The following is a 55,023-nucleotide window of genomic DNA, read 5'->3' as shown; positions in this document are numbered from 1 at the left end:
CGTGAATGTGAATTGGAAACAGAAAAAGTAAGAAAGCTAGTTGAAAGACAATATACTTTGCGTGACGGGTTTACTCGCGAGTTGAAGCAAGCGCAGGAACTGGCTGAAAAGAGAAAATACCAAGCGGAAGTAGCACAAAATGCAGGTGAAACAGAGCTTTACACATTCGCTAGTGCGGAGCAACTTCAATACGAAGAGAGAGCAGCACGATTAAGTGAATCCCTTCGTTACACGGAAAATCAGTTGCAAGAGTTAGAGCAAAAATACGAGGAAATGAAACACAAGCTAAAAGATATGCATATACGCCGCATGGAATTAATGGGGAGAGAAAATCTTTCTCGTGCGCATTATCAAATGAATAAAGTGCTAGATAATGATAATTTCTCTAACCCATCCGTTGCGCGTTTCCAAGAAATTGAGTCGTACCTTGACCGTATCGAGGAAAAAGTAAACACTTCATACTACAGAAATACCATCGATGCCCGCATCGCCAAACTAGAAAAAGAAGTGAAAAAAGAAGAAGCTACTACTTTATAAGAAAAACTGATATTCTAGAAGATGGAAAACTAAGGAGGCGCAACACCAGCGCCTTCTTTAAGTCTAGAGAACAGGAGAGGAGGAATCAACATGGTAGGAAAAAAGAAGAGTGATCTTCTCAGCTGGGCAGTGATGTTTGGAATTGTATTGTTATTACTTGAAGTCACTTTCTTTAATCGTGGACTGATCTTCTCCCTCCTTGTTGCATCAGGAATGATCTATATCGGGATGAAGCGCCAGCCCAAAACATCAGGAAAATTCTTATTTTGGGCAGGAACAATCTTCTTTATTTTAAGTGTATTTAATATGATGACTATTAAAGTCTTTTTGTTTGGGATATTGGGCTATTTAATTTTTCAATTTGCCAAGTCCAAGCGTTCCCCAGAAAAAATACAGCCTGAGGTAGTCGAAGCACAATCGAGTCCTCCACAAACAGAAACGATCGTAAAGAAAACGCCCTTATTTGATAATACTTTTTTCGGTGAACAAAGAACGAAAGACCATGTATATGAGTGGAATGATATAAATATCCAAACGGGAATCGGTGACACGATCATCGACCTAAGCTATACCGTTTTACCAAAAGGTGAGACGATTATATTTGTACGAGGATTAGTCGGGAATATCCAGATTCAAGTTCCTTACGATGTTGAGGTTTGTGTGAATCACAGTGTTCTTGCTGGCTCTAGTAATATATTGAATGTTACAGGAGATAAGCTGTTTAATCAGCGACTACATGTTCAAACGAGCGAGTATGAGAAAGCGGATCAGAAGGTGAAGGTATTCACTTCGATGCTGGTGGGTGACCTCGAGGTGAAGCGAGTATGAGTATCGTACAACGCCAAATTGTGTGGGGAATTAGTCTATCTCTATTCGTTTTCATCTTTTTATCTGTCTCGTTTTTCATGGCTTTTCCAGTCTACAATTGGTCAGAGCTATGGGAACGTAATTTAATGGATATCCCATTTATCTTCTTTCTTCCAAGCGTAAGTATTGCGATTGGAATTTTGTTTGGTTTGGGGTCTGGGTTTTTCTGGCGGAAACAAATGCAAACGATTGACGATCTTCTTCACGAAGTAGAGGAAGGACGCGAAAGTCAGATGGAGAATGGGATTTCGTATGAACCGATTGTTCAAAGAGTTCGTAAAATCCAAAAGCAAATTTCTGACCAGGCAAAAGCCTCTCAGAAGCTTGCGAATGAAAAGGCAGAGGATCAAGAAAATCGTATTCAAGAAATTATTTCTCAAGAACGCAATCGATTAGCTAGAGAGCTTCATGATTCGGTGAGCCAACAGCTCTTTGCGGCATCAATGATGATGTCTGCTATCAATGAAACCAAGCAGGTGGAAAGTGAAGATCGAGAAGCAAAGCAAATGAAGATGGTTGAAGAAATGATTCATCAGTCTCAATTGGAAATGAGAGCGCTTCTTCTCCATTTACGTCCAGTGCCGTTAAAAGGAAAAACACTTCAAGAAGGAATCGAAGAGCTATTAGTCGAACTATCACAAAAAGTAACAATGGAAATAGGATGGAAGGTAGAGGAGTTTCCTCTGGATAAAGGAGTGGAGGATCACCTCTTTCGAATCCTTCAGGAATCTGTTTCGAACATTCTTCGTCATTCAAAGGCGAAGGAGCTAGAGGTTTTACTCATCCAACGAGACAATTTTATCATTATGAGGGTAGTGGATGATGGAGTTGGCTTTGATGTGGAAGAATCAAAAGCTGGTTCGTATGGACTTCAAAATATTCATGAACGTGCCGTTGAGATTGGTGGAACGTGCAAAATTATTAGTGTGAAAAATAAAGGTACCCGTCTAGAAGTGAAGGTCCCGTTGATGAGGAAGGGTGAGAGCAGTGATTAGAGTCGTGTTTGTTGATGACCATGAGATGGTGAGAATTGGAGTTTCTTCGTATTTATCTGCACAGCCAGATATTGAGGTTGTAGGTGAAGCGGATAATGGAAAAGCAGCGATTCCAATGGTCCTAGAGTTAAGGCCAGATATTGTTTTAATGGATTTAGTTATGAAGGAAATGGATGGCATTGAAGCAACACGTCAAATCATTGCAGAATGGCCCGAGGCAAAAATCATCATTGTGACGAGCTTTTTAGACGATGAAAAAGTATACCCAGCACTTGAAGCGGGGGCAACAAGCTATATGTTGAAAACCTCAAAGGCTAGTGAAATAGCGAATGCCGTACGTGCCACCTATCATGGCCAGTCCGTTCTTGAACCTGAGGTAACAGGCAAAATGATGATGAAAATGCGCCAAAAAAATGATGTAGTACCACATGAGGAGCTTACCTCAAGAGAAATGGAAATCCTTCTGTTGATGGCTGAGGGGAAAAGCAATCAAGAAATTGCGGATGATTTGTTTATTGCTCTAAAGACGGTAAAAACGCATGTGAGTAATGTGTTAAGCAAGCTTCAAGTACAAGATCGAACGCAAGCCGTTATTTACGCATTCAAACATGAGCTAGTAAAGTAAAATTTTACATAAATTTCTTGCTTTTCAGCTCCGAAATGAATATGATGAAGGTAATTGAACTAAAAACGGAGGTGGAAAGAGATGAAAAATGCTGTTTTGATGCGCGGATTCTGGATGGGCTATACGTATATCGTCCGTGCAATTTTTGCTGGTTTTGCGAACAACGGGAGAAGTCTGCCCTTTTTAAGCAATTCCATAGCAAACTAAACAGTGAAACATCTCTTATCCACAAATAATGAATGGATGAAAGAGGGCTTTCCGCTCTCTTTTTTTCGTACACATTTTTCGTGCCATGGGATTTTTCCCATGGTTTTTTTTGTATATAAAAAACTCCGGAGGTTCGTTAAATAATGATTACTTTAAGCGTAAATTCCATTAGCAAAATGTTTGGTGGGAACACCATTTTTGAAAACTTATCACTAGAAATTCATGAAGGAGATCGTGTTGGACTCGTTGGTCGTAATGGGAGTGGAAAAACGACTCTTTTTAAGCTATTAGCTGGGGAAGACATACCAGATAGTGGTCAAATACATTGGAGAAAAGGGACAACAATTGGCTATTTGGAGCAAATTCCTGTTTTCCAAAGCGAGATAACGGCTTTAGATGTATTGAAGACTGCATTTGTCTCATTGGTAGAGATGGAGACGCAAATGAAAGAGCTTGAGGTGATGATGGCGAGTCCAAATCTTTCGGCAGTGGAGCTTGAAAGATGCATAGAAAAATACGGACAAATTCAAGATCAATATACACTGCTAGGCGGATACGAAATGGATGCCAATATTGATCGTATCTCGAATGGCCTTTTTATTCGACCACTCTTAGATCAATCGTTTCAGTCTCTAAGTGGAGGGGAGAAAACGAAGATAGGCTTAGCACAACTTCTGTTAAAGCAACCGGATCTATTATTACTCGATGAACCAACGAATCATTTAGATTTGATGTCAGTCGAGTGGCTTGGACAGTTTTTAAAAGAGTATAAAGGTACGGTGGTTATTGTGTCACATGACCGATATTTTCTCGATGATGTGGTGACCAAAATGCTTGATTTAGAGGATTGCGAGATAACTTCATATATAGGGAATTACTCTGTCTTTGTAAAGGAAAAGGAGGAGCGTCTCTTAAAGGAATTTCAGGCATACGAAGAACAGCAAAAAAAAATTAAAAAAATGAAAGAAGCCATTAAAAGACTACGTGAGTGGGCCAATCGTGCCAATCCGCCGAATGAAGGGCTTCATAAGCGTGCACGTAATATGGAAAGAGCGCTTGAGAGAATGGAAAAGCTGGATCGACCGATACTGAATCGTAAAAAGATGAATCTGGAGATGGAGGTAGCTGACCGAAGTGGCAAGGATGTGGTGGTTATGAAGGTGGTAAATAAATCCTTTGGAGAGCAGGTGCTTTTTCAGGATGCTAATCTCCACATTCAGTTTCGCGAAAGGGTAGCCATGATTGGTGAAAATGGGACGGGAAAATCCACGCTTATTAAAATGCTCCTCGGCCAAGAACAGGTTGATAGTGGAGAATTAAAGCTTGGAAGTAATGTGAAGGTCGGGTATCTTTCACAGCATATTTTTCCTGATAAAAAAGACGAAGCGGTCATTGAGTTATTCCGAGATGAAATAAAGGTCACAGAAGGAGAAGCCAGACATATTCTTGCACGCTTCCTGTTCTATGGGCACAGCGTGTTTCGTAAGGTATCTCAGCTAAGCGGTGGGGAAAAAATGCGACTTCGTCTGGCACAGATGATGTATCAGGATTTGAATTTTCTTATTCTTGATGAGCCTACCAATCACTTAGATATTGAATCCCGTGAAGTTCTGGAGGAAGCACTAGAAGAATTTAATGGAACGATCCTGGCTGTATCGCATGATCGCTACTTTTTAGATAAGCTTTTTGATCGCATTTATTGGATTAAAGACAAAAGACTGCATCAGTTCGCAGGTGGGTACCAATGGGCGAGAGGGAAACTGTTAGAAATGCAGCCTCCAAAATTGGAAACACCACCAGTCTGCGAAAAAAAGTCGAGGGTGACTGACACCGTTAAAAAGGCCAGTACGGTAACGATTGAAGAAATTGAGAGCAGGATAGAAAAAATCGAAGCCCATTTAAAAGAATTAAACGAAAAGCTTCAGTTGGAAGAGGAGCTCTCTGTAATTCAAGAGCTTTACGGTGAAAAGGAAACTCTTGAGAGCCATGTGGAAGAACTTTATTCGCAGCTTGAGGAGTTAGCATAGGAAGGCATTGCGAATTCGAGTGAATAAGTATAAATTGACATATAAAATAGCGTGAGTATTCACGCTATTTTTCTTTTAAACAAAGGATTTCTAGTTTGGTTTGTATTCGATAGGACTAACTATCAATTAGACTGTCATATTATCTGCAATTTATACACTTGTAAGCATTTAACCATCGGATTCATACTACCAAAGATGATTTCTTTCTATCCTGTCCGAATAACACCGGGATTCGGACACCCATGTGCAAATATCACCAAGTCTGGTCCGAATCACGCCAGCATTCGGACTCCCAAGCGCAAATACCACCAAGCCTGGTCCGAATACCCCTAGCATTCGGACACCCAAGTGCAAATATCATCAAGTCTGGTCCGAATCACGCCAGCATTCGGACACCCAAGCGCAAATTTCACCAAGTCTGGTCCGAATACCCCCAGCATTCGGACACCCAAGTGCAAATATCACCAAGTCTGGTCCGAATAACACTAGCATTCGGACACCCAAGTGCAAATACCACCAAGTCTGGTCCGAAAAACGCCAGGATTCGGACACCCAAGTGCAAATATCACCAAGTCTGGTCCGAATAACACCAGCATTCGGACACCCAAGTGCAAATACCACCAAGTCTGGTCCGAAAAACGCCAGGATTCGGACACCCAAGTGCAAATATCACCAAGTCTGGTCCGAAAAACGCCAGGATTCGGACACCCAAGTGCAAATACCACCAAGTCTGGTCCGAAAAACGCCAGCATTCGGACTCCCAAATCCAAACTCTCTCAACCCCTGTCCAAACCCCTGTCCAAACCCCTGTCCAAACCCCTTTCATCCAAACAATGCCTGCTTTTTTCGACCCAAAATCCCGACCGCCAAAGTAATTAATGAAAATATTCTCAGAACTTGTCTCATATAGTGTATGGTGAACGCTATTAAATGTAAGGAGAGACAGCATGAGTGCATTTATGAAAGGAACATTATTGTTGGTTGTCGCCACCTTTATGGGTGAGTGTGTAGAGTTTATTGCGAATATGGTACTAGCTAAGGAGTTAGGGGAGCATGGACTTGGTCTGTATATGCAAATTTTGCCAACCATTTTCCTGATTATTATGCTTGCAAGCTTTGAGATGCCCGTCTCGATTTCTAAGTTTATTGCTGAAAAGGATGCCCGCTATCACCAAAGCATGCTTCAGCATGTGATTAAGCTAACAATTATTTTTACTTCCGTATTACTTGCTGCTGTCACAATCATTCTCCCGTATATATCGACATTTGACACGTATCATCCGCTCTTACGTTGGCTTGTCATCTTACTGATCCCGATGATTTCCTTTTCATCCATTGCTCGTGGGTATTTTATGGGGAAACAGCAAATGAGCAAGATTGCATCTACACAACTGGTACGAAAGCTTGTGCAGCTTGGTTTGCTCGTCTTGCTCTTTCAATTGTTCGAATTCCAGACAGATACGGCCATTCTTATTGCCTTTTGTACGTTTGTAGGGAGCGAGTTTGTTATCGTCCTCTATTTAATCCATACGTTTTTTATTCAGTATCATGAGCTAAAAAGAAGGCCAAGAGAGGCCCTTCCTAATCAAGAAGTAAGAAAGAGCTTGATGGCCGTATCTATTCCAACAACGGGACTTCGGATTTTCCATTCGCTCACTCATGCGGTTCAACCTTTTATTATAAAAATTGCTCTTGTACACGCAGGGGTGAGCGAGCAGGCGGCAACGGAACAATTTGGAATGCTCACCGGGGTAGCGATGACGATTGGATTTTTCCCAGCTTTTATTGGCCATTCTTTATTGATCATGCTGATTCCAACTGTTTCAAAAGCGTATGCAAGCGGAGACTTTAACCGGCTTCAACGTTTGTTGCAACAGGTACTAAAAGGGACGGCGTTATACGGAATACCAGCAATGCTCGTCTGTTATTTTTTCGCTGAACCACTTACCAGTATGTTTTTTGAATCATCGGTCGCTTCTGGATATTTGCAGATTCTTTGGCCGTATTTTTTGCTTCATTTCTTTGTCATACCGATGCAGGCTTACTTGATTGGGCTCGGTCTGATGAAGGATGCGTTTTACCATACCGTATGGTCATCAATTATTCAGTTTACCATTATGTACGTGCTTGGCTCACTCCGCGAATTTCAAATGGAGGGAGTTCTGATTGGTCTGAACGCAGGAGCCTTGTTAATCACACTTATGCACTATCTAACCATTTGTAAAAAAATCGGTATCTCTCATTTCTCCCTTAAAAAGCTGGCGGAAGAAAACCGTTAAAGGATTTTGCTATTCTTGCTAGAATATTTGAGTGAGAGGAGGAAGGAAAAATGGAAGACGAAAAGGTGTTAAGAGGGCATCATCTCCTCTGTGTTCATGGTTTCAGAGGAATGGGATATAGCCCAGCCTTTGTTGAAAAGATGACGGAAATTGTAGCAAAAGTTAGAAATGATCATGATGACTTTATGATAAAAACGGTAGCTGCCTTTGATGACGCATGTATGGCCTGCCCTCATCGTGGAAACATAAAATGTGAGGCTAGCGCGGGATCAAATGAACATGTTTTGTCTATGGATGAAAAAGTACTCTCTCATTTAGGACTAGAAAAAGAGAAGTCTTACCTAAAGTCGCATTTAATCGCCTTAACAGCTTCCAAAGTCAATCCCGACGATTTGGATCATCTATGTAGGGGATGCTCTTGGCTACCATACGGAGTTTGCAAAGAAGGGATAGAAGAGCTCCGAAAAAAATTTCATCATCTCTATTAAAGTTATAGTAGAAAAAAGTAGAGCTTTGCTTCAATTTGTTTAATCCTGTCAAAAGGACTCGAAAAATAAACGTTGAATGCGTTTGCTAAAACTAGTTATTGATGGTAAGATGTAAGAGAATTATTTTTGTTCGGTATGTAAGAAATCACTTCTTTATATCAATGAGAGCAAGGATAGTATTATAGGTGTCAAGGCACTAGGAGGTAACTCACAATGGAAAAAGGTAAAGTAAAATGGTTTAACGCAGAAAAAGGTTTTGGATTCATCGAGCGCGAAGGTGGAGACGATGTATTCGTTCACTTCTCAGCTATCCAAGGCGAAGGCTTCAAGACTTTAGAAGAAGGTCAAGAAGTTACTTTTGACGTAGAACAAGGACAACGTGGAGCACAAGCTGCTAACGTAAACAAAGCTTAATTTAAGCTTGAAAAAAAGACTCTTTACGAGTCTTTTTTTGTTTCTATTTTTTGGCCAACTCTTTTAAGTTTTCAACAATGCCAACTTGATAGGGTGTTTTTGGAAGTGGGCCAATGAGTGTTTCATACTTGGTGGAGTCAAGGATGACGGGTGTTTCATTTAAATACATCATCTCTGTCACTTCTCTCATGGAAGGATTTAATAGACCGAGAGCCGCAATCATCCGTCGGCCAATCATTTTTACCTTCAGAGGTTTATCAAGATAATGAGAGGCAATCTTTGCAATTTCTTCTCCAGATATCGTGCCCGCACCAGAAATATTCCAATCTTGATTGTAACAGTCCTCTCTCAGGGCAAGTTCGACAAGTGCTTTTGCACCGTCCTTCGTATAAATAAATTCACGTTGAAGGGTCGTGTCTCCAACAAAACCAGCCGAGTGTTTTTTCAGCATTTGCTTAAAGGTGTATTGAAGGATCGTACTCTCTGCTTTAGGTCCATAGAAATCTGGGAAGTAGGCAATCATGTAGGGAACTTTTGATGTTTGAATTAGATTTTGCAGCTGTAAGCGAATGTTTCCTTTTTTCGTATGTGGATGTCTAGAGGTATGTTCAGAAACCGGTGATGATTGTCTGCCGTAAGAATAAATATTATCAACGTAAATAAGTGGTTTCTTGTGTTTGGCACATTGAGTAAGAACAGCTTCAAGAATCTGAAATAAGCCAGGATTCCATTTTTCATAAGGAATATTGATAGTGTGAAAAACGAGATCGACCTGTTTCACTGCCTCGCCTAGGTGCTGTTCATTCAACACGTCACCAACCATGGTCTTTGCAAGCGGACCCCAATCCTGTTTGTAATGAGCTAGTTTTTCAGAAGAACGTGCAAAGGCAATCGTTTCGATCCCTCTATTAACAAGTTCTTCTACTAAAGCAAATCCCATGCCACCAGTTGCACCTAATACCAATGCTTTTTTCATATGAAACTCTCCTTTTATTCATTATTGACCACTGTTCAATAAAGTGTAAAAATAAAAGGCTTGTGTCGCCCTTCATTTATTTCAAAGCTTTTAATAGAAACTCCACATGCGATTGAGCTAGTAGTTTCACGTCCTCAAAGGTGGTTTCGGTTCGGCAATAATGGGTGACAAACCCATGAATCCCAATAAACAAAGACCATATCTCCTTTGGTGAAAGTGGCTTGGATGCTAGGCTAGCAACCGCATTGGCAAAATGTAAATAGCTGTTATTTGGAGCCTCGAGTAAATATCCTTTAATCTCTTCATCCTTGATCAGAAACATGACTTCATATTGAGGCTGGTGGGTTAGGCCGAAACGGATGTACTCAAAAAGAATCAAGTACAGTTTCTCATCATTCGAGTTGGTTGGAGTGGAAAGCACCTTTTCAAGTACTTGATCCAGAGTAAGGAAATCTTGAGTGACAATTCCATAAAAAAGCTCGGCTTTATTTTTAAAATGGTAGTAAATTGCCCCATGGCTACACCCAAGCTCTTTTGCCAGCTTCCTCATGGAAAAAGAAGAATAGCCACTAGTTACAAATAATTCACGAGCAACATGGATAATAGCTTCTTTGGTTAGTTCGTCTTGTGCAGATTTTCTAGGAGACAAAGATTTCACCTCATTAATTGAACACTGGTCAATTAAATGATACCTTTATTTCCTAATGTTGGCAAGAGGATTTTGATGAAGGTTGAAAAAATCGTAAGAAGGGAAGATAATGGTAGCATACTAACGGCAAAGGAGAAACATAATGATACGCTTTGGTGTAATAGGAACCAACTGGATTACAGAATCATTTTTACAGGCGGCAAATGAACTGCCAAACTTTCAATTAACGTCCGTCTATTCTCGGTCAGAAGAGAAGGCGAAGGGATTTGGGGAGAAATACCAGGCTACGCATTTATTTACAAGTCTAGAGGAAATGGCAAAAAGTGAACATCTGGATGCGGTGTATATTGCAAGCCCGAACTCTTTTCACGCAGAACAAGCGATTTTATTATTAAAGCATGGAAAGCATGTTCTTTGTGAGAAAGCGATTGCCTCGAATAAAGCTGAATTAGAGAAAATGATCCAAACAGCGAAGGAAAACAATGTTCTTTTAATGGAAGCATTAAAATCCACCTTTGTTCCAAACTTTGCTGTGATTCAGGAGAATTTGGAGAAAATCGGTCAGGTACGCCGCGTATTTGCAAGCTATTGCCAGTATTCCTCTCGCTATGATGCGTATCGAAGTGGAACGATTTTGAATGCATTTGACCCTACTTTTTCCAATGGGGCATTGATGGATATTGGAGTGTATTGTATTTATCCAGTCGTGGCGCTATTCGGGAAGCCTTTATCCGTTAAAGCGTCTGGTGTCTTGCTGGAATCCGGCGTGGATGGAGAAGGAAGTATTCTTTTAACTTATAAAAATATGGATGCCGTGTTGATGTACTCAAAAATTACGAACTCTAGCATTCCTTCTGAAATTCAAGGGGAAGACGGTAATCTAGTAATCGATAAAGTGAACACGCCAGAAAAGGTCGTACTTGAATACCGAAATGGAGAAAAAGTAGACCTCTCCGTTCCACAAAAAGTAAATTCTATGTATTATGAAGCAAAGGAATTCATTGAACTGATTGAAAAAGGCGAGACGGAGTCAAACATTAATACATATGAAAACTCCTTGGTAACGATGGAAATTATGGATGAAGTCCGCAAGCAAATTGGTGTAAAATTCCCAGCGGATAATAAAGGGTTATAATTCAATAACCAAAAAAAACGGGCCACTTCACGTTCATGAGCTGGTCCGTTTTTCGTTGTTATTCTTCGCTTTTATGGTGATCGTGTGGTCCGCGATTGGCCCCACCGTGTGGCCCTTTAAAAATAAAGCCATTCTCTTCAAGCATTTTGTAATGCTCTTCGAAACGCTGAATCATTTTGTCGGCTTTTTCCTTCGGGATCACGCCAAATTCTACGTATTTTTGAATCAGTTGTTTTTTCTGCTCCAAAATACCTTTATGTAGTTTAGCGAGTTCTGCCTTTTGAGCGTCGGTTAACTTCACCTCTTGGGTGTTATTAGCATCTTCCGGTTTTTCCACTTCTGCAAAAGAAGACGTGGCACCAAAGATGGACATCGAAAGCAAGCATGCAGCGATGATTCCAACAAATTTCTTCATTCATTTCCCTCCTTATCTTTACTCGAAGGTTAATTTTTCCTAATGGTGCATTAAATATGCACCATTCGCTAAAAACAAGTGGAATAAAAAACCGTTGACACTTTTACAGAAATTCACTATAGTAACGATGACATATTCATATTCCCGTGTGTCGGGAGAGGTTCATAGCGAACAAAACCCTCTATAAAAAACTATGGCTTTGATGATTACTATCAACCATATCCAATGAGGATATGGTTTTATTTTTTCAGTCAAGGTTATGTTTTCTATGCCTCTTTACGTTTTGAACACGGTTCATATTAAAAGGAGGTTCTTTTCATGAGTGGAAGAAAAGATGAAGAATTAGAAGGTGTAACTTTATTAGGAAATCAAGGGACGAAGTACTTGTTTGAGTATTCACCTAGCATTCTAGAGGCGTTTGATAATAAGCACCCGAATCGCGATTATTTTGTAAAATTTAACTGTCCGGAGTTCACTAGCCTTTGTCCAAAAACAGGTCAGCCGGACTTCGCTACCATTTATATTAGCTATATTCCTGATCAGAAAATGGTAGAAAGTAAGTCATTAAAGCTATACCTGTTTAGCTTTAGAAACCACGGTGACTTCCATGAAGATTGCATGAACATTATCATGAACGATTTAATTGAATTAATGGATCCACGCTATATTGAAGTATGGGGGAAATTTACTCCAAGAGGCGGAATCTCGATTGATCCGTACACAAACTATGGCAAGCCTGGTACGAAATACGAAGAAATGGCCCATTATCGCTTAATGAACCATGACTTGAATCCAGAGACAATTGATAATCGCTAAAAACCATGAGTGCAGAGATTGAATTCTCTGCACTCATGGTTTTTCTTATAGAACAGAACTAAATTTCCTATATTTTATTTTTTTCTAAAAATTCGACAAAATCCTTCAAATTTCTTCAACCTGTGACGATATAAAGGAAAAACATCATTGGAGTGAGGATATGTTCAAGAAAATACAAACCAAGATTATGCTAACAGTCAGTATCCTTATAGCTGTTACGTTACTAGTTGTTTCAACTGTGACGTTTTTTAAAACAAAGGATGAAATCTTGACTAGCGTGAGTTCGAGTTCGAGTGCTCAAGTAGATAGCTTAAAGAGCAATATTGACTTATACTTACATTTTTATGGAAGTTCGGTGGACCGCTATAGTAAAGATAGCCGTATTATCGATTACTTAAAGCAAGTGAAAGCGAACGAGCAGAATGGCTTAAGCACGTATTGGCCTATCGTTGACAAAGACTTTCAAGAGTTTATGAACCTTAATAAAAATGCTGCAACCATTTATGTTGGAGCAGAAACGAAGCAGTTTACGACTACCCCTGTGATTGAGCTGCCACCAGATTATGATCCTACGGGAAGACCTTGGTACACAGCAGCCGTTCAATCATCAGGTGAAACGATCTGGACAGATCCATATGAGGATGCGAGCTCAGGAGAATATGTTGTAACAGTAGCGCAGGCAGTTATTGACCCAGAAACGAAGGACACTCTTGGGGTTATTGGGATGGACATTAGCCTTGCAGGGCTTTCTGGAATCATCAAAGAAACAAAAGTCGGTTATAGTGGGTATTCTTTATTATTAGATAAAAATGGAATGGCTTTAGTTCATCCTAAGGAACAAGGAAAAGATGTTAGTAAAAAAGCCTATTTTTCAACTGTGAATAGTGGAGAAAAAGGGGCAACTTCGTATACAGAGGGTGGGACGGATTTCGAACTCTACTTCCAAACACTCGATCAAACCGGTTGGAAGGTCGGAATGGTATATGAGACGAAAAACGTACTAGAAAGTGCCAAAAGCCTTCAAGATACGATCCTCATCATTGCAGCGATCGCTATTATGATTGGTCTTGTGATTACCTATTTCCTGTCAAAAAGTATTGCAAAACCAATCTCTCTATTAAACAGGCAAGTTCAAGAGGTAGCAGCAGGTGATTTGACGATTCATGTGGAGAGCAAATCAAAGGATGAAACCGGTCAATTGACCGATCATTTTAACATCATGGTTGAAAACATGCGTGAGCTTATAGCCTCTGTAGAAAAATCTGTAGACAGTGTAAACGACTCAGCTTCTAACTTAACAGCCGTATCAGAGGAAACCATTGCGGCAAGTGAAGAGGTGGCTAGAGCAACAGGAGAGATTGCCACAGGTGCGTATCAGCAAGCACAGGATGCGGAGGGAGCAAACCAAAAGGCAGTCGGATTATCGACACAAATCGAAAAAGTAAAAGATAATGTGGATGAAATGACTGGTTTGTCCAAGCAAGCCGAAGTGACGAATGTAAAAGGCTTGGAGCAAATGAACTTTTTAAGACAACGAGCCGTAGAAAGCGATGAGGTCATTAAGAGTGTTGGGACAGTTATTCATAACCTAGACTCAAAGGTGAAGGAAATTGAAAAGGTCATTCATTCGATTACAGAGATTTCCGATCAAACGAATCTTCTAGCCTTGAATGCGAGTATAGAAGCAGCTCGAGCGGGTGAAAGTGGAAAAGGGTTTGCTGTTGTTGCTGATGAGGTAAGAAAGCTGGCTGAACAATCAGCGAAAGCAGCACACCAAGTCAAACAAACGATCTCAAGTATCGAAAAAGAAACACAGCATGTTGTGAAGGAAATGGAGCAAACAGTAGCCATTTCAGAACTACAAAGCAAGGCTGTTGGTCAAACCGAGGTAGCGTTTAATGATATTTCACAAACGATTCATGCGATTGTCTCTTCCATTGGATCGATCAGAGGTGATATCGACCATATCAATGATTTAAAGGATGATGTAGTCGCTTCGATTCAAAGCATCGCTTCCGTTGCTGAGCACTCAGCAGTAGCTTCAGACAAGGTAAGCGAATCGACAGAAGAGCAAGTCCGTGCGCTCGATTCGGTTACACAATCAGCTATTGAGTTGAATGAAGCAAGTTCACAGCTTGCTGAAATGATTAAGAAATTTAAAATATAGCAATAGACCGGTGGGGTAAGTCCTGCCGGTTTTTTTTCGATGTAGTGGATAGTATTGGTTTTCTTTTATCTGCCCATTATGATAAAAGAAAAGAGGGATTTCATGAAGGAACATATAATAGAGGTTCTTCAGCAAATTGAGCGAGAATATGATGTTAAAGTATTGTTCGCATGCGAGTCGGGAAGTCGGGCTTGGGGATTTCCTTCCATGGATAGTGATTATGATGTGAGATTTTTATATGTACATACAAAGGAATGGTATTTGTCCATTGACCAGGGAAGAGACGTAATTGAAGTGCCATCAAAAGACTCTCTTTCCAACCCGGTTCATCCACTTTTAGACATGAGTGGGTGGGAGTTGACGAAAGCATTAAGATTGTACCGAAAGTCTAACCCGCCATTTTTCGAGTGGCTTCATTCTGACATTGTTTATTATGAACAATATTCAACTCTAGAAAAATTGTTAGCCGTCGAACAGAAGGTGTTTTCGCCTGTAACCTGTCTCTACCATTATGTTCGTATGGCGAAAAGAAACTTCCGTTCGTACCTTTTAGAAGAAGAAGTACATTATAAAAAGTACTTTACGATTCTGCGTCCTCTTTTGGCAGGGAAGTGGATTATTTTGAATCATACCTTTCCACCGATTAAGTTTGAAAACCTTGTACAGAAACTGGTTCCCATGGGTCAGGTAAGGCAATCGATTGAAGAACTCGTCTCCCATAAAAAAGAGAGAAAAGAGCACTCATTCCAGTTAGAACCTCCAATTAAAGTTCTTAATGACTACCTACAACAAGAGATTGAGTACATGGAACGTATGACGAAAAACATGAAGGTAAGTGAAAAAGACACATCCACACCTTTACTCAATGAGATTTTTAGAGAGTTATTAGAGCAAGCTTGGAAGTAATTTAGTCCACTCTAAATTGGAAAACTCAGCATATCATCCTCCAATAAGTTAAAACTAGTTTATAATATAAGATAGAATAGCAATGGAGTGATCAGAATTGGCGAGAGTAAAAGCAAAGAGCAAGAGTGGAGTAGGCAAAGGTACAGGAAAAAAAGGCTGGACGCGTTGGCAGGCTGGAGCAAAAAAAGCGAAGAATGCAAAGCCATATAAAAGTAAAGGTGTGAAGCATGGTTCAGGTATGGAGAAAGGAACTTCGGACCAAGCAGATCAATAAATAGGTGATGGGGAGAGGTTGTAGATGGATGAGAGATACCCGATTGGGACGTTTCAGGTTGAGGGAGAGATCAATAGAACGTTAACTCACCACTGGATAGAGGAAATCGCAAGCTTGCCTAAAAAGCTAAGAGGAGCTGTTTCAGGCTTAAGCGAAGAACAGCTTGATACACCATACCGTGACGGTGGTTGGACGATTCGGCAGGTGGTGCACCATATTGCCGATAGCCATATGAACGCCTATATTCGTTTTAAGCTGGCCTTAACTGAAGACAGCCCTGTTATTAAGCCATACGAGGAAGCGAGATGGGCGGAGTTAGAAGACTCGAAGCTACCGGTGGAGGTGTCTTTAACACTTATTGAGTCTGTTCACACAAGATTAGTAGCACTTCTAAAAAGCGTGAGTGAAGAAGAAATGAAACGAACCTTCGTACACCCAGATGCAGGGATCGTGACAGTAGAGAAAAATATCGGATTGTACGCCTGGCATGGAAATCATCATCTAGCCCATATTACTAATGCAAAGCTGTAACCCTTTAGGGTAAAGGGGTCTGTTTCGGTACTTTCTTGTTAAAATACACAAGAATTGACGTATGAATTGCATACGTCTTTTCTTTATGTCATTTACAGTACCGTTTTGAGTACCTGCTTCTAGGTTCAAGAGGGTCTGCACTTATCTATCGGTTGAGCTGATAGACGGAGAGATTCCGCTTAATTATTAATTATTATTAAAAAAGAGCTTAAATAAACGGAGAAATTCCGCCTATTGGCTCGAAAAAGTCAAAAAGGAGCGATTTTTCTTTGCATAATCGGAAAAACTCCCCTTATTTACCCCGAAATGAGGCTCCATTCTGCATCTAACCGGAAACTCTCCGCTTATTCTACTTTTGCTAGTTACTCAATTAAGGACAAAACATTTTATTTATAAAGAGTTTTTGTATATTTTTAGTTTGTTATATAAACTCAGTGAAATCTACTATTGTCATAAAATTTTCACAACTTAAGAAACCCATTTGTACCAAGTAAAAGAGAGGTATTAATTTGGGTAAAATTTCAATTTTTCATGAAAAACATTCTCAATAAGGTTGACACTAATTATGTATAAATATATGATAGAACTTATGATAATGATTCTCATTATTAGATATTTGATAAAGAGGAGAGCCGATGAAGAAAAGATACTTACTACTTGCGTTACTTATTCTTTCAGTTCTATCTCTTTTTGTAGGGGTAAGCAGCATTTCTCCAAAGATGTTACTTGACTTTCAATCAGAAGAAACTGAGATCTTTTTAATTAGTCGCGTTCCAAGGTTAATTGCTATATTGCTAGCTGGAGCTGGGATGAGTATTGCTGGTTTGATCATGCAGCAATTAAGTAGAAACAAATTTGTTTCACCGACAACCGCTGGGACATTAGATGCGACAAGGCTAGGAATTCTTGTATCGATGCTATTTTTTGCGAATGCAACGATGCTTCAAAAGATGGGAATCGCCTTTGCCTTTGCTTTAGCAGGGACATTTCTTTTTATGCAAATCCTGGACAGAATTAAGTTCAAGGATGCTATATTTATCCCATTGGTCGGACTCATGTTCGGAAATATTTTATCATCGGTTGCTACGTTCTTTGCGTATCGGGCAGATGTGATTCAGAATATGTCCGCTTGGCTACAGGGAGATTTTTCAATGATTATGAAAGGCCGCTACGAACTGTTGTACATAAGTATACCGGTGTTATTAGTAGCTTACTTATATGCTAATCGCTTCACAGTTGCTGGTATGGGTGAGGATTTTTCCAAAAACCTCGGTCTTGCCTATAAGCGAGTCGTGAATATAGGTTTGGTATTAGTGGCTCTTATTACGGTGACTGTGGTTCTTACAGTCGGAGTTATTCCTTTTTTAGGCTTAATTATTCCGAATATTATTTCTATTTTAAAAGGAGACCATTTGCAAAAGACCTTGCCTCATACGGCCTTATTAGGAGCAATCTTCCTTCTAATAACTGATATTCTTGGCCGAGTCATTATTTACCCATATGAGATATCTATCTCTTTAATGGTCGGTGTGATCGGCAGTGGAATCTTCCTATTCTTGTTGTTCCGGAGGAAGGCGTATGCGTAACTCAACCAAGAATATATTACTGACTGTGGCTGCAATAGCCGTTTGTGCTCTTTATTTATTTCATGATTTGAATGGAAGTTATGATTATGCTCTTCCAAGAAGAGGATTCAAGGTCATTGCGATGATTTTAACAGGGGTGGCTATCGCTTATTCCACTGTTGTATTTCAAACGATTACCCACAACCGAATCCTCACTCCGAGTATTATGGGGCTAGACTCCCTTTACATGCTTATCCAAACCGTGATTATTTTCTTCTTGGGTTCAACCCATTTTACGGTTACGAACAAGCAAGTGAATTTCGGAATTTCAGTGGTAGCGATGATTGTTTTCGCACTATTACTCTATCGATTTCTTTTTAAGAAAGGAAATCAACCAATCTACTTTTTGTTGTTGATTGGAATTATCGTAGGGACATTTTTCTCGAGCATCTCGACATTCTTACAGGTATTGATTGATCCGAATGAATTCCAAATTGTACAAGATCGAATGTTTGCAAGCTTTAATAATGTCAATACCGATATTTTATGGATTGCCATAGGGATTATAGGATTATTAATTCTTTATGCTTGGCGATATACTACTTATTTAGATGTGCTGTCTCTAGGTAGGGATAATGCTGTTAATTTAGGTGTCAATTATGATTCATTAGTAAAGAAAATGCTCATACTTGTTGCTGTGTTTATTTCCGTCTCAACCGCACTTGTCGGTCCGATTACGTTTTTTGGATTGATTGTAGCTAACCTGTCTTATCAATTGTTTGGTACCTATAAACATAAGATTCTGATCAGCGGAGCTGGTTTGATTAGTGTCATTGCCCTTGTTGGTGGTCAATGGGTGGTAGAAAGAGTCTTTACTTTTTCAACGACACTTAGCGTTATTATCAACTTCATTGGTGGAGTGTACTTCATTTATTTACTGCTAAAGGAGAGTCGATCATCTTGATCCAAGTTCAAGCCCTTTCGAAGTTTTATGGAAAAAAGAAAGTCGTAGAAGATGTAACTGTCTCGATTCAAAGAGGAAAGATTACTTCTTTTATCGGCCCGAACGGAGCAGGAAAGTCCACTCTGTTATCGATGGTCAGTCGTCTTTTAGATGCAGATACAGGTGAAGTGCTCATTGATCAATCGAATATTAAAAAGATGAAGTCGAATGATTTTTCAAAAATTGTATCGATCTTAAAGCAATCGAACTATATGAATGTACGTTTAACCATTCGTGAGTTGGTTTCATTCGGTCGCTTCCCATATTCAAAAGGTCGCTTAACGGCTGAGGATGAGAAAATGGTTGATCAAGCAATCGAATATATGGCGTTAAAGGACATGGAAGACAGATACTTAGATGAGTTGTCAGGGGGACAAAAGCAGCGAGCATTTATCGCGATGGTTATTGCCCAAGACACCGAGTATATCTTGTTGGATGAGCCACTAAATAATCTGGATATGAAGCATTCTGTACAGATTATGAAAATTTTACGCCGTCTGGTGGATGAACTTGGAAAAACGGTCGTGATCGTACTTCATGATATTAATTTTGCTTCTGTCTACTCGGATCGTATCGTTGCTCTAAAGGATGGTAAGGTCGTAAAAGATGGACCAACGAATGAAATCATCCAATCAAAAGCTTTGAAAGAAATTTATGATATGGATATTCCGATACAAGAAATGAACAATTGCAGAATCTGCGTGTACTTTAATTCATAAAAAAGGGGATAGAAAGATGAAAAAGGTAGGTTTATTTTCTCTTATTTTCACAATGCTTTTCTTATTAGCTGCGTGTGGAGGCAAAGAAGAAGCGAGCACGACTGCTAGCACAGAAGGAGAAAAAACTGAAGAAGAGTCAAAAGAAGTAACCATTACTCACGAATATGGTGAAGTAACTGTAGAGAAGAGCCCTAAGAAGGTAGTAGTATTTGATTTTGGTGTTCTTGATACATTAGATGCATTTGGGGTAGAAGTGGCTGGTGTACCACAAGCAGTTATTCCAAAAAGCTTAGAAAAATATGCTGGTTCTGAATATACAAATGTAGGTGGATTAAAAGAGCCTGATTTTGAAGCAATTCATCACTTAGAGCCAGATGTGATCTTTATCTCTGCAAGACAAGCGGAACTATATGATCAATTTGCAGAGATCGCTCCAACCGTATTTATCGATGTGGATTATGCAAACTATATGTCTTCACTTGAAAAGAACTTTGATCTTTTAGCAGAAATCTTTGAAAAAGAAGATGTTCTTGCTTCGAAAATGGAGGAGCTAAAAGCAAGCATCGAAGACCTTAACAAGGAAGCTTCAGCTTCTGAAAGCAAAGCACTGATTTTATTAGCAAATGAAGGAAAAGTAAGCGCATATGGACCAAGCTCACGCTACGGATTTGTACATGATGTGTTTGGCTTTAAAGCAGCAGATGAAAATATTGAAGTATCTCAACACGGTCAAAGCATTACATTTGAATACATTTTAGAGAAAAATCCAGATGTTATTTTTGTTATTGATCGCTCTGCTGCCGTTGGTGGAGAAGTGGGGGCAAAAGAAACGATTGAAAATGAGTTAGTGAAGAAAACAAGCGCATATAAAAATGGAAAGATTATTTACTTAGATGCAGTGAACTGGTACATCGCAGGAAATGGTGTTCAATCCACTCAATCGATGGTAGAGGAAGTAAAAGCTGCACTTAAATAAAGCGTGATAGCCGGACTTTGTTCCGGCTTTTTACAAAAAGGAGGCCATCTAAATGTTTTATCAAATGAAAAAAATCGTTGTTGAAGAAGGACACTCTTCAAAGATAATCGAGCGCTTTTCGAAGCAAGGCGGATTGATGTCAGAGCAGCCAGGTTTTATTGATAAGCAAGTTCTATTGAAGAAAAGTCGTCGTGGGAACGAAGAAGTGATCGTTATGATTCGCTGGGAATCTGAATCAGCTTGGAAAAATTGGGAAAAGCACCCTGATCATATTGCTGGGCATAAAGCCAATGCTGGAAAACCAAAGCCCGAGTATGTGGTAGAGTCAAGCCAGGATGTATATGAGTCACAAGAATAATTGAAGGCACCTTATAGGGTGTCTTTTTTACGTCTTATCTTTAGTAATGTCCAGATAAACCTTTCCTAGCTCATCGATCTGACCAACCGTTACGTTTTTGACTTTTTGAATGTTCTGTTCTTTGAGGATAGAATTCATCCAGGATGGATCCTTCCCGGCAGCCTCAAGGCTCTCCATCATAATTTTCCCATCAATAATAAACGTTTGTGGTATTCCACGGGAGATCGGATTGATTTTGAAGTCAATATTTTTCGTATACTGTTGTGTTCCTTTCTTTTGAGCTGAAACCGTTCCATCCGTCTCAAGAAAGGCAAACTCTACTTCATCCAGATAAAATATATTTTTCTTTCGAAGAAGAAAAAGGAGGTCATCCACCGTTAATCGTGCTTTTAACATTCCTTCTTCTTGAATTTTGCCATTCTTAATAATAAGCAATGGTTCCCCGTTAAAGAGTTTTCTTGTAGCATAAACTTTAATGGATAACACATCAGTGATGAGAGCAATTAGGGCAAAAAGGATAATTCCGTAAATTCCAATACTAATAGGAATCGTATTGTTAAAAGCAAAAGAGGCTCCGAGGGAACCAATCGTAATGCCAGCAACAAAATCAAAAAACGTCATTTGTGCGATTAACTTTTTTCCTAAAATACGAGACATGATGAACAGTGTAATAAATGTAAAGGTGATTCGTAAGGAAGCATCCAAGAAAGTCATATAAAGATTCCCTCCATTTGTTTAAGCCTTGAAGGAAATACCTTCAAGGCTAAGTAATTATTGTAGGTTTAAAGCTGTTTGGGCAGCTTGCTGATCAAGTCGTAATTGTTCAAGAACATCCACTGGGTGATAGTACCCTTTGTTAATCATGTAGTTGGTTATCTGCTCATGAGAACGAATGGTATCGTTTAGTTGTTCTGTCAAAGCTTGACGTAACTCTGGTGTTGCACATTCAGAAATGGCAATGGCGTAATTTTTGATAGCTGATTTAGCTGCCATTAATAAATCGGTAGCAATTACTTGCTCAGTCATTGCACTCATTTGACCTGATTGGTTTGCACCAGTCATACGATCACCCATGCCAGCTTGAGTTAAGTTATATGGACTTGAAACCATCGGGTCAACGCTTTGCAAAGAATTATTGTTATTTTGTCCAGACTGGTCCATTGAGTTATTGCTCCTTTCGTGGTACAAACTGTTGCAATGTTTGAATATGACTTTTTGTTTGACTAACATCTTGTTTAAGAAGATTCATGAGGTCATTATCTTGTACAAATCCACTCATCGTGGAGGATTTTGTTAGACACAGACTTTTAAATGCCATCAGTTCATGTAGTTCAAGGGTTTCGTGTACGCCGAGTGTTATGGTTTTCATTTAATAGACACCTCCTTTTGTGCACAAAGCTAATATGTGCAATTTTAGAGTCGAAGTTCCTGGTAATTTATTGGGAAAAGTTTTGTAGGCTTGATCATTTCTTGTTTGGGAAAGGTAGAGAGGGAGGTGAGCGAATTGAAGAAAAAATCCGAGAAGCAATTTAAGACAAACTCCTATGAGGTAGATATTGAAACCAAAGGGACGACACATTTAAAGAATGCTCCGAAGCCTCATGGTTATGGGGGACGAATAACGGAAGATAGTGAGTAGATGTTTAAAAAATAAACTGGCCAATTAATCACCTTGGCCAGTTTGTTGTTGCCTAATATTTAATCTTAAAGGAAGGATATGGATCGGTTTTCTCCCTTGTATGTATTTCCATGTTGTTGACCTTTGAGAAAGGATTTCCTTCCCGTATGGACTCTATAAAAAGCTGGAGGTCTTCAGGCTGACCGACAGCGATGATTTCTACGCTGCCATCCTCCATATTTTTTACCCAGCCGGTGACTCCATATTGTGCTGCTCTCATTTGCGTATAGTAACGAAAGCCAACCCCTTGAACTTTACCAGAAACGACAATATGTAACTGGTCCACGTTATTCACTCCTAAATTCATCTTAACAATTTAATATATGTAGTTTCATCCTCCCACAATTCGAATTTCATTGCAATAGCCTCTTTCAGTTATACTGGTTATTGAAGTTCATCTGGTTTTTGTTTGTAAAAACCAAGATGATTACATAAGTTGCAGTAGTTCCTGAGAAAATATATAAGAAGTTATTTGAAAAGGAGCATCTGTGATGACAAAATCAAAGAGTCAAGAAGAACGCCAGTGGAGGCAGAGAAAAGAGAATCAACATCCTCATGGAAAAGTAAAAAGCTTTGAGGAATTGGGTGCTGGAGTAGAAGGGAAAAACAACGACAATAAGTAAAGCATGAGGACTTCCCTCATGCTTTTTTTATCGTTTTTTCTTTTTGGAGTTGTCTAGGACGGCAAGTTTATTTTTATTAACTGCTTCAAGAGCAACATATACATGAACAACCTTTTCATCGATGGGTGATACAGCAGTAATCTTTCCTTTTCGCCCTTTGATCTTTACATTTTCCCCTTCTGAAGGGAGATTTTTAAGTAACTGAGTTAATAAAACATTTCTATTATCATAATACGTTACAACATACATCTAGACCTCTCCTATTCCTTTTAAGAGTATGGAATCATCCATGTTATAAAATATAGGAAAATCGGAGGGTTTAGACCATGTGAGGGGAAATTTTTATTATTTGGTACGGTAGAGAAAAGGCTGATTTCCGCTCCAGGCGCTTGCTTTCCGGGGGGCGGGCGGTGAGCCTCCTCATCGCTTTGCTCTTGCGGGGTCTCACCTGTCCCGCTGGATCCCCCAGGAGTCAAGCACCTTCCGCTCCAATCAGCAGTTTAGCTGTTAAAGATTGACTAGGAAAACTTGTGCTATAAGGATTTAAATTCCAAAAACCATGTTTGCCCTCAAGGTAGTAAAATTACGCATAAAAAACACCCCGTAAATGTAGTTTGGTGTCTAACATTTACGGGGCAGTTCAATTTTACGAATTTGTCTACAGTCAGAGGCTTGGTTTTGGAACCAAGCCTCTGGAGTATCTAGTTAGAAAGCCCAATTTCCGTTTCGGAATACGGGTTCTGTTTGGTCATCTTTTGTAATTCCATCGATGTTCATTTCAGCTGAGCCGATCATGAAATCAACATGTGTGATGCTTTCGTTGAGACCATTTTTCTCAAGATCTTCAGCAGACATCGTTTTTCCACCTTCGATACAGAATGCGTAGGCACTTCCGATCGCTAAGTGGTTGGATGCATTTTCGTCGAAAAGGGTGTTGTAGAAAAGTACATTGGATTGAGAGATGGGTGATTGGAACGGTACCAATGCGACTTCTCCTAAATAATGTGAGCCTTCATCTGTATCAACAAGGCGTTTTAAAATATCCTCGCCTTGCTCGGCTTTCACATCGACAATGCGCCCATTTTCAAAAGTAATGGTGAAGTTATCAATAATATTTCCACCGTAGCTAAGCGGTTTGGTGCTTGCTACATATCCGTTCACTCCTGTTCTGTGTGGAACAGTAAACACTTCTTCTGTAGGCATATTAGCCATAAACTGGTTACCTTGTTCGTTAATGCTACCAGCGCCCACCCAAATATGTTTGTCTGGAAGTTCAATCGTTAAATCTGTTCCAGGAGCCGTATAGTGTAGCTTTTTATAGCGACGATCGTTTAAATAAGCAACTTTCTCATGAAGGGTTTCGTCATGCTTTTTCCATGCTTCGACCGGATTGTCTAAGTCTGCACGTGTCGCTTTAAAAATTGCCTCCCATAGAAGACTTACTTGTTCTTCAGGTGCTGCGTCTGGGAATACTTTAGCAGCCCAAGCAGGAGAAGGTGTGGCAATCACCGTCCAGCTTACTTTATCTGATTGGATTTTTTTACGGTAATTGCTTAATGCTGTACCCGCAGCTTTTTGAAAGTTTGCAATACGCTCAGGGTTGACACCTTTTAATAGGTCAGGACCTGAAGAAACGATGGACATGAAGGCAGCGCCTTTGTCGGCAAGATCTTCCATTTCACGAGCCCGCCATTCTGGGTACTCGTTAAAAGCAGCATCAGGTGCTAATTCGTACTTGGTACGTGTGACTTCATCGTCTTGCCAGTTGACGATAACATTATGGGCACCAACTTCGTAGGCATTGCGTACCACTAGGCGAACAAATTCAGCTGAGTCGAGTGTTGTATTGATAACGAGGGTCTGGTTAGGCTGGACGTTCACGCCCACTTTAACAGCTAGCTCTGCATATTTTTCTAAATTAGCTTGAAAGCTCATATGTATAGTCTCCTTTTTTGTGGATTCTTCTTTCTTATTGTATTCGTTTTTTCGAGAAAAAGAAAACAAATTCGCCACCCGAAAGGTTTTTTTATACAGGCAGTTTTCGTAAAGTTTGTTGTTTTGGAAAAATCCCAAAAGCCGGCTTTTTCCCCGCATAACGCTGGGTTTATTGGTCTATTTGAAGAGTAGCTCTTTTCTAAGGATGAAAATATTCTGATTGGCTGCCGAAACAACAAGTTTATCTCCTAAAAATAGTGTAAATAGCAACAATGTTTTAGAAAAGAGCCTTTGTACATGATCGGGTGGGGACTAATAGTACTTAGGCAGAGCCTTTTACATCTGATAAAGGTTGTTGCTTTTGGTCCAGCCGTGAAAACATAATCCAATAGATAACTGCACTACCGATGGCAAGAATGGCAATGGTAAAGAAGGTCCATTCATATCCGATCCACACGGTCAAAGGAATGGAGATCGGTGCAATGGTTCGACCAATGGTGTATCGAAGACTTGCTGCAGCGAAGTATTGTCCTCTCATATGCTCAGGGGCTATTTTTGAAATAAAGCTTTGCTGTAACCCTGCAACAAGCAGTTCTGCTAGAGTGAATATAGCCATTGCGAATACAAGTCCCCATATCCATTCTGTTTGGCCAAATGCGATAATGGCGATGGCATATAGTAGGGAAGAGATGATAAATACATTTCTTTCCTGAAAACCAATGACCCATTTAGTAATAGCTACGGTTAAAAGAGCAACAAGCAAGCCGTTTTCTGCAAGGATGAAACCAAAGGCTTGTTCACCACCGACGCTTAATGACCAATTGCCGATTGTTAGGAGAGATTGGTTATGAACGACTTCCTTTGTATAGACAGGGATGAGCAAGTCGAGCTGCATAAAGGTTTGTGCGGCTAGTATCCCAGCGGTGATAAATAAAAGGAAGGTTCGATCCTTGATAATGACTTTATAGTCACGAAGCTGATTACCAACGAACGAATACCATTTCGTAGTGGTGCTTTCCTTATGCTCGTAAGTTGGTGCGGTTTCACGTGTCCATTTTTGTAGGACGGCTGCTAGACCGACACATATAATTCCTGCGATAAGGAGAAGCTCAAAGCGGTGATTCACATAGAAAATCGCACCCAGTAGAGGACCGATTACGACTGCGATGTTTATCGATGTATAAAAGACGGCAAACACTCTGCTTCGGTTTTCCTCGTCGACCACATCAGCCACCATGGCCTGACTAGCTGGCCAGTAGATAGATCCGAAAAAACCAACAAATGAGAAACAAAGGAAGCCGATCCATGGAGACTGAAGCCACGGTGAATCAGCCAGTCCGAACAACATAAAGCATATTCCTTGTCCGAAAGCAGAAAAAACCATCATTCGTTTACGACCGTATCGATCGGCACAATAACCACCTATAAGATTGGCAAAAACCGATAAAACCTGTGAAAGAATTAACAACAAACCAGCGAGGCTTTTACCGAACTCATCGGCAAAATAGATCGTTAAAAAGGGAAAAAACATCCAAAAGGTAATATTCATTAACGCCTCACCAAACAAACGAACCTTCAAATTGGAATCCCAATCACGTATTCTCATGCTGCAAACCTCCTCAATGCGGTGACAACTGCGGTGTCAGACACCCACCGTGGACAAAACCCCCCAATCTGTCTTTTGAGGGTGTCTGTCACCGCTCGTGGACAGATTGCCCTGATTTGTCCGTGTGGGGTGGGCAATTTTGTTCCTGAAAAAACGCTTAGGTGCCTGAGGGCGCCTAAGCGTTCCTTTTATATTTATAATTTTTAATCTTTCTTTTCTAATGCTGCTTTTAATAAGTCTCCGAGGCTGTTTCCGAAGTTGTCGTCCGTTTGTGAGTACTTTTGGACAAGCTTTCGTTCCTCGCGTTTATTGACTGCTTTCTTTCGTTCCTCTGCTTTTTCGACCACATTGCACTTGCGGCATTGGAAGTACAAGCCTGCTTTTCCTTCGTGCATTTCCATTTTCTTTTTACACTGAGGACAGCGGCGGTTAGAAAGCTTTGGATCCTTTCGCTTCCGGTAGTTACATTCCGAGCTTGAGCAAACAAGAATCTTACCCTCTTTAGTATTTCTCTCTTTCAACAAAGATTGGCACTCAGGGCATTTGGAGCCTGTTAAGTTATGAGCACGATACGATTTATCGCTCGTCTTAATTTCAGAGATCAATTGCTCGGTTTGCTTACGAATTCGTTTTAAAAATTGCTTCGGATCTCCTTTGCCACGTGAGATGGCTTCAAGCTCTTTTTCCCATTTTGCGGTAAGCTCTGGAGAGGTAAGCTCCTCATTCACGAGGTCCATCAATTGCTTTCCTTTAGGAGTCGGATGTAAACGTCCATTCTTCCGTTCAACGACCTCAGTCTCAATAATTCTTTCAATGATCTCTGCGCGAGTCGCAGGGGTTCCGAGCCCGTATTTCTCCATTTGACCTAAAATATCAGACTCCGAAAATCGTGCAGGAGGTTCGGTTAGCTTTTTCTCGGCTTGAACCTGACCGATCGAGAAGGACTGTCCATTCGTGATCTGTCCAAGCTTTTGCCCGCTTAACTCTTCGTCTTTTCCTGTTATAGCTTTAAAACCTGCATCAACCACGACCGTTTCCTTCGTAGAGAAGGACTCCCCGTTCACATCAAACACGGCACGAACGGTTTCGTACTGATAGGCAGGGTAAAAAAGTGCAAGGAACCGCTTCACGATTAAATCGTAGAGTTTTCGTTCATCTGACTCTAAATCACGAAGGAATAATCGCTCTTCTGTAGGGATAATGGCATGATGGTCTGTTACTTTCTCATTATTAAACACTCGTTTTGCGAGTACTTTCCCTTTGTTAGCAAGAATGCTACGTACTTCTTCCTTATAACCACCCGCAATCGCTTCGACACGATCAAGCATAGTCGCTTCCATATCCGTTGTAAGGTAACGTGAGTCAGTACGAGGGTAGGTTACGAGCTTATGCTGCTCATACAATTTTTGCAGAACACTCGATGTCTTTTTCGCTGAAAAGCCAAAGCGTTTGTTGGCATCACGTTGAAGTTCCGTTAAATCATACGGCAGAGGCTGTTGTTCAGACTTTGCGGTACGATTGATCGACTGAACAACCGCTTTTTGCCCTTTGCCCTTTGCTACAATACGATCTGCTTTGTCCTGGGAGAAAATTCGCTTTTCCCCATTTTCCTCCCAATCGGCTTTCAGAGGTCCAATTTGGGCGGAAATCGTCCAGTATTCTTGCGGCTTAAATGTCTGAATGGCTTTTTCGCGTTCCATTACTAACGCAAGAGTAGGAGTTTGCACTCGACCTGCAGAGAGTGGGTCCTTATATTTAGTCGTTAAAGCACGAGTAACATTAAGTCCAATCAACCAATCGGCTTCTGCTCGACAAACCGCGGATGCATATAAATTTTCATATTCGCTTCCCGGACGGAGCTTAGCAAATCCTTCTTTAATCGAACGATCCGTATGGGATGAGATCCACAAACGCTTAATAGGTTTATTCCAGCGGATTTTTTCTAAAATCCAGCGCGCAACAAGCTCCCCTTCACGTCCTGCGTCGGTGGCAATGATGCATTCCTTCACATCTTTACGTTTGGCAAGAGACTCGATCGCTTTATACTGATGAGAGGTTTGTTTCATAACCTTTAGCCCCATCTTATCAGGGATAATCGGCAGGTCTTCTAAATTCCATTGCATGTATTTCGTATCGTAATGCTCAGGCATTTTTAACTCAATTAAATGTCCAAGCGCCCAAGTGACAATATACTTCGGCCCTTCAATATAGCTTTTATGTGTTTGTGAACAACCAAGAACGCGCGCAATTTCTCTAGCTACGCTTGGCTTTTCAGCAAGTACAAGTGATTTCATTATTTATCCTCCGAATTTCCATTTGCTCGGGATAAGTATACAGGAAAACGAAAGAAAAGGGGAATAAGAAAAGCTCATGGCACTGGTCAAATAAGAAAGACCTTGCGATTGCAAGGTCTATTCGACGTCTTTAGTTTCCACTCGGTTTTTAAACGCTTCACGTACGACAAGAAATTCCTCATCGCCAATTGCGTCCTTTGTATGTTTTTCAACAAGAGTCCCTTCAGGAAACTTCCCAGGATGTCCCTTTTTCTTATGCTCAAATTCTTTTCCGCGACCCATTTTTCCACACTCCTTTCCTCCAAATTAGCTTTTCCGGAAAAATTCCCTTCTATGTAGAAAAGAAACAGGACAGTTCAGAAGGTTCATGCATATTTATAGAAAGTAATGGGTTGTGAATTTTTAAAAAGGGAGGGGGATCTAAGTGACCAATCAATCTCAAAATGAACAACAGCCATTTTATGCGACTCGAGACGATCAAGCTCCAACATTTACGACAAATGGATTTGTAAATGGAGAAATCAAATCATTTGAACTTGAGCAATATAAAGGGAAATGGCTTCTATTATTTTTCTATCCAAGTGACTTTACACCCGTCTGAGAGACAGAACTAGCAGCGGTCGCTGCTGTTTACCCATATTTTCAGGGAATGAATGTCGAGATTTTGGCTATTAGCACAGATAGCATCTATTCACATAAAGTGTTTCGTGAAACCACTCCCTCTTTACAAAATGTCTACTACCCTATGTTGAGTGACAGAACTCATGCGATCTCCAAATCGTATCGAGTACTGGATGAGAAAACAGGAGCTGCGTTTAGAACCTCTTTTTTTATAGATCCGGAACAGATCATTGTTGCTAAGCTCGTCTATCCGAGGGAAGTCGGACGAAACCTTTATGAACATGTAAGGCTTATGCAGGCCCTTCAACATGCAAAAAATACCGGTAAAGGTGTCCCAGCAAACTGGATGCCTGATCAAAGTTAGAAAACAAATGATGGAAAACTCCCTCGCTTTCCACTATACAAGGTTTAATAAGGGAAGGAGGGATGTTCATGGATTTTTCTCGAACTATGTCGGAGGAACGCATTCGTAAGGCGATTGAAAATGGTGACTTCGATCATTTACCTGGCTATGGGAAACCATTAAAACTCGATGATTTATCTGCCATTCCAGAAGAACTTCGTATGGCATATACCGTGTTGAAAAATGCGGGATATTCTCCGGAAGAATATGCACTCAAGCAGGAAATGATGTCTATTGAATCACTGTTAAATGCCTGTGATGACGATAAACAAAAACTTGGTCTTCAGAAAAAGTTAAACGAAAAGATGCTGCGTTATAACAGTATGTTATCCAAACGCCGCGTGAACACAAACTCTTCTATCTTTAAAAATTATGAGCAAAAAATAAATAAGAAGTTATTTTAATGCCTAAGGAAACCCTTGGGTATTTTTTTGTTCTATCTTCCGACATATTTTTTTACATATTCTCTTAAAAAAATGGCTACATAGCCGAAATAAATAGTAATAGGTTGATAGAAATAGGACTTCTATCACGAAGATACTCAGGAAAAGACAGGAGAATGAAGTATGGATAAAACGTCGGTAATAGGTGTTGTCATCGGAGTCGTAGCTGTACTAGTGGGGATGTTCTTTAAAGGCGTTAGCCCCGTGCAGCTTGTGAATCCTGCGGCACTTTTAATTATCTTGTTAGGAACGGTAGGGGCCGTGACAATTGCATTCCCAACAAGTGAAATCAAAAGAGTACCCAAGCTTTTCGGAAAGCTTTTTAAAGAAGACAAGCTACCAAACCCAGCAGACTTAATTAAAATGTTTTCTGATTGGGCGCAGCTAGCTCGTAAAGAGGGGCTATTAGCTCTAGAGTCAAAGACGAATGAAATCGACGATGATTTCTTGAAAAATGGATTATCGCTTGCTGTTGACGGACAAAGTGCCGACTATATTCGCGACGTGCTATCGGAAGAAATTGAAGCGATGGAAGAAAGGCATCAATCTGGTGCACTAATTTTTACTCAAGCAGGAACGTACGCTCCAACTCTTGGGGTACTTGGTGCAGTAGTAGGTTTGATTGCTGCCCTTGGATACATGAATGATATTGAGGGACTAGGTCACGCGATCAGTGCTGCCTTTATTGCCACTCTATTAGGGATTTTTACCGGTTATGTATTATGGCATCCCTTTGCAAACAAATTGAAGCGTAAGTCTAAGCAAGAAGTGAAAATTAAACAAATGATGGTAGAGGGAATTCTATCAATACTAGAAGGAGAAGCTCCTCGAGTAATTGAAACAAAACTAGCTTCGTACCTACCTGGCAGTGAAAAGAAGAAGTTCTTAGCGGCGACAGGAGAACCGGCAAATGAGTAAGCGCCATAAGAAGCATCATCATGAGGAGCATGTGGACGAATCTTGGTTAATTCCTTACGCTGACCTTTTAACTCTGTTGCTAGCTTTGTTTATCGTATTATTCTCAATGAGTTCGTTGGATGCGAAAAAGTTTCAAGCAATGGCAGAAGTGTTTAATGCTCAGTTTACAAGTGGAACGGGAATATTTGAGTTTCCAAGCCCGATTCCAGAAGAAGGGGCAACTGCACCAGACGAGCAGCAAAATGACTCTGAAAATACCGAACAATCTCAGGCACAATCTCAAGGGATGACCGAAGAGCAAAAGCAGCAACTAGTTGAACAAGCAGAACAGGTAGAGCTTCAAGCCATTCAAGCAAAGGTGAACGAGTATATAACCACTAAAGGGCTAGAGGACAAACTTGAAACCACTCTCGAAGATGACGGTTTACACGTAACGATACGAGACAACGTTTTATTTGAATCAGGAAGTGATTCTGTTAGAACCCAAGATTTAACCATTGTAAGAGAGATTTCAGATTTACTCGTTATGGATCCAGCACGAAGTGTTATTATCAGTGGACATACAGATAATGTTCCGATAAAAAATGCACAGTTCTCATCTAACTGGGAGCTAAGCGTCATGCGTGCCATTAATTTTATGAAAATCTTACTTGAAAACGACAAGCTTGATCCAAGTTGGTTTAGTGCGAAGGGATACGGAGAATTCCAACCTATCGCTTCAAATGAAGATGCCGCTGGAAAAGCGAAAAATCGTCGTGTAGAAATTTTAATTTTACCAAGAACGGCAGACTGAGCCTACAATAGGTTCAGTCTTTTTCTATTTTAAAAATAAAAAAGGGTCACTCCAAAAAGAGTGACCAAAAAGAGATACAAGGGATTATTCATTAGGAAGCGCTTACAAGAAATACCAAAAAAAAATCTAATCGTTGTTATTATCAGGTTGTGGTACTTCCGGCTTACACATTCGATCCATTAAAATCCCAGCAAAGAGTATGCATGCAATTGGAATGGTAAAATTCAAGATGTGAACAACGGTCATGGAAATACCTCCTTCACACATGGTTGAATCTACTTTAATTATAGTGTTTTTTCACAAAAATGGCAAACAAATTTCATAAATTATACAAATTTAGCAATTGACAACAATCAGGATTCAAGAAATTAGATATATTTTTCCAGTAAGTGAGAATAATAAAGGTAGTAAATGGTTAAACAAAAGTTTATAATAAAGACAAATGTCTATATTATCATGAGGTGAATTATGAGTGATAAGGAAGCAACGATACTTGGACTGATTAAAAGAGATCCATTTATATCTCAAAATGAGTTGGCGGAAAGGACGGGCTTATCTCGTTCAGCTGTTGCTGGTTATATTTCTTCTCTTACAAAGCAAGGAAAACTATTAGGTCGGGCCTATGTATTACCTAATAAAAAACAGGTGATTTGTATAGGTGGAGCTAATGTAGATAGGAAAATGCAAGCGATCGATAAGCTGCAGTTAGGAACATCCAATCCTGCTAGCACTAGTAATTCTTGCGGAGGGGTTGCAAGGAACATTGCCGAAAACTTGGGAAGACTAGGATTAGATGTTTCTCTTATGAGTGTTGTAGGTGATGATCATGAAGGGAAATGGTTACTAGACTATACTAGGGCATACGTTGATATAGAGCCTTCGAAAATTCTCCCAAATGAAGTAACAGGAACGTATACGGCTGTTTTAGATGTGGATGGGGAAATGGCGGTTGCTCTAGCAGATATGGGCATTTATGATTCTGTCGATTTAGAGTTTGTTGAAAAACGCTGGGGTTTTCTTGCATCAACAGAGCTTGTGATGCTTGATACAAACTTCCCTTCTGACGTACTCGCAAAAGTAATTGATCGTTGTAGAGAAGAAGCGATTCCACTCGTTATTACTCCTGTTTCAGCTCCAAAAATTAAGAAGTTACCACAAAATCTTGATGGTGTGGCCTGGCTAATAGCAAATAAGGACGAAGCAGAGGCTTTAGCGGAGATACAAATTAAAGACGAAGGTGACTTTTTTAAGGCGGCAGAAGCAATTATGAAAAAAGGCGTTGAGAGAGTTGTCATTTCTCGCGGAGACAAGGGACTTATTTATTTTACAAAGACAAATGAAGCGGGTGTACTGTTACCGCCAAAGGTAGATGTTGTAGATGTAACGGGTGCAGGAGATGCGCTGGTTGCAGGAATTGTCTATGCCTATTTACGCGAGTTAAAAACAGAAGATGCCTGCAAAATTGGAATGGCGTGTTCCATGCTAACTTTAGCAACCGAGGAAACGGTTAACCCGTCATTGAATCATCAACAGCTACAAGAAGCTTTTCAACATAATTTCCACTAAGGAGCAAACAAATATGGAAAAATATTTAGAATACTCACAAGAAGTTTTAGAAGCGAAAAGAAATAATGTACCAGTCGTGGCATTAGAGTCAACGATTATCTCTCACGGAATGCCGTACCCACAAAATGTACAAACGGCAAAGGAAGTAGAGGATATTATTCGTAAAAATGGTGCGGTACCAGCTACGATTGCTATTTTAGACGGAAAAATAAAAATAGGCTTATCAGACGAAGAGTTAGAAATGCTTGCTACCCGAAAGGACATTGAAAAGGCGAGCCGTAGAGATTTACCATACCTAGTAGCGACAAAGAAAAATGGAGCAACAACGGTAGCAGCAACGATGATTTGTGCAGAGCTTGCTGGAATTGAAGTGTTCGTAACTGGTGGGATTGGTGGAGTTCACCGTGAAGCTGAAGTAACGATGGATGTTTCAGCAGATCTTCAAGAACTCGCTCAAACCAATGTGGCTGTTGTGTGCGCAGGTGCGAAGTCTATTCTTGATATTGGTTTAACACTAGAGTATTTAGAAACCCATGGGGTGCCAGTGGTTGGCTTTGGTACTGATGTTCTTCCAGCTTTTTATACAAGAACAAGCCCTTTCCAAGTGAACGTTCAAGTGGAAGATGAAAAGGAAGCAGCGAGCATGATTCGTACAAAGTGGGAATTAGGATTGAACGGTGGAGTGGTGATTGCTAACCCAATCCCGGAAACAGATGCTCTTGAAGAGGAATTTATCAATGGTGTGATTGAAACGGCATTAACAGAAGCAAAGGAAAATGAGATTGCGGGTAAAAATGTCACTCCATTCCTTTTAGCAAAGGTAAAAGAACTTACAGAAGGAAGAAGCTTAGAAGCAAATATTGCATTGGTTAAAAATAATGCTGATGTTGGATCAAAAATAGCAGTTCAACTTAACACTCTATCTTAAAAATATTTTTGAGGAGTCAGTCTCACAAGGACTGATTCCTTTTTTTTTTGCATAAAAATAGTACTAGATTTACAAATTCCGAAAACGTACACTGTAACGAACGATTTGTTCTTAAAAAAATTATAAATGTAAGAAAGAAGGAGAAAAGAGCTGAAAACTAAAGGGAAGTGTTCATTATAACGAAAAAATGGTCATTTTAGAGTGTTTAGTTTACCCTCACTTCCGTCTAAAATAAAAGTAAATTATTCTTTATATAGAACGAGAAATAATAGAATAAGAAACGAAAACTATTAGAATAGTAGGTGGCGGGAATGTACCGGAAAAACTGTGACAAATGTTATCGTCCATCATACAGCAGTTCGGAAGCAGGGGAATGGATCTGTCCGATATGTGGTCATAATCTAACAAAGTTACCTTTTTTTGATGCAGTTACACTTGAAAGGGTACATGTAAATATCATTCCTATCCAAAGAAAATTAAAAGCATATGAGAATCAAAAACTAGGAATAAAGACTTAATCATTAAAAGTCAGAAAATTTTTAAAATGATTTCGACAGTGGGCGACATGAAGACTTATGATTTTTGTGCTTGATCTTACAAATGTAAAAAAATGTATGAATTCTTTAGGGCTCAATTGTTCTTTATGAAGGTCCTTGTCGAATAGTGTAACTAATTAGTTGGGAAAGTTTTTAAGTGTATGACAGATTTTTACACAATTTACTAAAAACGAGTAGTAAAATGATTGATAAGTGAATCACATGGGAGAGCAAACCACAGAAAAAGGCAAACCTTCTGAAAAGGGGGGACGCAAAGTCGCAGGTCTAAGGTAGTTAGAAGTTTTTTTGCTAAGACGGCTGGACTGCCTGGAATACGATCGTATTTTAGGGGGAGATCGAGGAATGTTGGAAACGAGTGAAGTGACGTTAGAAGAGCTAGACTATGAGTGGATGATGTTAATTCTTGAAGCAAAAAAGTTGGGTTTAGAGAAAGATGAGATTAGAAGATTTTTAGGTGAGAATGAAATCAGAGGATAAAAAGAAACTAGCTTACATAGCAGGTTGTTTCATACATAGAATGAAAGTATTTCTGTTAGGGTCGGACCGTATGGGAATGCTTTTTATTTTGGAAAAAAAGACAAAATCACCTGGATTTTGTCTTTTTGTTTTAGTTATTATTTGATTGATTACTTCTCCATTTATTAAACTCAAGAAACTCTTTAAACTGATCCTTTGAAACCCCAGAGTTCATAGCCTCTTTCACAAGCTTCATCCAGTCAGAGTCTAGTTCATCTTTATTTGGATGTTCGTGTATAAGATGGTCAACTGGTACATGAAGGACAGCTGAAATTTTCTCGAGAAATTGGATAGACGGATTTGTTTGTAAATTTCTTTCTAATGAACTTAAGTATGATTTCGCGACACCAGCCTGTTCAGCTAGCTCAGACATGGACATTTTCTTTTCAAGACGAAGTTTCTTAACACGATCTCCAATCATCTAGATCACTCACCTATCTCTCTGTATGAATTCATAATAGCAAAAAAAATTCGTTAGTTCCATATTCAGAACGAAAATAGTAGGTTCCGTTCTTAAAAATTCTTTAGTTAGTCACAAATGGATAGTTTTTACGGTTCTAGTGATTAAAAGCTGATAAACAACTTTTAACCCTTCTATGTAGCATTATACACAATACCATTCGTATTGAAAGTGATAATTGTGGCCGTAACTAAAAAATTCCCACTGTCCACCCCAGACGCACAAAACCACCCCATCTGTCCACGAACGGTGACAGACGCCACCAAAAGACAGAATGCCCCATTTTGTCCACGGAGGGTGTCTGACACCCTCTTATACCCGGGATGGGGGTGGGTGAAACCTATTTTTTTTGTTCGACAAATTCTTTTTTTGTGTTTGTTGATTTTAAAGGGGGGAAGGGAATTCAATCAAACGTTTGATTGACTATTGTTTGAGGTTATCTAACAAAATTAGACATAGGAATGCTTTGCTAATATAGACCGATAGAGAGTACAATATAGACTATACATTATTGGGATTTGGGGAAGTGAGATAAATGATTGTATTAAAATCACCTCGTGAAATAGAGGCCATGAAAAAAGCAGGGGAGCTTCTGGCTGCTTGTCATAAAGAAATTAAAAAAATGATCCGACCAGGAATAACAACTTGGGAAATTGACCAGTTTGTTGATAAATATTTAGCACAGCATGGTGCAATTGCTCAGCAAAAGGGGTATAGAGGTTACGAATACGCCACATGTGCTAGTATTAATGATGAGATATGTCACGGCTTTCCGAGAAAAGACCCTCTAAATACAGGGGACATTGTTACAATAGATATGGTTGTCAATGTGAATAGCGCCTTAGCAGACTCTGCGTGGACATATATCGTTGGAGAAGCTTCTGAAGAAACAAACCGTCTTGTAGAGGTAACTAAAAAGAGCTTATACAAAGGAATTGAAGCAGCCGTCGTAGGAAATCGAATCGGAGATATCGGACATGCGATTCAAACCTACGTGGAAGGAGAGGGATTCTCGGTCGTAAGAAACTTTATTGGTCATGGAATTGGCCCCTCCATTCATGAAAAGCCGGATGTTCCACATTTTGGACTACCAGGAAAAGGTCCTCGCATAAAAGAGGGAATGGTATTTACGATCGAACCGATGGTTAATATTGGAAGCTATGAAACGAAGATGGATTCCAATGGTTGGACCGCTCGTACTGTGGACGGAAAAAACTCAGCTCAATTTGAGCACACCATTGCCATCACAAAGAATGGTCCGATCATTCTAACAGATCAAGGTGAATAATCAATCCATATCAACACAAAACTATATGAAGTAAGATGGAGGAAGACCCATGACAGAAAACCATGAAACAGAAAAAAAGAAAATAAGCTTACAAGAAGCCATTAAGCAACAACTAGAAAAAAAGAAAAGTCAGCAAGCAGGAGGGAAAGCTAGCGCCAACGGTCCTGCAACAACGAAGAAAATGAAAAGCCAGCAAACCAAAAAGGTGAGCAATCAACGCCGTAAAATGGGTGTGTAATTAGGCAGGACCTAAAATAGGGAACAACACGTAACTCGTGCTGTTCCCTTCTTATTCTAAAAAAACTTATTCCTCATCTTGTACTTCTCCATCGCCAATCTCATCTTCTCCTGGTGCGTCGTCACAAGCAACAACAGACGTCACTAGAAAACCAGCAAGTAAAACCATAAGAAGTTTACGTATCATTCAAACATCCCTCCTTTCAAAATATGGATAACTCCATCATATTATTTGAAGGTCCCACCCAAACTATTCCCCTATCAATCCTATAGAAGAAGCGAAACTTAGGAGTAAAGGGCAATAGGAATGCTGACGAACAATTTGTATACTAAAGGTAATAATGAGTGTAGAGGGAGTAACCATGAGATTAATTCGAATTGATGAATATGAGCCACGCACCATGCAGTTGGCCAAACCGATTTTTGATCGGCAGAAAAGGGTCCTCCTCGCAGCAGGACGTTCGATCCATCCAACATACTTGCAAAAGTTAATCGATCTTGATATTCGATATTTATTTATAGAGGACGCACAGTCATTCGGAATTTCTATGGAGGAGATGCTCGATGTTCCGACATGGGTGGATGCAGTAGATGTACTACAAGCGGTTTATAAAGCCGTAGAGAAAAAGGAAGAACTTCCGATTCGACCGATTCAACAGCTCGCGATTAAGTTGGTTGAGGAAGTAAATAAAAGAAAAGCCATTCTTTTAATTCCGGCCTCTTCATTAGCGGAAGATCTACGCGAGTATGCCCACTCGGTTAATGTCACACTTCTTGCGTTGCAAATCGCGAAAAAATTTCAAATTTCTCAAATGCAAATTCGTGATTTAGCAGTCGGTACATTACTTCATGACATAGGAAAGGTTCTAACCCCTTTGGAGGATGATCATCCGAGGGTAGGGTTCGAATATTTACGAAAAACAAGAGAAGTGAGTTTGCTTTCTGCACATGTTGCCTATCAGCACCACGAAGCCTTTGATGGTAATGGAGTACCTAGAGGGTTACGTGAAAAAGAGATACATGAATTTGCCCAAATCTGCAGCATTGCGAATTTTTACGAGAATGCATTATCGAAAAAGGGGATTCCTCCTCATGAGGTGATGGAGTATGTAATGACAAAGAGTGGAACGCTTTTTAGTACGGATCTGGTCAAACGATTTGTCCAAGAGGTACCACATTTTATTCCTGGCACGAAGGTCATTCTAAATAATGGGCGAAAAGCGATTGTCACGAAAGTAAAAGGAAATCTTCAAAGACCGTTCGTACGATACTTAGATTCAAATGAAGAAGTTTCGTTAGGGGAAAATCACACATTACTTATCACAGAAGTGTTGGACCAGTAAAAAAAGAGGCGGGGCACAACGGCTGTTGTCCCTCCTTCATTTGATATACAATTTATCTGACAAAAAATATCTAAGAAATAAGCGGAGATTTTTCCGTTAGACTGCACAGTAAAGCTCTGTTCAGGGGATATAAGCGGAGGTTTCCGATTAAGCAGAGTAAAATCACCCATTTTTACGTTTTTTGAGTAAATAGGCGGAATCTTTCCGTCTGTTTAAGCTATTTTGAGTGCAATTTTCTAATCTAAGAGGAATTTCTCCGCTTAATGTTTAAACCATGCTGATTCCCTCATCTCTAGGAACCAAAAATGGATATTAAAAATGGCTCAGTATAGTAACCTGAGCCATGCAGTACAAAAGGGGCCGTTTTAAAAAAATCGGCGCATTATTGTTTTCTTAGATTCCCTAATTCCTCCGCAAGTGCTTGCGTTTCACTAGGGCTAAATGAATCTCTTTTCATGACTAGGTCATAAATTTCTTTTAGCTCTTCATACATATTTTCATCAAAGTGTGATGGTTTGATGGCACCTAAATTTAATACCTTTAACTTTTCTTTTATTTTCTCAATCATATATTCCACGTTTTCTACTGATTTCTCAGATAAGTTCATTGTTCGTTCTCCCCTTTTTCTTCAAGCTTGTAAAATTATCTTTCCATGTTCCCCTATAAAAGTCAAATGAATTTCGGCAACTTCTTTCCTGAAAGGTTGAAAAGCCGTTCCTTTTCCTACAAAATGTAGAAAGGAGGGAAATAGTTATGGTTAAAGTATTATTTGTGTGCCTCGGGAATATTTGTCGTTCACCAATGGCAGAGGCGATGTTTCGTGATTTAGTGAAAAGGGAAGGATTAGAACATAAAATAACGGTTGACTCTGCGGGTACGGGAGATTGGCATCTTGGGAAGCCTCCTCATCAGGGAACACAGGATATATTAAGTCAGCATCAAATTAGTTTTGAAGGTCAGGTGGCGAGACAAATCGCTGAAGCGGATCTGAACGAGTTTGATTATATTGTGGCAATGGACTCGCAAAATGAAAAAAATATACATAAGCTGAATGCTCTTCAGTCGTCTGCCAAAATTGTAAAATTACTTGATTATGTTCCGGAGGCAGAAAAAGTGGATGTTCCAGACCCGTACTTTACCGGGAACTTTCAAGAAGTGTTTGATTTATTAAAGATCGGCTGTGAACGTTTATTAAAAGAAATTCAAACGAATGAGAATGCAAGCTGGGAGGGAAAATGAGATGAGTGGAACAAAAAAGTTTTGGACAGGTGTCCTTTGGGGAGCTCTTGCCGGAGGGGCAATCAGTTTACTCGATCGTGACACCAGACAGGCTGTTGTACAAAGCTGTAAAAAGACAAGTGGGGAGCTATCCTATTATATCAAGCACCCAGATGAAGTGGTCGAACAGGTGAAGGATGCGACAACAAAAATTCGTTCAACCGTAGAGCAAGTGAGCGGAGACATTTCTTTTATCGCTGACAAGGTCGAGGAACTTCGCGAAGTAACACCAGCCGTAAAGGGGATTGTCAAGGAAACAAAAGAAGTTTTCCAAAACGAAGAAGAATAGTTCATCGTAAAGAAGGGGGAATGGAATGGTTATTAATCTAAGATTTCTTACCTTACTTACAAAAAGAGTATTGCAGGATGATGTATTTGGACTGGCTGCACAGCTAGCCTACTTCTTTCTGCTTTCTTTATTTCCACTGCTCATATTTTTAGCGACGCTGATTTCGTTTTTACCCATTTCTCAACCAGAGCTCTTAGGATTTATAGAAGATTTTGCTCCAACTGAAACCTTTACACTGATCGAAACCAACTTAAACGATATTATGGAAAAAAGGAACGGGGGATTGCTCTCTTTCGGGATCATTGCCACCATTTGGTCAGCATCTAATGGAATTAACGCCATTGTTCGAGCATTTAACCATGCGTATGATGTCAAAGAAAGTCGGTCCTTTTTCGTCGCAAGGGGTATGTCTATCTTATTAACCTTTGCGATGATTTTTGTCTTTATTGTTGCTTTGTTGCTTCCTGTTTTCGGAAAGCAAATCGGCATATTCTTATTTTCTGCATTTGGTTTATCAGATGAATTTTTGTCGATTTGGATTGCGTTTCGATGGGTGGTTAGTTCCCTCATTTTGTTTACGGTATTTGTTGGTCTGTACTGGATCGCACCAAATAAAAAATTTAAGTGTGTCCGTGCGGTACCTGGGGCCATTTTTGCAACCATCGGGTGGGCACTCGTTTCGCTTGCTTTTTCCTACTATGTAAGCAATTTTGGTAATTACTCGGCAACCTATGGAAGCATCGGAGCGATCATCGTATTGATGATTTGGTTTTATATGTCCGGAATTATTATGATTATTGGTGGAGAAATTAATGCACTTTATAGCAAAATGAAGGACGAAGCATGTTAAAAAGCCGGGGATGATCCCCGGCTCTTTCTATGACTTTAATAAACGTAAGCTGTTCAAAATAACAAGAATCGTACTACCTTCATGTCCGATGACCCCAAAAGGAAGGTCTAAAAATTGGAGGAAGTTTGAAGCAATTAACAACATGATGACAGTGATCGAAAAAATGACATTTTGTTTGATAATCCGATTCATTCTTTCAGACAGTGTAATGGCTTCGGCAATGCGAGGAAGATCGTTCTTCATTAACACGATATCAGCTGTTTCAAGTGCAACATCGGAGCCTTCACCCATGGCAATCCCCACATTAGCGGTGGCTAAGGCAGGTGCATCATTGATCCCATCTCCAACCATGGCAACAGTACCAAAACGCTTTCGAATTTCTTTTAATTTTTCCACCTTTGTTTCTGGCAGGCATTCAGCAACATATTCATTTACATGACTTTCGCCAGCGATCGCTTCAGCGGTTTTCTCACTGTCGCCTGTTAGCATGATCGTATAGATCCCTTTTGCTTTTAATAAATCAATGGCCGCTTTTGTTTCCTCACGTACCACATCCTTTAATGCAATAAGGGCAACAAGTTTCTCATTTTGATTGACAAAAACAATCGTTTTTCCTTCAGATGCAAGCTGTTTAGCTATGCCTTTAGAAAAGCTTTCTGCCTCTATCTTGCCAACAAAGTCAGCTTTACCAATTTTCCAATCCATCCCGTCAACACTTGCTTTTATACCATATCCCGATACATCTTCAATGCTATCAGGATGATTGAGCGTAGCTCCTGTTTCTTTCTTAACATAAGTAACAATCGCCTGAGCTAGTGGGTGATTCGAATGATTCTCAATAGATGCGACTGCTTGTAAAAGAGGCTGCCTTTCCATACCTTCGACAACAATGATATCTGTTACCTCAGGCTTCCCTTTTGTAAGTGTTCCAGTTTTATCAAAGGCAATGGCTTGCAGATGGCTAAGGTTTTCTAGATGAACCCCCCCTTTAAAAAGGATGCCGTGCTTCGCGCCATTGGAAATGGCCGATAGTGTTGCCGGCATGATCGACGCAACTAACGCACAAGGAGAGGCAACCACTAGTAAAATCATGGCCCGATAAAAGGTTTCCGTCCAACTCCAGCCAAGAACATAATGAGGAACAAACATCATAAGAACAACAACCGCAAGAACGACTTTTACATAGGTCCCTTCGAATTTTTCAATGAAAAGCTGAGAAGGTGATTTTTCGCTTTGTGCGGATTGAACCAATTGAATGATCTTTTGAAATAAAGTTTCGCTACTTGGCTTCGTGATCTCAACGGTAAGAGATCCATTTACATTCACCGTACCTGCAAATACTTCTTCGCCGATTCCTTTACTTACAGGAATCGATTCTCCAGTAATCGCCGCTTCATCTAAGTTTGATTGACCTTTAATAATTTTCCCGTCTGAAGGAACACGTTCACCAGGTTTGACTAAAATATGATCGCCGATACGAAGCTCACTTACATGAACCGTTGTCTCATGATTCCCGCGGATAAGGAGTGCCTCTTCAGGCTGAAGTTCCATTAAAGCGGAGATCTCCTTATGGCTCTTATTCATGGTATACGTCTCGAGTGCTCCACTCATCGCAAAAATAAAGATAAGAATGGCACCCTCTGTCCAATAACCGATAATCGCTGAACCAATCGCAGCAAAGATCATCAGCATTTCAACGTTCAATTCCTTGTCTGCAATCGTATCCTCTATTCCTTCCTTCGCCTTAGCAAATCCACCGATCACAAAAGCGAACAGAAAAACAACAATAGAAGCAGCTGACCAATCCATTTTTTCTAATATCCAACCAACCGCAATGAGAACACCACTAGTAATAGCAGCAATTAATTCAGCATGCGGCTTCATTTTTTCAAAAAAGCTTTCATTTGCTTCAATAGGTCTCTCTAAAGCCTTTAATTCTGTATTCATATTCTCTCCTCCATTCGTCTAATTGAGAAAAATAATCAAAGTCATTACCCCTAAAAAACACGAAAGCTGTCATCTAATGATGACAGCAGAATTGCTTGGGTTATATTTTATTAACTTCATCATACCATATATCTTACGAGGTAAGAAGGGTTTTGCTCATTATATTTTTCTTCCTTAGATCGATAGAGGATCTACCACATTTACATACATTGTAATAGTTTTAATTTTAAAATTAGTAAAATCATGCATTTCTTTCACTCGCTAAGTTTACTTTCATCCGTTTCCCAAACACAACAATCACAAGGAAGATGGAAAAAAGAAGCGTACTGACGATATGAAAAAAGCTGATTTGTTGAAAGGCTTGAATGATGACCCCACCAATCGAAGGTCCTGTTAAGCTTCCCAGGCTAAAAGCGATCCCACAAAGCAAATTTCCTGTAGGTAATAAATTTTTTGGCATAATATCAGTCATAAACGCTATTCCAAGCGAGAATGTTGAACCTACCACCATACCGGATGAGAGGAAACAAATAAATAAACCAAGAAATGATTCTTCTAAAAAGCTCGCTGCAGAGAAGCTCGTAAATCCAAGAAATAAAATGACGATCAGCACTTTCCGGCGACCAAAGCGGTCACTAAGAATTCCAAGCGGTAGCTGTGTAATAATCCCACCAACTGCGAAGGAAGTAAGCAAGATAGACACTTCTGACACTTCAATACCAGACCTGAGGGCATATACTGGAAAAATTCCATTCAGTGATGATTCCAAAAAGCCATACGCAAGGGGTGGCAAAAAAGCTACCCAACCATACTTTAGTGCTTGCCCAAATCGTTTTCCCGTGTCTTTTAGTCCACCGATCCCCTCGTCATTCTCAGGGTACTCATTTTTTAATGCGAAAATAAACACCCATCCGACAAGACAAATGGCTGAGGAGATGATAAACGGAAGGGAGGGACTAATGTTTACAAGTGGTGTCATCAGGGGTCCTGCCGCAAACCCTATTCCAAAAAACAATCCGTATAAGGATAGATTTCTTCCTCTAGTTGCTTCTGGAGAAGAAGAAGTAATCCAGGTTTGTGTCGCAAAGTGAAGGGCGTGGTCACCTATACCAATGAAAAAGCGAAGCAAAAGCCAAAACCAAAAGTTCTGCCACAAAGGAAAAAGGGCAAGGGCAACAACAACCAATAATCCCCCAATTAAAATAATATTTTTATATCCGAACTTTCGAAGCGGCTGCTCCATAAAAGGAGAGGCTATAAGAATTCCTATATATAAAGCAGTAGCATTCATTCCGTTCATTCCAGAACTAATCCCGCTTTTTTCAAAAATAACCGCGACTAATGGAAGCAGCATCCCTTGGCTGAAGCCTGAAATCGCTACAATACTGACAAGGATCCAGAAAGCGTGTTTACTATTTTTCATATAATGTTTCTCCTTCATATTTCTTCTCCCATCATACAAGAATATTTCGGAGGTTGAAACAAAATTTTATCCTGAATTTCTTTATAAAATTGGAAAAATAGTGTAATCTCATGTGTATGAAAATCATATCGAGGTGAGCAAATGGAATTTCATATGAAGGATGTCGGGTTTTACACAGAAACTCCATACGGAAGATTAGATGTGTCAGGTGATGAAGCTTACGGATTCCGTCCTTATCAGCTTTTGGTTGCTTCTGTTGCCGTCTGCAGCGGGGGGGTTCTTCGCAAAGTGCTTGAGAAGATGCGCATGACCATTGAAGATATACACATTGCTACAGACGTTGAAAGAAACAAAGAGGAAGCCGATCGGGTCGAGGTGATCAAAGTTCACTTTACAATTAAAGGTGTGAACCTAGACGAAAAGAAAATTCATAAGGCAATGGAATTAACAAGGAAAAACTGCTCGATGGTTCAATCCGTGGTTGGAAAAATAGAAATCATTGAAACGTTTGAAATTGCTTCAAATGGTTCATAAAGGGGAGGGGCAGAATTTTTCTGCCCCTCTTTTTAAATGATTAACTCTTCCGGCTCACTGCCTGCTTTTTCAAAATAAAGGATTCTTTGTGGCTTGAAAGCTAATAATACGTAATTCGGATCATCCGAGCCCGACATCCATTCAGCTAACGAGTCGTCCCAAAATCTTTTTCGAAGGTCTGGCGATTCCTCAATGGAGGCGGTTGCTTCAATTTCACAATAATGATGGGTAAAGCTTCCTGCTTCGAGACCGAGTAAAATGTGAACATTTGGATTGGCATTCATGTCATCTAGCTTATGGGTGTGTTTGTGAGTGGCTGCATATAATGTTAACCCATCGTGAAAAAAGAGCATAAATCGGCTAAATGGTTTCCCGTCTTGAATCGTAGCAAGCGTTCCAATCGCGTGTTTATCAAACATATGTAGTACTTTATCTTTTACATTCATTACGATCTCTCCTTTTAAGAAGCTACCTATAATCTGTCTCGTAACCGAGTTTTTATAACTGATAAATTTTACATGGAAGAAGGAAGACATGATGGCAAATAAAGTATTCTTGATATTGGTCCTTGTGGGTGTGCCGTTATCTGTGATCGGTACGATGATGCACTGGTCAAGTATTATCATGTTTATTATCTACTGTTTAACGATTATTGCGTTATCTAGTTTTATGGGGAGAGCGACCGAGAGCTTGGCTATCGTTACCGGACCCCGAGTAGGAGGATTGTTGAATGCAACCTTTGGCAATGCGGTAGAGTTAATTATTTCTGTGTTTGCGTTAAAAGCAGGATTAACGGGTGTCGTTCTTGCCTCATTAACCGGTTCTGTCCTAGGAAACCTTTTGTTGGTGGCAGGACTTTCATTTTTTGTCGGCGGTATTAAATATAAAAGACAAACCTTTAATGTGTTCGATGCAAGACATAATTCTGGATTACTAATGTTTGCTGTGATTGTTGCATTTGTGATACCTGAAGTATTTTCAATGACCATGGAACCAACGGAAAAAATGTCCTTAAGCGTTGGCATCTCGGTGATTTTAATTCTTTTATACTTAGCGGCTTTATTTTTTAAGCTGGTTACTCATCGTGGGGTATATCAATCCTCTGACGAAGGTGAAGAACATGAGGAAGAGGTTCCGGAATGGGGAAGAAACAAAGCGATTGGAGTGTTATTTATTGCCACACTTGCTGTCGCATACGTTTCTGAAAATCTCGTTCATACCTTTGAAGTAGTCGGAGAAACCTTCGGATGGACCGAGCTTTTCATCGGAGTCATTATCGTGGCTATTGTTGGAAATGCTGCTGAGCACGCATCTGCGGTTATTATGGCTTATAAAAACAAAATGGATATCGCGGTAGAAATTGCGGTGGGGTCGACACTGCAAATATCGATGTTCGTAGCACCTGCGCTCGTGTTAGTTTCTTTATTTTTCCCAACACCGATGCCATTAGTGTTCACTATCCAGGAGCTGATTGCGATGGCGTCGGCTGTGTTATTGTCGATTATCATCGCAAACGATGGAGAATCCAATTGGTTTGAAGGAGCCACCTTACTAGCTGCCTATTTTATTATGGGAATTGGATTTTATTTATTATAAAGGCCAAAAAAGACTCGGTATCAAGAAACGATACAGAGTCTTTTTTTATTTTTTTAAGTAATATTGATATTTTCAAGAATATGTTGGACAAGGTCGGAATAAAAAGATACAGACGCTTGTTTTCTAGTTTATCAACTCCCTCTTTATAATGATGGTTTCGTTAAAGAAGAGACGAATAACAAGATAAACTACAAACCTCCTTTTAAAAGTGTTAAGCGAATGTTCTACTATCCTCCTTTGTTAGAATGTAAGCTTATTATAGCTCACAAAATTATTTATGTAAATATTCAGAACATTACAATATTGTTACAATTTGGCGAAAGGGGGCTTATTTACTCGTTGTTTATACATCGCTTATCGTTCTATGTTGGTGGACTTGCTATTTTGACTTTAGGTGCTTCTCTAACCATAAAAGCTGATCTTGGTGCTGGCCCTTGGGACTCACTGAATGTTGGATTGACCCATTTGGTAGGGCTAACGGTAGGTGGTTGGTCCATCATTATTGGTCTACTGTTAATCTTCTTGAATGCGCTGATCAAGAAGACGATGCCAGAAGTGTCCTGTGCCATCACGGTAGCTATTAGTGGGATTTTTATTGATGGGTGGCTATTATTTGTGTTTGATGGGTTTCATCCAGTAGGGTTCTATCCTAAGTTAATAAGCCTTACCGTGGGAATCCTACTCATTTCATTAGGCATCGCTACGTATATACAGGCAAGATGGCCACTGAGCCCAATTGACGACTTTATGATTGCTTTGAAGGATAGATACAAGATTACACTCGGAACAGCCAAAACGATTGGTGAGGTACTAGCCCTATGCTTTGCTGTTCTCCTTCATGGGCCGATTGGGTTGGGTACGTTTGCCGTGGCACTTGGTCTAGGGCCGTTTATTGCCTTTTTTAGCTTGATGTGGGAAAGAGTTTTAATTAAGAGATGGTAGAAGTTTTTGGCAAATGGATAATTTGATGGAACTCCGAAAAAACTAATATCAAATCTATGAGTTAGCTGAAAGGAGTTCCACTACATGAGAAAGTTATTGTATGCGCTAGTCGTTGGCTTTCTTTTCTCGCTCTTATCTTTTTCCACCATACACGCTGAAAAACCAGCTGCACCTGAAGCAAAAAAAGAAAAACAACAACAAGTTCAAGTTCCAAACTCAGTACTAAACATTACAAAAGAAAATACATATCCAAACCCAACTCAGGATATGCCGACCTTGCAACCTAGTGAACTGACTAAGGATTTAATTGAATCTTCTAAAGTGAAAATCGAAAACCCAGAATTGATTCGCATGTTAAATGAAACTACTGTGAACAGTACACCGTTTGCTGTCGGTTACCGTGCGATCATTTACTTAGGACAGTGGCCGCTAAATTATGAATCAAGTGAAACGGCACCGAACTGGGAATATCAAAAAATTAATACGAATTATGTAGACAATCGTGGAGGAAATACCAATTACCAAATGCATTATGTCCAAGAAATGCAGAAAATTGTACGAGGTGGATTAACATCCAAGGTGGCTAATGCAGAGGATGTTAAGAAAATGATGCTGTTAAAGGCTGCAGAAAAAACAGGTCTTCCTCTTGCATTTGAAACGGTCGTAGGCGGGGGGACGAAGAAGGATCAAGTTTACAATGTACCACCGAAACGCCTTGGCTATCTGTATGGTTACGCACCAGCTGTGAATGAAAAAGGAAAAGTCACTTACGGTGAAGTGTATATCATGCTTAAAGGCAGCAAAAAAATGATCGTGGTGAAAAACGTAACGTCGCAAGGAATAGGTGCTTGGATTCCTGTTCAGGACCATGTTTCATTTGGATTCATCGCACCAGATAAGCCGAGATAAGTGTAAGAATGAATAAAAGGGTCGATCACTAAACTTGGTGATCGACCCTTTCATTGTTAAATGAGAGCTTTCCGTGTAGAAAAATCCATGTCTTTATAATAGCTATTTTTCACTAACACATTCGGTCCTAGGCATCGAGCGGACGGACAATGGCAACTTAAGCTTTTGGCCAAATCCGTCTCAAGCCATTTATTAAAAATGCCAGGTAACTCATCGGTTTGAATATTTCCAAGTGGTGGAGTATCGCCGAAATCCGTTACGATGACTTCCCCTGTGAAAATATTAATATTGAGTCTTGAGCGTCCATCAGGATCATTGCGGACAGATACATTTTTTGCAAGACTAAGCTTTTGTAAAAGAGCTTGATCTTCTTCACTTGTGTTACACGCATAGAATGGTAACGTTCCAAACAGCATCCATACCTTTTCGTTTCGGAAGTCAAGTAATCGGTGAATCGCTTGGCGCATTTCGACTAGCCCGAGAACTTCTAGATTAGATGCGAAGTCAGAAGGGTACATCGGGTGTATTTCATGACGTTGACACTTCATTTCTTCAACGATCTGTTCGTGAATACTTTCTAAGTAGGGAAGAGTCCGCTTATTCAGCATCGTCTCCGCTGATACCATCACTCCTGCATCGACCAATGCACGGCTGTTTTCAATCATTCGATTGAAAAGTGCGGCACGTTGCTCACGAGTTGGTTTCTTTTCCATCATCGCAAATCCACCGTCGATAAAATCATCCACTGTTCCCCAATTATGCGAAATATGGAGAACATCTAAATAGGGGCTGATTTTATAATAACGTTCAATATCTAATGTAAGATTTGAGTTAATCTGAGTACGAACCCCACGTGAATGGGCATACTCAAACAAAGGAAGCACATAGTTCTCAACCGACTTCAGTGATAGCATAGGTTCTCCACCTGTAATACTAAGCGAGCGAAGATGTGGTATTTCATCAAGCCTTTGAATTAATAAGTCGACTGGCAAGCCCTTAGGATCCTTTGGCTGCAAAGTATAACCAACTGCACAATGCTCACAGCGCATATTGCAGAGTGTGGTTGTTGTAAATTCTATATTTGACAGGGTCATTTTCCCGTGTTGTTCTACATCCATATAAGCTTCCCAAGGATCATACTGGGGAGTGATGGTTGGTTTGTTCATTGTCTTCATCGATTCTCTCCTTTTTCAAGATCATCCTTTGCTATTATCAATTTGTATGATGAATCTGTCAATCCATGTTCAACTTCTTTGAAAAATGGGGAAAATAGAAGCAAACAGCCTTGAAAGTTGGAAGGAATTTCTGTAGGATGAAAAACGAGTGAAAGGAGCGAGTCGAATTGGGTAACAAAGTAAGCGATAAGAATTCACAGGTTACATTTTTAAAACAACGATTAAATATGTTTATTGAAGTATTGGATGCGATTGAGCCAGAAAATACAGAGCTGGAAGATATCGATCGTCTAATTGAAATGATTGATGATTTAGAATCAAAATGCCGAGAATTTAATAACCGCGATCAATAAATGACAAAGTGTAGCTTAGTGAAGCTGCACTTTTTTCTATAATGAAACTTATGTTACATGTATTCGTACATATATATAGAAAGGATGTGGAGAATGTTGAATATGGGAGATTTGTTATTTCAGATTTTATCCATGCTATTAATGGTCGGGTTTGTTACGGTGTTTATTTACATACTTGTGAGTTATTTAAATCGGTCGAAGAAACCTTCATCTTCAGCAATTGAAGAAAAACTGGACCGCATTATCGAATTGCTCGAACAGGAAAGAAAGAGGGAATAACTTTTATGTTAAGTAGAAGTCAGTTTGCGATTATCTTAGGGTTTGCCATCGTTCTTGGTATCATTGCGGCATTGGTTGACATTCCATTTTGGATATTAATTGTAGTCATTTTATTGATTACTATGGCAGTGAGCAATTTGCCCATCATGATCAACCTCTATCTAACGGACAATATGAAAAAGGTGGAGAGGTTTTTAGAAGCTAGACTGAATCAGCCTATCTTTCATTTTTATTATGCGTTAGCAAACGAGGATGACTTTCAGGTAGAAAAAGCACTTCGTGACGTACGTGAAAAATATAAAAAAGGTCATTATTATACAATTTATTCTGTTACATATGCTGCGTATAAAGGAAAGTTAGTGGAAGAAAAAGACGTAATTGCCAAGATCAAGCAGCCAGCGTTGCGATTGTATTATGAGGGGCTATTGGCGATTGAGGAGGAAGAGCTGGAGCGTGCCTTGCAACTCGCTAAGGAGCAGAAGAAACCTTGGATGAAGGAAGCGATATTAGCGGAGGTTGCAGGTAGACGTGGGGAGAGGGATCTCGAAATCAAGCACCAGCAGGAAGCGATTCGCTTGACGCATGGGCTTCAGAGGTACTTGTTGGTGAAGAAGTATGGGGTTGCGGGTGAAACTCGCGGATAAAAATAGGATTTTCTATGAAAGCCGACCTCGATGGCCGTGATACTCACGGCCGTTTTTAAATTTCCAAGGAGCGAATTGAACAACTCGCCGAAATAATCCTCAAAGTCGCCGATATAATAAAAAACTCGCTGATAAATCCTCTAAACTCGCTGATTTATTACTAAAACTCGCCGATAAACCGATCTACATCAAACACTCCGTACCTGTAACCGATTCCATCTAAACCCTTTTCATCAAATCGTGATAGGAGTATAATATGTGTGGGGAAATGTTGAAAAATTCATACTTATTTTTTTAGATACATGGGGAAGGGGAACCAGTCATGAATATCGAGAAGTTTCAGGAAAGTATGTATCAACTCATCGTAGAAACATCAACAAAACTGCCAAAGGATGTTCGACGTGCCATTCGTGCGGCGAAGGAAAAAGAGAGCGCAGGTACACGCTCAGCAATGAGCTTAGCAACAATTACAAACAATATTATGATGGCAGATGACAATGTGTCGCCAATCTGTCAGGATACAGGGCTACCAACGTTTAAAATTAAAACGCCTGTTGGAGCCAACCAAATCGTGATGAAAAAAGCAATTAAAGAAGCAATTGCCCAAGCAACGAAAGCCGGAAAACTTCGTCCAAACTCAGTGGACTCTCTTACCGGTGATAACAGTGGAGACAATCTTGGAGAAGGTACCCCTGTTATCAAGTTCGAACAATGGGAAAAGGATTATATCGACGTGCGCCTGATTTTAAAGGGTGGCGGTTGTGAAAATAAAAATATTCAATATAGCTTACCAGCAGAGCTAGAAGGACTTGGTCGCGCAGGTCGTGATCTAGATGGAATTCGAAAATGTATCATGCACTCGGTATATCAAGCACAAGGACAAGGCTGTAGCGCTGGTTTTATCGGTGTCGGTATCGGGGGAGATCGAACATCTGGTTATGAATTAGCAAAAGAGCAGCTATTCCGTTCGGTAGACGATGTGAATCCTAACGAAGATCTTCGAAAATTGGAAGAATACGTGATGGATCACGCTAATGAATTGGGAATTGGTACGATGGGATTTGGTGGGGAAACAACTCTCCTTGGTTGTAAAGTAGGTGTCATTAACCGTATCCCTGCGAGCTTCTTCGTATCTGTAGCGTATAACTGTTGGGCGTATCGCCGTTTAGGAGTAGAAGTGAATCCAGAAACAGGTGAGATCAACAGCTGGATGTATCAAGAAGGAGAGAACGTAGATTTTGCTGCGGAACAAGAAGCGCAAGCACAAACAGCGGCTTCTCAAGAAATAGAGAATCGCGTGGTTACACTTGAAGCGCCTATCACAGAAGAGCAAATCCGTGAACTTCAAGTGGGCGATGTTGTAAAAATTAATGGAATGATGTACACGGGGCGCGATGCCATTCATAAATATTTGTCTGACCATGATGCACCGATTAGCCTTGACGGACAAATCATTTACCATTGTGGACCGGTTATGCTAAAGGATGACGAAGGCAAATGGCATGTTAAAGCGGCTGGCCCAACAACCAGTATTCGTGAGGAGCCTTACCAAGGAGATATCATGAAGAGATTTGGTATCCGTGCAGTTATTGGAAAAGGCGGAATGGGTTTAAAAACTCTAGCTGCCTTAAAAGAACACGGTGGCGTGTACTTGAATGCAATTGGGGGAGCAGCACAGTACTATGCTGATTGTATTAAATCGGTTGAAGGTGTAGAACTTATGCAATTTGGAATCCCAGAAGCGATGTGGCATTTAAAAGTAGAAGGTTTTACAGCCGTGGTGACAATGGATTCCCATGGAAACAGCTTGCATCAAGATGTGGAAAAATCATCTTTAGAAAAGCTAGCTAATTTCAAAGAACGAGTATTTTAATATAGGATCGAGTGCTGTAGTAGCACTCGATTTTTTACATAACGGAGGAACAAATGAAGGGGAATATAATCTTTTTAAATGGTGTTTCAAGTGCGGGAAAAAGCACATTGTCAAAGGAAATCGTGAAGCTTCTTCCTAACTATTTTCATTTTAGTGTGGATGACTTTGACACAATCATTGAAAGGATGGAAGAACGTGGGACGGACCGTCTAATCCCTGTCCCTACAGAAATGTTTTTTCATCGGTCGATTGCTATGTTTTCCGACCAGGGCATAAATCTGATTATCGACCATGTGCTGCACGATCAAGAAACGATCACAGATGCTTATCATACATTGAGAGACTATCCCATCTATTTTGTTGGTGTTCATTGTCCTGTGGAGGAACTAGAAAGACGTGAAATAGCACGTGGAGATCGAAGGATTGGACAAGCAAGACTACAACTACAATTTGTTCACCAACGGAATGAAGCCTATGATATAGAAGTGGATACTTTAATAAACGATCCGATGAAAAATGCTCAAGCCATTGCTGAATTTGTTTTAGCTAACGAAGCTTCGCTCGGTTTTTCCAAATAACATGAATGATTTTCTCTCTAATTACGGACAATAAGGAAAACTTGTACTGTGAGAGGGGACTACAGATGAAAAAGCTGTTAGCCATCCTTTTTTCCTTATTGCTTAGCTTTTCGACCATCGTCTCAGCAAGTGTCTCCAATGCTCCGATTCATTGGGGCTTTAAAAAATCTTCGAATGAAGAACCGGTCGAAGCCGGAAAAGAGTATGATGAGCTGTTAGAGAAGTACGGAGCCTTTTATAAAGGTGATCCAAAGAAAAAGGACATATTCTTAACATTTGATAATGGCTATGAAAATGGGTATACAGCCAAGGTGCTTGATGTGCTGAAAAAAGAGAAAGTACCTGCCGCCTTTTTTATAACTGGTCATTACTTAGAAAGCGCCTCTGACCTTGTGAAGCGGATGGCTGATGAAGGCCATATTGTTGGCAATCATTCGTATTATCACCCGGATATGACGACTGTAAGCGACGAAAGATTTTACAGAGAACTTGAAAAAGTTCGTGCAGGTACCGAAGAAATTACTGGTGTTAAACATATGGTGTACCTTCGTCCACCTCGAGGAGTATTCAGTGAACGTACCCTTATGAAGGCTAAGGAAATGGGCTACACCCATGTTTTCTGGTCTCTCGCTTTTGTTGACTGGTACCGCGACGACCAAAAGGGATGGCAGTATTCTTATAATAATGTGATGAAGCAGATTCATCCGGGAGCGGTACTGTTGTTGCACACGGTATCAAAGGACAATGCGGATGCTTTAGAAACAATCATTAAGGATTTAAAACAGAAAGGTTATACCTTTAAAAGTTTGGATGAGTATACTCGCGGTGAGGCAATGAAGGATCCGATCTTTAAGATTAGGAAACGAAATAAATGATAAATTGCGATGCGGATATCTTTGATGTCCGCAACTTCTATGTTTTATCAAAATAAAAGAGAAAGTTATTGTGTTTTATCGTGAAATTATGTAAGATATTCTTCGGCTTCAAAAATTTGAAGTCTCTTTAAAAAATAGTTAGAAAACAGAAGTTGACTTCTGCGAATTAAGATGATATAGTAATACATGTAGCCGACAACAACGACTTGAAAAAAACTTTCGAAAAAAGTTTTTCGTAGAAGTTGACAACGGTGAAATGATATAGTAAGATAATCAAGTGCTTAATTGAACCTTGAAAACTGAACAAGACAACAACAAACGTCAACGTTTTAACTAAGTT

General features: G+C 40.0%; 65 protein-coding genes, 1 pseudogene and 1 riboswitch (1 of these 67 only partly in view). Of the genes and pseudogenes, 47 read left to right on the top strand and 19 right to left on the bottom strand.

The genetic code is table 11. The features are described from left to right. From ACQ5H4_RS20765 to abc-f, 6 genes are all read left to right on the top strand, one after another. Positions 1–537 carry the 3' portion of a PspA/IM30 family protein gene (locus ACQ5H4_RS20765; RefSeq protein WP_430776868.1) on the top strand. The gene continues 108 nt to the left of window position 1, outside the view, so 537 of the gene's 645 nt are visible here — the last part of the coding sequence; the start codon falls outside the window, past its left edge; the stop codon is at positions 535–537. Positions 538–627: 90 nt separating this feature from the next. Further along, positions 628–1,365: a cell wall-active antibiotics response protein LiaF gene (liaF, locus tag ACQ5H4_RS20760; protein WP_430776867.1), complete on the top strand. Its 738-nt coding sequence runs from the start codon at positions 628–630 to the stop codon at positions 1,363–1,365. Beyond that, positions 1,362–2,399, top strand: coding sequence for a sensor histidine kinase (locus ACQ5H4_RS20755; RefSeq protein WP_430776866.1), 1,038 nt, complete (start codon positions 1,362–1,364; stop codon positions 2,397–2,399). The genes liaF and ACQ5H4_RS20755 overlap by 4 nt, the downstream gene beginning before the upstream one ends. Next, positions 2,392–3,024, top strand: a complete 633-nt coding sequence (locus tag ACQ5H4_RS20750; RefSeq protein WP_430776865.1) for a response regulator transcription factor — start codon at positions 2,392–2,394, stop codon at positions 3,022–3,024. The genes ACQ5H4_RS20755 and ACQ5H4_RS20750 overlap by 8 nt, the downstream gene beginning before the upstream one ends. An 81-nt stretch (positions 3,025–3,105) precedes the next feature. Next, entirely contained in the window at positions 3,106–3,231 is a 126-nt protein-coding gene (locus ACQ5H4_RS20745) for an RAxF-45 family protein (protein WP_430776864.1), read from the top strand. A 143-nt stretch (positions 3,232–3,374) separates the two neighbouring features. Next, a complete protein-coding gene (abc-f, locus tag ACQ5H4_RS20740) occupies positions 3,375–5,258 on the top strand; it encodes a ribosomal protection-like ABC-F family protein (RefSeq protein ID WP_430776863.1) in 1,884 nt (627 codons plus the stop codon). A gap of 360 nt (positions 5,259–5,618) precedes the next feature. On the opposite strand, the gene ACQ5H4_RS20735 is transcribed toward abc-f, so the two are convergent. Then, positions 5,619–5,918: a hypothetical protein gene (locus tag ACQ5H4_RS20735; protein WP_430776862.1), complete on the bottom strand. Its 300-nt coding sequence runs from the start codon at positions 5,916–5,918 to the stop codon at positions 5,619–5,621. Between the two features lie 287 nt (positions 5,919–6,205). Here ACQ5H4_RS20735 and ACQ5H4_RS20730 point away from each other — a divergent pair, with 287 nt between their 5' ends. The 3 genes from ACQ5H4_RS20730 to ACQ5H4_RS20720 all read left to right on the top strand — a co-directional run bounded on the left by ACQ5H4_RS20730 (position 6,206) and on the right by ACQ5H4_RS20720 (position 8,439). Continuing rightward, positions 6,206–7,537: a polysaccharide biosynthesis protein gene (locus ACQ5H4_RS20730; RefSeq protein ID WP_430776861.1), complete on the top strand. Its 1,332-nt coding sequence runs from the start codon at positions 6,206–6,208 to the stop codon at positions 7,535–7,537. 50 nt (positions 7,538–7,587) lie between these two features. Beyond that, complete coding sequence (locus ACQ5H4_RS20725) at positions 7,588–8,025, top strand: DUF1284 domain-containing protein (RefSeq protein ID WP_430776860.1); 438 nt, start codon at positions 7,588–7,590, stop codon at positions 8,023–8,025. Between the two features lie 213 nt (positions 8,026–8,238). After that, positions 8,239–8,439, top strand: coding sequence for a cold-shock protein (locus ACQ5H4_RS20720; protein WP_066052591.1), 201 nt, complete (start codon positions 8,239–8,241; stop codon positions 8,437–8,439). Between the two features lie 43 nt (positions 8,440–8,482). Here ACQ5H4_RS20720 and ACQ5H4_RS20715 read toward each other — a convergent pair whose 3' ends face one another. Both ACQ5H4_RS20715 and ACQ5H4_RS20710 read right to left on the bottom strand, forming a co-directional pair. After that, a complete protein-coding gene (locus ACQ5H4_RS20715) occupies positions 8,483–9,415 on the bottom strand; it encodes an SDR family NAD(P)-dependent oxidoreductase (RefSeq protein ID WP_430776859.1) in 933 nt (310 codons plus the stop codon). A gap of 76 nt (positions 9,416–9,491) precedes the next feature. Beyond that, positions 9,492–10,064, bottom strand: a complete 573-nt coding sequence (locus tag ACQ5H4_RS20710; protein WP_430776858.1) for a TetR/AcrR family transcriptional regulator — start codon at positions 10,062–10,064, stop codon at positions 9,492–9,494. Positions 10,065–10,206: 142 nt separating this feature from the next. Between ACQ5H4_RS20710 and ACQ5H4_RS20705 the strand changes: the two genes are divergently transcribed. Then, entirely contained in the window at positions 10,207–11,199 is a 993-nt protein-coding gene (locus ACQ5H4_RS20705; RefSeq protein ID WP_430776856.1) for a Gfo/Idh/MocA family protein, read from the top strand. A gap of 58 nt (positions 11,200–11,257) precedes the next feature. On the opposite strand, the gene ACQ5H4_RS20700 is transcribed toward ACQ5H4_RS20705, so the two are convergent. Next, the gene (locus ACQ5H4_RS20700; RefSeq protein ID WP_430776855.1) at positions 11,258–11,614 is read right to left on the bottom strand and encodes a YckD family protein; all 357 of its coding nucleotides are present in this window, start codon (positions 11,612–11,614) and stop codon (positions 11,258–11,260) included. A gap of 318 nt (positions 11,615–11,932) precedes the next feature. Between ACQ5H4_RS20700 and queF the strand changes: the two genes are divergently transcribed. The 11 genes and pseudogenes from queF to ACQ5H4_RS20645 all read left to right on the top strand — a co-directional run bounded on the left by queF (position 11,933) and on the right by ACQ5H4_RS20645 (position 20,929). Continuing rightward, positions 11,933–12,430 carry a preQ(1) synthase gene (gene queF / locus ACQ5H4_RS20695; protein ID WP_119706693.1) on the top strand — a complete coding sequence of 166 codons (498 nt, stop codon included), beginning with the start codon at positions 11,933–11,935 and terminating at the stop codon, positions 12,428–12,430. Positions 12,431–12,590: 160 nt separating this feature from the next. Further along, positions 12,591–13,658 (top strand): annotated as a pseudogene (locus tag ACQ5H4_RS20690) (HAMP domain-containing protein); the annotation flags it as partial. Then, positions 13,650–14,597: a methyl-accepting chemotaxis protein gene (locus tag ACQ5H4_RS20685; protein WP_430776880.1), complete on the top strand. Its 948-nt coding sequence runs from the start codon at positions 13,650–13,652 to the stop codon at positions 14,595–14,597. The pseudogene ACQ5H4_RS20690 and the gene ACQ5H4_RS20685, both read left to right, overlap by 9 nt. 102 nt (positions 14,598–14,699) lie before the next feature. After that, positions 14,700–15,503: a nucleotidyltransferase domain-containing protein gene (locus ACQ5H4_RS20680; RefSeq protein ID WP_430776854.1), complete on the top strand. Its 804-nt coding sequence runs from the start codon at positions 14,700–14,702 to the stop codon at positions 15,501–15,503. Positions 15,504–15,600: 97 nt separating this feature from the next. Beyond that, positions 15,601–15,777, top strand: coding sequence for a DUF3934 family protein (locus ACQ5H4_RS20675; protein ID WP_430776853.1), 177 nt, complete (start codon positions 15,601–15,603; stop codon positions 15,775–15,777). A gap of 24 nt (positions 15,778–15,801) precedes the next feature. Continuing rightward, positions 15,802–16,308 carry a YfiT family bacillithiol transferase gene (locus ACQ5H4_RS20670; RefSeq protein WP_430776852.1) on the top strand — a complete coding sequence of 169 codons (507 nt, stop codon included), beginning with the start codon at positions 15,802–15,804 and terminating at the stop codon, positions 16,306–16,308. 635 nt (positions 16,309–16,943) lie between these two features. Further along, the gene (locus tag ACQ5H4_RS20665) at positions 16,944–17,894 is read left to right on the top strand and encodes an ABC transporter permease (protein WP_430776851.1); all 951 of its coding nucleotides are present in this window, start codon (positions 16,944–16,946) and stop codon (positions 17,892–17,894) included. After that, complete coding sequence (locus ACQ5H4_RS20660; RefSeq protein ID WP_430776850.1) at positions 17,887–18,837, top strand: iron chelate uptake ABC transporter family permease subunit; 951 nt, start codon at positions 17,887–17,889, stop codon at positions 18,835–18,837. Before ACQ5H4_RS20665 ends, ACQ5H4_RS20660 begins: the two co-directional genes overlap by 8 nt. After that, on the top strand, positions 18,834–19,595 hold the full coding sequence (locus ACQ5H4_RS20655) for an iron ABC transporter ATP-binding protein (protein ID WP_119706704.1): 762 nt from the start codon (positions 18,834–18,836) through the stop codon (positions 19,593–19,595). The genes ACQ5H4_RS20660 and ACQ5H4_RS20655 overlap by 4 nt, the downstream gene beginning before the upstream one ends. A gap of 16 nt (positions 19,596–19,611) precedes the next feature. Then, positions 19,612–20,571 carry a siderophore ABC transporter substrate-binding protein gene (locus ACQ5H4_RS20650; RefSeq protein ID WP_430776848.1) on the top strand — a complete coding sequence of 320 codons (960 nt, stop codon included), beginning with the start codon at positions 19,612–19,614 and terminating at the stop codon, positions 20,569–20,571. Between the two features lie 52 nt (positions 20,572–20,623). Beyond that, positions 20,624–20,929, top strand: a complete 306-nt coding sequence (locus ACQ5H4_RS20645) for an antibiotic biosynthesis monooxygenase family protein (protein ID WP_430776847.1) — start codon at positions 20,624–20,626, stop codon at positions 20,927–20,929. A 27-nt stretch (positions 20,930–20,956) separates the two neighbouring features. Here the strand turns inward: ACQ5H4_RS20645 and ACQ5H4_RS20640 are convergent, their stop codons facing one another. From ACQ5H4_RS20640 to ACQ5H4_RS20630, 3 genes are read right to left on the bottom strand one after another with little or no spacing between them, the layout of a single operon-like run. Then, positions 20,957–21,643 (bottom strand): DUF421 domain-containing protein, encoded by a 687-nt coding sequence (locus ACQ5H4_RS20640; protein ID WP_430776846.1) that lies wholly within the window; start codon positions 21,641–21,643, stop codon positions 20,957–20,959. Between the two features lie 57 nt (positions 21,644–21,700). Further along, positions 21,701–22,090 carry a spore coat protein gene (locus ACQ5H4_RS20635; protein ID WP_430776845.1) on the bottom strand — a complete coding sequence of 130 codons (390 nt, stop codon included), beginning with the start codon at positions 22,088–22,090 and terminating at the stop codon, positions 21,701–21,703. 4 nt (positions 22,091–22,094) lie between these two features. Beyond that, positions 22,095–22,298: a hypothetical protein gene (locus ACQ5H4_RS20630; RefSeq protein WP_430776844.1), complete on the bottom strand. Its 204-nt coding sequence runs from the start codon at positions 22,296–22,298 to the stop codon at positions 22,095–22,097. A 135-nt stretch (positions 22,299–22,433) separates the two neighbouring features. On the opposite strand from ACQ5H4_RS20630, the gene ACQ5H4_RS20625 reads away from it, so the two are divergent. After that, positions 22,434–22,568: a hypothetical protein gene (locus ACQ5H4_RS20625; RefSeq protein ID WP_430776843.1), complete on the top strand. Its 135-nt coding sequence runs from the start codon at positions 22,434–22,436 to the stop codon at positions 22,566–22,568. A 52-nt stretch (positions 22,569–22,620) separates the two neighbouring features. On the opposite strand, the gene ACQ5H4_RS20620 is transcribed toward ACQ5H4_RS20625, so the two are convergent. Next, a complete protein-coding gene (locus ACQ5H4_RS20620) occupies positions 22,621–22,893 on the bottom strand; it encodes an acylphosphatase (protein ID WP_430776842.1) in 273 nt (90 codons plus the stop codon). 205 nt (positions 22,894–23,098) lie between these two features. On the opposite strand from ACQ5H4_RS20620, the gene ACQ5H4_RS20615 reads away from it, so the two are divergent. Then, positions 23,099–23,230, top strand: coding sequence for a DUF6254 family protein (locus ACQ5H4_RS20615; protein ID WP_340902399.1), 132 nt, complete (start codon positions 23,099–23,101; stop codon positions 23,228–23,230). Positions 23,231–23,257: 27 nt separating this feature from the next. Here the strand turns inward: ACQ5H4_RS20615 and ACQ5H4_RS20610 are convergent, their stop codons facing one another. The 5 genes from ACQ5H4_RS20610 to ACQ5H4_RS20590 form a co-directional block, all read right to left on the bottom strand. Further along, entirely contained in the window at positions 23,258–23,479 is a 222-nt protein-coding gene (locus tag ACQ5H4_RS20610) for a hypothetical protein (RefSeq protein ID WP_430776841.1), read from the bottom strand. A gap of 456 nt (positions 23,480–23,935) precedes the next feature. Beyond that, positions 23,936–25,165: an aminopeptidase gene (locus tag ACQ5H4_RS20605; protein WP_430776840.1), complete on the bottom strand. Its 1,230-nt coding sequence runs from the start codon at positions 25,163–25,165 to the stop codon at positions 23,936–23,938. Positions 25,166–25,487: 322 nt separating this feature from the next. After that, positions 25,488–26,771: an MDR family MFS transporter gene (locus ACQ5H4_RS20600; protein WP_430776839.1), complete on the bottom strand. Its 1,284-nt coding sequence runs from the start codon at positions 26,769–26,771 to the stop codon at positions 25,488–25,490. Positions 26,772–26,974: 203 nt separating this feature from the next. Then, the gene (locus ACQ5H4_RS20595; protein ID WP_430776838.1) at positions 26,975–29,065 is read right to left on the bottom strand and encodes a DNA topoisomerase III; all 2,091 of its coding nucleotides are present in this window, start codon (positions 29,063–29,065) and stop codon (positions 26,975–26,977) included. Positions 29,066–29,182: 117 nt separating this feature from the next. Continuing rightward, entirely contained in the window at positions 29,183–29,347 is a 165-nt protein-coding gene (locus ACQ5H4_RS20590) for a hypothetical protein (RefSeq protein ID WP_430776837.1), read from the bottom strand. Positions 29,348–29,489: 142 nt separating this feature from the next. Between ACQ5H4_RS20590 and ACQ5H4_RS20585 the strand changes: the two genes are divergently transcribed. From ACQ5H4_RS20585 to ACQ5H4_RS20550, 8 genes are all read left to right on the top strand, one after another. Next, positions 29,490–30,050, top strand: coding sequence for a peroxiredoxin (locus tag ACQ5H4_RS20585; protein ID WP_430776836.1), 561 nt, complete (start codon positions 29,490–29,492; stop codon positions 30,048–30,050). 68 nt (positions 30,051–30,118) lie between these two features. Continuing rightward, positions 30,119–30,493, top strand: a complete 375-nt coding sequence (locus tag ACQ5H4_RS20580) for a DnaJ family domain-containing protein (protein WP_430776835.1) — start codon at positions 30,119–30,121, stop codon at positions 30,491–30,493. A gap of 162 nt (positions 30,494–30,655) precedes the next feature. Further along, the gene (gene motA, locus ACQ5H4_RS20575) at positions 30,656–31,450 is read left to right on the top strand and encodes a flagellar motor stator protein MotA (protein ID WP_430776834.1); all 795 of its coding nucleotides are present in this window, start codon (positions 30,656–30,658) and stop codon (positions 31,448–31,450) included. After that, positions 31,443–32,243 (top strand): flagellar motor protein MotB, encoded by an 801-nt coding sequence (motB, locus tag ACQ5H4_RS20570; RefSeq protein WP_430776833.1) that lies wholly within the window; start codon positions 31,443–31,445, stop codon positions 32,241–32,243. Before motA ends, motB begins: the two co-directional genes overlap by 8 nt. Positions 32,244–32,711: 468 nt before the next feature. Beyond that, complete coding sequence (locus tag ACQ5H4_RS20565; RefSeq protein WP_430776832.1) at positions 32,712–33,809, top strand: carbohydrate kinase; 1,098 nt, start codon at positions 32,712–32,714, stop codon at positions 33,807–33,809. Between the two features lie 13 nt (positions 33,810–33,822). Further along, on the top strand, positions 33,823–34,737 hold the full coding sequence (locus ACQ5H4_RS20560) for a pseudouridine-5'-phosphate glycosidase (RefSeq protein WP_430776831.1): 915 nt from the start codon (positions 33,823–33,825) through the stop codon (positions 34,735–34,737). A gap of 311 nt (positions 34,738–35,048) precedes the next feature. After that, positions 35,049–35,255 (top strand): hypothetical protein, encoded by a 207-nt coding sequence (locus ACQ5H4_RS20555; RefSeq protein ID WP_119706719.1) that lies wholly within the window; start codon positions 35,049–35,051, stop codon positions 35,253–35,255. A gap of 254 nt (positions 35,256–35,509) precedes the next feature. Continuing rightward, a riboswitch (cyclic di-GMP riboswitch) is annotated at positions 35,510–35,604 on the top strand. A gap of 32 nt (positions 35,605–35,636) precedes the next feature. Then, on the top strand, positions 35,637–35,771 hold the full coding sequence (locus ACQ5H4_RS20550; protein ID WP_430776830.1) for an anti-repressor SinI family protein: 135 nt from the start codon (positions 35,637–35,639) through the stop codon (positions 35,769–35,771). 130 nt (positions 35,772–35,901) lie between these two features. On the opposite strand, the gene ACQ5H4_RS20545 is transcribed toward ACQ5H4_RS20550, so the two are convergent. Continuing rightward, positions 35,902–36,231, bottom strand: coding sequence for a helix-turn-helix domain-containing protein (locus ACQ5H4_RS20545; protein WP_066052684.1), 330 nt, complete (start codon positions 36,229–36,231; stop codon positions 35,902–35,904). A gap of 574 nt (positions 36,232–36,805) precedes the next feature. Between ACQ5H4_RS20545 and map the strand changes: the two genes are divergently transcribed. From map to ACQ5H4_RS20530, 3 genes are all read left to right on the top strand, one after another. Further along, positions 36,806–37,558, top strand: coding sequence for a type I methionyl aminopeptidase (gene map, locus ACQ5H4_RS20540; protein WP_430776829.1), 753 nt, complete (start codon positions 36,806–36,808; stop codon positions 37,556–37,558). A 49-nt stretch (positions 37,559–37,607) separates the two neighbouring features. Beyond that, positions 37,608–37,796, top strand: coding sequence for a hypothetical protein (locus ACQ5H4_RS20535; protein WP_430776828.1), 189 nt, complete (start codon positions 37,608–37,610; stop codon positions 37,794–37,796). A 361-nt stretch (positions 37,797–38,157) separates the two neighbouring features. Next, positions 38,158–39,138: an HD-GYP domain-containing protein gene (locus ACQ5H4_RS20530; RefSeq protein ID WP_430776827.1), complete on the top strand. Its 981-nt coding sequence runs from the start codon at positions 38,158–38,160 to the stop codon at positions 39,136–39,138. Between the two features lie 382 nt (positions 39,139–39,520). On the opposite strand, the gene ACQ5H4_RS20525 is transcribed toward ACQ5H4_RS20530, so the two are convergent. After that, positions 39,521–39,745, bottom strand: coding sequence for a DUF1128 domain-containing protein (locus ACQ5H4_RS20525; protein WP_119706724.1), 225 nt, complete (start codon positions 39,743–39,745; stop codon positions 39,521–39,523). A 146-nt stretch (positions 39,746–39,891) separates the two neighbouring features. Between ACQ5H4_RS20525 and ACQ5H4_RS20520 the strand changes: the two genes are divergently transcribed. The 3 genes from ACQ5H4_RS20520 to ACQ5H4_RS20510 are packed head-to-tail and all read left to right on the top strand — an operon-like array spanning position 39,892 to position 41,555. Further along, positions 39,892–40,377 carry a low molecular weight protein-tyrosine-phosphatase gene (locus ACQ5H4_RS20520; RefSeq protein ID WP_430776826.1) on the top strand — a complete coding sequence of 162 codons (486 nt, stop codon included), beginning with the start codon at positions 39,892–39,894 and terminating at the stop codon, positions 40,375–40,377. A gap of 1 nt (position 40,378) precedes the next feature. After that, positions 40,379–40,705 (top strand): YtxH domain-containing protein, encoded by a 327-nt coding sequence (locus ACQ5H4_RS20515; RefSeq protein ID WP_430776825.1) that lies wholly within the window; start codon positions 40,379–40,381, stop codon positions 40,703–40,705. A gap of 25 nt (positions 40,706–40,730) precedes the next feature. After that, on the top strand, positions 40,731–41,555 hold the full coding sequence (locus tag ACQ5H4_RS20510) for a YihY/virulence factor BrkB family protein (protein WP_430776824.1): 825 nt from the start codon (positions 40,731–40,733) through the stop codon (positions 41,553–41,555). A 27-nt stretch (positions 41,556–41,582) separates the two neighbouring features. On the opposite strand, the gene ACQ5H4_RS20505 is transcribed toward ACQ5H4_RS20510, so the two are convergent. Both ACQ5H4_RS20505 and ACQ5H4_RS20500 read right to left on the bottom strand, forming a co-directional pair. Beyond that, positions 41,583–43,502, bottom strand: a complete 1,920-nt coding sequence (locus tag ACQ5H4_RS20505; protein ID WP_430776823.1) for a heavy metal translocating P-type ATPase — start codon at positions 43,500–43,502, stop codon at positions 41,583–41,585. Between the two features lie 241 nt (positions 43,503–43,743). After that, positions 43,744–44,925 (bottom strand): MFS transporter, encoded by a 1,182-nt coding sequence (locus tag ACQ5H4_RS20500; RefSeq protein ID WP_430776822.1) that lies wholly within the window; start codon positions 44,923–44,925, stop codon positions 43,744–43,746. A gap of 141 nt (positions 44,926–45,066) precedes the next feature. Here ACQ5H4_RS20500 and ACQ5H4_RS20495 point away from each other — a divergent pair, with 141 nt between their 5' ends. After that, positions 45,067–45,459 carry an OsmC family protein gene (locus ACQ5H4_RS20495; protein ID WP_430776821.1) on the top strand — a complete coding sequence of 131 codons (393 nt, stop codon included), beginning with the start codon at positions 45,067–45,069 and terminating at the stop codon, positions 45,457–45,459. A 32-nt stretch (positions 45,460–45,491) separates the two neighbouring features. Here ACQ5H4_RS20495 and ACQ5H4_RS20490 read toward each other — a convergent pair whose 3' ends face one another. Next, on the bottom strand, positions 45,492–45,905 hold the full coding sequence (locus tag ACQ5H4_RS20490) for a pyridoxamine 5'-phosphate oxidase family protein (protein WP_430776820.1): 414 nt from the start codon (positions 45,903–45,905) through the stop codon (positions 45,492–45,494). Between the two features lie 91 nt (positions 45,906–45,996). On the opposite strand from ACQ5H4_RS20490, the gene cax reads away from it, so the two are divergent. The 3 genes from cax (at position 45,997) to ACQ5H4_RS20475 (ending at position 48,906) form a co-directional block, all read left to right on the top strand. Beyond that, complete coding sequence (gene cax, locus ACQ5H4_RS20485; RefSeq protein ID WP_430776819.1) at positions 45,997–47,055, top strand: calcium/proton exchanger; 1,059 nt, start codon at positions 45,997–45,999, stop codon at positions 47,053–47,055. Between the two features lie 339 nt (positions 47,056–47,394). Beyond that, positions 47,395–47,997: a YczE/YyaS/YitT family protein gene (locus tag ACQ5H4_RS20480; protein WP_430776818.1), complete on the top strand. Its 603-nt coding sequence runs from the start codon at positions 47,395–47,397 to the stop codon at positions 47,995–47,997. Positions 47,998–48,081: 84 nt separating this feature from the next. After that, positions 48,082–48,906, top strand: a complete 825-nt coding sequence (locus ACQ5H4_RS20475; RefSeq protein ID WP_430776817.1) for a YfkD famly protein — start codon at positions 48,082–48,084, stop codon at positions 48,904–48,906. Positions 48,907–48,962: 56 nt separating this feature from the next. Here ACQ5H4_RS20475 and yfkAB read toward each other — a convergent pair whose 3' ends face one another. Next, positions 48,963–50,081 carry a radical SAM/CxCxxxxC motif protein YfkAB gene (gene yfkAB / locus ACQ5H4_RS20470; protein ID WP_430776816.1) on the bottom strand — a complete coding sequence of 373 codons (1,119 nt, stop codon included), beginning with the start codon at positions 50,079–50,081 and terminating at the stop codon, positions 48,963–48,965. 167 nt (positions 50,082–50,248) lie between these two features. Here yfkAB and ACQ5H4_RS20465 point away from each other — a divergent pair, with 167 nt between their 5' ends. From ACQ5H4_RS20465 to pdaA, 6 genes are all read left to right on the top strand, one after another. Next, on the top strand, positions 50,249–50,434 hold the full coding sequence (locus tag ACQ5H4_RS20465) for an SE1561 family protein (RefSeq protein WP_119706735.1): 186 nt from the start codon (positions 50,249–50,251) through the stop codon (positions 50,432–50,434). Positions 50,435–50,527: 93 nt separating this feature from the next. Continuing rightward, positions 50,528–50,713 (top strand): DUF4083 family protein, encoded by a 186-nt coding sequence (locus ACQ5H4_RS20460; RefSeq protein WP_430776815.1) that lies wholly within the window; start codon positions 50,528–50,530, stop codon positions 50,711–50,713. 5 nt (positions 50,714–50,718) lie between these two features. Continuing rightward, positions 50,719–51,357: a hypothetical protein gene (locus tag ACQ5H4_RS20455; RefSeq protein WP_430776814.1), complete on the top strand. Its 639-nt coding sequence runs from the start codon at positions 50,719–50,721 to the stop codon at positions 51,355–51,357. A 322-nt stretch (positions 51,358–51,679) separates the two neighbouring features. Next, complete coding sequence (locus ACQ5H4_RS20450) at positions 51,680–53,230, top strand: fumarate hydratase (protein WP_430776813.1); 1,551 nt, start codon at positions 51,680–51,682, stop codon at positions 53,228–53,230. A gap of 53 nt (positions 53,231–53,283) precedes the next feature. Continuing rightward, positions 53,284–53,808, top strand: a complete 525-nt coding sequence (locus tag ACQ5H4_RS20445; protein ID WP_430776812.1) for a chloramphenicol phosphotransferase CPT family protein — start codon at positions 53,284–53,286, stop codon at positions 53,806–53,808. 65 nt (positions 53,809–53,873) lie between these two features. Next, the gene (gene pdaA, locus ACQ5H4_RS20440; protein ID WP_119706740.1) at positions 53,874–54,683 is read left to right on the top strand and encodes a delta-lactam-biosynthetic de-N-acetylase; all 810 of its coding nucleotides are present in this window, start codon (positions 53,874–53,876) and stop codon (positions 54,681–54,683) included. The last annotated feature ends 340 nt before the right edge of the window (positions 54,684–55,023 follow it).

Origin of the sequence: Bacillus coreaensis, from assembly GCF_050586445.1 — a bacterium.
GTDB lineage: Bacteria > Bacillota > Bacilli > Bacillales > Cytobacillaceae > Robertmurraya_A > Robertmurraya_A coreaensis.
The sequence above is the reverse complement of the archived record's forward strand: the minus strand, read 5'-3'. Positions and strand labels throughout refer to the sequence as shown.

Bases quoted from the DNA above. Each gene is read 5' to 3' on its own strand.
- ACQ5H4_RS20580 (WP_430776835.1), top strand. From the start codon at position 30,119: ATGGATTTTTCTCGAACTATGTCGGAGGAACGCATTCGTAAGGCGATT.
- ACQ5H4_RS20475 (WP_430776817.1), top strand. From the start codon at position 48,082: ATGAGAAAGTTATTGTATGCGCTAGTCGTTGGCTTTCTTTTCTCGCTC.
- ACQ5H4_RS20755 (WP_430776866.1), top strand. From the start codon at position 1,362: ATGAGTATCGTACAACGCCAAATTGTGTGGGGAATTAGTCTATCTCTA.
- ACQ5H4_RS20600 (WP_430776839.1), bottom strand. From the start codon at position 26,771: ATGAGAATACGTGATTGGGATTCCAATTTGAAGGTTCGTTTGTTTGGT.
- ACQ5H4_RS20505 (WP_430776823.1), bottom strand. From the start codon at position 43,502: ATGAATACAGAATTAAAGGCTTTAGAGAGACCTATTGAAGCAAATGAA.
- ACQ5H4_RS20495 (WP_430776821.1), top strand. From the start codon at position 45,067: ATGGAATTTCATATGAAGGATGTCGGGTTTTACACAGAAACTCCATAC.
- ACQ5H4_RS20610 (WP_430776841.1), bottom strand. From the start codon at position 23,479: ATGTATGTTGTAACGTATTATGATAATAGAAATGTTTTATTAACTCAG.
- ACQ5H4_RS20645 (WP_430776847.1), top strand. From the start codon at position 20,624: ATGTTTTATCAAATGAAAAAAATCGTTGTTGAAGAAGGACACTCTTCA.
- ACQ5H4_RS20660 (WP_430776850.1), top strand. From the start codon at position 17,887: ATGCGTAACTCAACCAAGAATATATTACTGACTGTGGCTGCAATAGCC.
- ACQ5H4_RS20445 (WP_430776812.1), top strand. From the start codon at position 53,284: ATGAAGGGGAATATAATCTTTTTAAATGGTGTTTCAAGTGCGGGAAAA.
- ACQ5H4_RS20565 (WP_430776832.1), top strand. From the start codon at position 32,712: ATGAGTGATAAGGAAGCAACGATACTTGGACTGATTAAAAGAGATCCA.
- ACQ5H4_RS20615 (WP_340902399.1), top strand. From the start codon at position 23,099: ATGACAAAATCAAAGAGTCAAGAAGAACGCCAGTGGAGGCAGAGAAAA.
- ACQ5H4_RS20510 (WP_430776824.1), top strand. From the start codon at position 40,731: ATGGTTATTAATCTAAGATTTCTTACCTTACTTACAAAAAGAGTATTG.
- ACQ5H4_RS20500 (WP_430776822.1), bottom strand. From the start codon at position 44,925: ATGAAAAATAGTAAACACGCTTTCTGGATCCTTGTCAGTATTGTAGCG.
- ACQ5H4_RS20555 (WP_119706719.1), top strand. From the start codon at position 35,049: ATGTACCGGAAAAACTGTGACAAATGTTATCGTCCATCATACAGCAGT.
- ACQ5H4_RS20725 (WP_430776860.1), top strand. From the start codon at position 7,588: ATGGAAGACGAAAAGGTGTTAAGAGGGCATCATCTCCTCTGTGTTCAT.
- ACQ5H4_RS20590 (WP_430776837.1), bottom strand. From the start codon at position 29,347: ATGGGTCGCGGAAAAGAATTTGAGCATAAGAAAAAGGGACATCCTGGG.
- ACQ5H4_RS20550 (WP_430776830.1), top strand. From the start codon at position 35,637: ATGTTGGAAACGAGTGAAGTGACGTTAGAAGAGCTAGACTATGAGTGG.
- ACQ5H4_RS20720 (WP_066052591.1), top strand. From the start codon at position 8,239: ATGGAAAAAGGTAAAGTAAAATGGTTTAACGCAGAAAAAGGTTTTGGA.
- map (WP_430776829.1), top strand. From the start codon at position 36,806: ATGATTGTATTAAAATCACCTCGTGAAATAGAGGCCATGAAAAAAGCA.
- abc-f (WP_430776863.1), top strand. From the start codon at position 3,375: ATGATTACTTTAAGCGTAAATTCCATTAGCAAAATGTTTGGTGGGAAC.
- pdaA (WP_119706740.1), top strand. From the start codon at position 53,874: ATGAAAAAGCTGTTAGCCATCCTTTTTTCCTTATTGCTTAGCTTTTCG.
- ACQ5H4_RS20730 (WP_430776861.1), top strand. From the start codon at position 6,206: ATGAGTGCATTTATGAAAGGAACATTATTGTTGGTTGTCGCCACCTTT.
- ACQ5H4_RS20515 (WP_430776825.1), top strand. From the start codon at position 40,379: ATGAGTGGAACAAAAAAGTTTTGGACAGGTGTCCTTTGGGGAGCTCTT.
- cax (WP_430776819.1), top strand. From the start codon at position 45,997: ATGGCAAATAAAGTATTCTTGATATTGGTCCTTGTGGGTGTGCCGTTA.
- ACQ5H4_RS20665 (WP_430776851.1), top strand. From the start codon at position 16,944: ATGAAGAAAAGATACTTACTACTTGCGTTACTTATTCTTTCAGTTCTA.
- ACQ5H4_RS20670 (WP_430776852.1), top strand. From the start codon at position 15,802: ATGGATGAGAGATACCCGATTGGGACGTTTCAGGTTGAGGGAGAGATC.
- ACQ5H4_RS20650 (WP_430776848.1), top strand. From the start codon at position 19,612: ATGAAAAAGGTAGGTTTATTTTCTCTTATTTTCACAATGCTTTTCTTA.
- ACQ5H4_RS20705 (WP_430776856.1), top strand. From the start codon at position 10,207: ATGATACGCTTTGGTGTAATAGGAACCAACTGGATTACAGAATCATTT.
- ACQ5H4_RS20525 (WP_119706724.1), bottom strand. From the start codon at position 39,745: ATGAACTTATCTGAGAAATCAGTAGAAAACGTGGAATATATGATTGAG.
- yfkAB (WP_430776816.1), bottom strand. From the start codon at position 50,081: ATGAAGACAATGAACAAACCAACCATCACTCCCCAGTATGATCCTTGG.
- ACQ5H4_RS20595 (WP_430776838.1), bottom strand. From the start codon at position 29,065: ATGAAATCACTTGTACTTGCTGAAAAGCCAAGCGTAGCTAGAGAAATT.
- ACQ5H4_RS20635 (WP_430776845.1), bottom strand. From the start codon at position 22,090: ATGGACCAGTCTGGACAAAATAACAATAATTCTTTGCAAAGCGTTGAC.
- ACQ5H4_RS20715 (WP_430776859.1), bottom strand. From the start codon at position 9,415: ATGAAAAAAGCATTGGTATTAGGTGCAACTGGTGGCATGGGATTTGCT.
- ACQ5H4_RS20535 (WP_430776828.1), top strand. From the start codon at position 37,608: ATGACAGAAAACCATGAAACAGAAAAAAAGAAAATAAGCTTACAAGAA.
- ACQ5H4_RS20450 (WP_430776813.1), top strand. From the start codon at position 51,680: ATGAATATCGAGAAGTTTCAGGAAAGTATGTATCAACTCATCGTAGAA.
- ACQ5H4_RS20605 (WP_430776840.1), bottom strand. From the start codon at position 25,165: ATGAGCTTTCAAGCTAATTTAGAAAAATATGCAGAGCTAGCTGTTAAA.
- ACQ5H4_RS20560 (WP_430776831.1), top strand. From the start codon at position 33,823: ATGGAAAAATATTTAGAATACTCACAAGAAGTTTTAGAAGCGAAAAGA.
- ACQ5H4_RS20460 (WP_430776815.1), top strand. From the start codon at position 50,528: ATGTTGAATATGGGAGATTTGTTATTTCAGATTTTATCCATGCTATTA.
- ACQ5H4_RS20490 (WP_430776820.1), bottom strand. From the start codon at position 45,905: ATGAATGTAAAAGATAAAGTACTACATATGTTTGATAAACACGCGATT.
- queF (WP_119706693.1), top strand. From the start codon at position 11,933: ATGAGTGGAAGAAAAGATGAAGAATTAGAAGGTGTAACTTTATTAGGA.
- ACQ5H4_RS20530 (WP_430776827.1), top strand. From the start codon at position 38,158: ATGAGATTAATTCGAATTGATGAATATGAGCCACGCACCATGCAGTTG.
- ACQ5H4_RS20745 (WP_430776864.1), top strand. From the start codon at position 3,106: ATGAAAAATGCTGTTTTGATGCGCGGATTCTGGATGGGCTATACGTAT.
- motB (WP_430776833.1), top strand. From the start codon at position 31,443: ATGAGTAAGCGCCATAAGAAGCATCATCATGAGGAGCATGTGGACGAA.
- ACQ5H4_RS20455 (WP_430776814.1), top strand. From the start codon at position 50,719: ATGTTAAGTAGAAGTCAGTTTGCGATTATCTTAGGGTTTGCCATCGTT.
- ACQ5H4_RS20680 (WP_430776854.1), top strand. From the start codon at position 14,700: ATGAAGGAACATATAATAGAGGTTCTTCAGCAAATTGAGCGAGAATAT.
- ACQ5H4_RS20545 (WP_066052684.1), bottom strand. From the start codon at position 36,231: ATGATTGGAGATCGTGTTAAGAAACTTCGTCTTGAAAAGAAAATGTCC.
- ACQ5H4_RS20630 (WP_430776844.1), bottom strand. From the start codon at position 22,298: ATGAAAACCATAACACTCGGCGTACACGAAACCCTTGAACTACATGAA.
- liaF (WP_430776867.1), top strand. From the start codon at position 628: ATGGTAGGAAAAAAGAAGAGTGATCTTCTCAGCTGGGCAGTGATGTTT.
- motA (WP_430776834.1), top strand. From the start codon at position 30,656: ATGGATAAAACGTCGGTAATAGGTGTTGTCATCGGAGTCGTAGCTGTA.
- ACQ5H4_RS20520 (WP_430776826.1), top strand. From the start codon at position 39,892: ATGGTTAAAGTATTATTTGTGTGCCTCGGGAATATTTGTCGTTCACCA.
- ACQ5H4_RS20640 (WP_430776846.1), bottom strand. From the start codon at position 21,643: ATGACTTTCTTGGATGCTTCCTTACGAATCACCTTTACATTTATTACA.
- ACQ5H4_RS20685 (WP_430776880.1), top strand. From the start codon at position 13,650: ATGGTTGAAAACATGCGTGAGCTTATAGCCTCTGTAGAAAAATCTGTA.
- ACQ5H4_RS20700 (WP_430776855.1), bottom strand. From the start codon at position 11,614: ATGAAGAAATTTGTTGGAATCATCGCTGCATGCTTGCTTTCGATGTCC.